Origin of the sequence: Yersinia sp. 1252 StPb PI, from assembly GCF_048593885.1 — a bacterium.
GTDB lineage: Bacteria > Pseudomonadota > Gammaproteobacteria > Enterobacterales > Enterobacteriaceae > Yersinia > Yersinia enterocolitica_E.
Genome location: NZ_JAZGQE010000004.1, coordinates 1 through 57,671 on the forward strand (window position 1 = coordinate 1; position 57,671 = coordinate 57,671).

The following is a 57,671-nucleotide window of genomic DNA, read 5'->3' on the forward strand; positions in this document are numbered from 1 at the left end:
GGGACTAAATGTAAAGGCATTAATAAATAGCCCCACTTAATCTAAGTGGGACTTTATGCTATTATTTTGTCTTAGTTTTTGGCTGTCTGATCAGTGGTGGTAGTATTCTGGCCCTGGCTGATAGAGTAGGTCCCTTTATAGCTATCACTGTCGCCGATATTTGCCATTGAAACAGTTGGTGCCAGGATTGCTGCGATAAGTGCGATTGCTGCGATGGTAGTTTTCATAATAAATTCTCTTCTATTTGTGTATGTGAAAGCGGGTTGCTTTCGATAGGAATAATGTTACTCCGATCACAGAATTTGAATACTAAAGAGAATCGTTCATCTTGTTCAAAAAAAATGAATGAATAAGGGCGATGGACCCTTTGTTGTAATGAGCATAATTTATCACTGCACAGAAACAAGAGGCGCGCGGTTGCACAACTCGCTAACTATTGATGAGTTTCATCTGCTTTACCGTTGCTCAACAGGGTACTTACACAGGCATATCAATGAATGAGGAAAGTGGTCTTCTAAAATCTTCAGGATGTGGCGATAACGCCACTGTTCGTAAATGGCGATTACAGATAAACCATATCTCATCGCGGTCATTAGACAATATATAGTAAGCATCTGAGGTTTCTGATGGATTGAATAGACCTAATGCCCGATAGGCAGATGTTTCATTAAAGCCGCTCTGAAGTGGTAGTGGCCTTGGCCCATTGTCCATTTCACTGACTCTTAGATACAGCCCTTGTTCCAGCCACACCATCAGATAACCTCAAATTAAGTAAATTTACATTAATTATAGTGCACAAATATTTATGATTTATAAGACTCGTCTGTTAATCAAAAAAGAGGGGCAAGTGAAGTGAGTTTCCCCATTGACTCCCTATCATCCTAGGGGCAGGACAACTCAGCGTAGGTCGTTAAATTTTACGACGACAAGATATTGATAGCCTCATTAGGCCATTCCACTTATACGTGGCAGAATATAAAAAAATAAATACAACTATTTCACCTGAGATGACAAATAGATAAATATGGATCGTTCACGCTTACTCAAGTTCCTGCTGCCTTATCTGTGGCCTAAAAATAACCCTAAGCTTCGCTATTATTTGGTTGCTGCGGTGATATTTATGGTGGTTTCCAAGGTTAGTACCACTCTGGTCCCACTGGCCTATAAGGCAATGGTTGATACATTAAGCAGTGAAAACGCCAAGATGCTGGCTATTCCAATCGGTTTCATTATTGCATACGGCATCGCCAGAATTAGCGCCTCCTTATTTGAGGAACTGCGAAACGTGATGTTTGTACATGTTAGCCAGAATGCGACCCGGTTACTCGGCTTACGGGTATTTAAACAATTGCATGAGCTAAGTTTGCGCTTTCATCTGGACCGACAAACCGGTGGTTTATCACTGTCAATTGAGCGCGGAACTCAAGCCGTTGCTACTGTACTTTCGCGCTTGCTGTTCTCTATCTTCCCAATTTTGTTTGAAATAACACTGGTTTCGTTGATCATGTGGCATCTATTAGATGGCTGGTTTGCGATCGCGATTTTGGTGACGGTTGGGTGCTATATCTTGTTTACGGTTATGGCCGTCAGTTGGCGAACCCGCTTCAGGCGTGAGCTAAATAAAGCCAATGCCGATGCTAACACTAAGTCTATCGACAGCTTGCTCAATTATGAAACAGTGAAATATTTTGGTAATGAAGCGTTTGAAGCGCAGCGTTTCAACACCTCACGGCAACTTTATGAACATGCGGCAATCAAAAATCAATTCAGTTTTACTGCATTGAGCCTTGGACAGACTGCAATAATCTCAATTGGATTGGTCGTCATGATGGCGATGGCGGCGCAAGGTATCACGCAGGGCAACATGACTATCGGTGATTTCGTATTAGTTAATGCCTATCTGCTTCAGTTATATCAACCACTTAATTTCTTTGGGTTTATCTATTCTGAGATCAGACAAGCCCTGATTGATATGGAAAATATGCTCGATCTACTGATGGTTAAGAAAGAAGTGACTGACAGACCAGATGCATTACCTTTGAAACTGACACAAGGTGAAGTCCGTTTTGAGTCGGTCAGCTTTGGTTATGATCCTCGCAGACCTATTCTGGATAACGTGAGTTTCAGCATCCCTGCGGGTAAAACAGTCGCTGTAGTGGGGGCCTCTGGTGCGGGGAAATCAACGCTTTCACGGTTATTGTTCCGTTTTTATGATGTGACGGGCGGCGCGATTTATATTGATAATCAGGATATTCGGGCGGTTACCCAGTCAAGTTTGCGCGAAGCGATTGGCATTGTACCGCAGGATACCGTGCTGTTTAATGACACATTGCGTTATAACATCGCTTATGGCAGAACGTCTGCAACTTTTGCAGAGATAGAACGCGCGGCAAAACTGGCACATATCCATAAATTTATTACCAGCCTGCCAGATGGGTATGATACGCGGGTAGGGGAACGGGGGTTGAAGCTTTCCGGTGGCGAAAAACAGCGGGTAGCCATTGCGCGCACTATTCTCAAAAACCCCGCAATAATGGTATTCGATGAAGCAACCAGTGCGTTAGATACGCAAACTGAGCGCGAAATTCAGGCTCATCTACGAGAAGTTAGTCGCGACCATACTACGTTGGTGATTGCCCATCGCCTATCAACAATCATTGATGCGGATGAAATTATTGTATTGGATGCCGGCGCAATTGTAGAGCGAGGCCGCCACGACGCGCTATTACTGACCAATGGGCGTTACGCCGCTATGTGGCAAAATCAATATCATGAGGAGGAGCAACTCGTAGTGTAACTCGCCGCCCGTAAGGGTTATTCAAAAGAGTGCATTAAGATGAAGGTGCCCTCGCTTCTTTGGTATCGGTTGATTTGTGGAACCAATTCTCTGAAATGCGCAGTGGCACAATGTATGTCTAAAGCGGCTTGATCTGGCCATTCCTCAACAAAAATAAAATGGCCTGGGTCTTTATGGTTGATACATAAGTCATAGGATATGCAAAGTGGTTCACGCTTTGTACTGGCCACTAATTGTTTATACAGCGGCATAACATCGATAATGTGTTCCGGTTTTATAAAATCTTGGGCAATAACTTTTAGCATTTTTTACTTATGTAACCTCGATTCAATAGAGATAAATAACGCGCGGTGCCAGAAAATGTTATGTAGAGACCGCTCTCTGGCAATTGTCTCATTGTTGGATGATGGCTACGCCCCGGTAAAGTAGGTATAAGCGAATACCGCCAGTGCAATGGCTATCATAATCATGGTTGTCTTTCTCATTCCTGCTCCGATTCTGTGGTCTGTTTTTGTTTTGAGGTTAATCCAACAAGATAACGGAAAATAGCTTAAAAGACACTGATGTGCAGTTCAATATGAGAAATGATCCCTGCGAAAAATTGATCTGTGGATGGCATCGCTGTCACCCCAGCGATGCTATTTAAGTATGGTATTACCTGTGCTGCCAAAAATAGTGATAGATAGTTTCAATTGAAGTAAACATACGCATGTCATTTTTAGTGATCTTGTTCACGGTGTTGATGTGATGATTTGTGTTAATTATATTTGTGTGGTAGCGAAGTAGGGGGTGTGAAATGTCAGCACTAGAGAAACTGGTTTCTGAATATTGCCATACCAGCCTGGACTTTGTGGCATCCACGGTTGCTTTTATGGGAAGCCAAAAGAAGAACATTGATGTTGATGAAGTTGAGGCCAACCTTTCGTTGGACGAACGAGACTATTTCCACGAAAGATTAGCGCATTACAGGGGCATATACCGGCCTTTGTAACAGTGCCTCAATGCTAAATAAGCCGCCTAAGGGCGGCTTATTCGATCATGATATGCCATTCTCACCAAGCAAATCGGTGATTACGCCTGCCTGGTGGCGAGGATCACACTCGATGCTTTAAAAAGAGCAGTTACCTCACTTCTTGCTGCCAACGCCATTTCCTCAAGACTTTCATTGGTAATCACTGAAATAAGTGCCAGCCCGTTGGCGGTAACGGCTTGAACCACAGAAAATAGAGATATTTACTGCTCAAAAAACATTCAAGTAAGCTAAGGTTAATACAGGCCATACACTGACTGTGGAGCCTGTGATGTACCATAAAATAGACGGCAGCGAATACCAACGTATCTTCGTGGTTGGAGATATTCATGGCTGCTATAAAAAACTGATGGATGCCTTGGAACGTGTTCAGTTTGAGCGTTCGACTGATTTACTGGTCTCTGTCGGAGACTTGGCTGATCGGGGTTTACAGAATATTGAATGTTACGAACTGCTTAATAGCCACTGGTTTTATGCGGTGCGTGGTAATCATGAACAGATGGCAATTGATGTGTTAGCGGGTGGAGAGGTTGACACTTGGATAGCAAATGGTGGGCGATGGTTTTTTTTACTAGATGTAAGTAATAAACATCTGGTAGAACAACTCATTAGGCGGGCAGAACAATTACCTTTAATTATTGAGGTTAACACTGACCAGGCGAAATATGTTGTTGCTCATGCTGATTATCCTTCAGATGAATATGTCTACGGCAAAGCTGTTAGTGAGCAATTAGTGCTCTGGAACCGTAAGCGTCTTAACGCATCGATGAAAGGGGAAAACCACGAAATTGTAGGGGCAGATAAATTTATCTTCGGCCATACACCGCTGGTGAAACCCTCACTATTTAAAAATCAGCTTTATATCGATACCGGTGCGGTATTTGGCAATACGCTAACCGTGATTCAAATCCAGTAGCCGATCAACCCCACTGCTACCTTCTTAACGACCTCAAGACGAGATGCAACCAGGCATAATCAAAAGCTCTGGCTGGCCTATTATCACGCTTGGTCGGCCAGCCGATAGCAATTAAAATGAGATAAAGCGGGATGTGTACTTATTGAGTAATAGAATACGCGACAATAATACAGAAGCAGCAAATACTGACAGTAGTAACGTAAATCTCAGCGTGACGTCGGATAAGTTATATGCACTGGCAATGAAATAGAAAATTCCATCATGCAGTATATACACTCCGATCATTGAGGGGCTGATATAGGCCAATGTTTTCTTTATCCATTGGTGTTTAGTGTCAAAGTTATCAAATATGACAAATAAACATAAACTTAGTATTAAAACGTGTAAGTTATCAAGGAAATAACCTGCATTCACTGTTTTATATACATGTATCGACATAAAACTTTCGTAAAAATACATTGAGATTGCTGTTGGCAGCAGCAGCACTTTAGCGATGAGACGCACTCTCGGTAACTTGGTTATTTTCTGGCACATCTTTGAGCAGAGGAACCTACCGGTTATATAATAGAAAACCCAAGTCCATAATCTAAAATATTGTGGGAAATCAATTAAATATGGCCTTTCAGTGAAGGCGCTGATCAGATCGATCGTAATCGAGAAAATAACCAGGCACGAAAGGGTTATGATGGCCGTTCTGTTACTTTTCAAAACCTTCGAGATTAGCGGGTTAAGCAGATAAATAATGGCAATGCTGAACAAAAGCCAACTTTGCAGGAAATACCCTCGTTTGAAGCCATCCTCATTGATAAAATAGAAAAGGACGTTCCAAAAGATAATAATCGTTATTATAGATTTTAATTTACTGAGGATATCCTTTTGATCTATCTCATCATTAGAGTCGATATAACCGATGATCATGAAAAATAATGGGGTAGCAATAATCGATAAAAAGTACAGAACACTCATTACTTCGCCGCCTAAAAAACACTGGTCAGTACAGGTTTTACTTGCAGAGTAGAAAGTAACGGCAGAAAAGCAGCTTAACGTTTTTAGGGCATGTAAACCGACGTTTCTCATAAAGTAGTTTGACTTAAAATAAGGTTAAATGAGAGATGCAGCTTCATAGGGTGTATGGTTTGCATCAGAACCTTCCTATTCAGACTACTAATATTTTTACATTTTTGCATACAATCTGAATGCTGTCACGTTTGGCAAACTGAAACAAAAATAAAAAATAAGGAAATATTCCACAGAGAAACAGACGTTTCCTACACCCTCCGGTGTTGACATCCTATATCGCTCTCCTTTCCCCTATGTTCTACTAACAAGTAGGAAAGTATATTGTGTTATCTATTTGATTTGTAATGATATTTAATTCATTGCAAACAGATATGAGTTAACCATTCATGGGGTGCTGAAGCGCTAACGGGTGTGGCCAATATGATAAGCTGTATGATAGTCGATAACGATAAATATCAAACACTGGGTATGGTAACTGTCGTAAAAAAAATATTTGCATCGTTAGGTTTTAAAAAAGAGATTAAATTCTATCGAAAAGCATTTTATTCAGCAGATGTGATTTTTATTGGTGTTGATGAATTCAGCTTTTTCGAAGCGCTGAAACGTTTGGATAAGGCTCCTTCTGAAGCAGATGTTTTTTTGATTTGTGATGCCAGACTGAATAGCTTTTTACAAGGTATTCCCAGATTCAGCAATGTAACCATGATTTTCAGAGAAGATTCGGTTGATACAGTAATCAACAAGATTACCTCGGTATTTAAACGAAAACTGCGCGGACTTAAAGAGAATCTGGTCGAACGTAAAGTTACTAAGGTGTTGGGGCTGGCATCATCAGAGCGGCAATATTTGACGCCAAATGAAAATATTGTGTTGAAACTATTTAATGAAGGTTTTTCAGGCGGTGATATCGCCAGAATTTTGAAGAAAAGTGAGAAGACAGTTAGCGGACAAAAACGTTCTGCTATGAAGAAGCTAGGTGCTCGTACTGACGTTGAGTTGATTAAAATGTTTATGTTCAAGTAGTTAATGAAAATAATCTGATTTTTTATTATTTCTAGCGTCAACACCAGAGGATATCAAAGGGATGTTCTTGCGTTAGCGGGCAGGGATGCCAGCATCTAACTCTCCGGGTAGACCGGACAGCCCCAAAGGCATTTGGGGCTGCTTGAGGGTGCTGATATCCCCTAGTTTCAAGAAAAATAGAATCAGTATTAAATACTCTTCAATTTAGCAACCGTACTCTCGATATCAACCTCATGTTCAGAAAACGTATAAGTTACATTCTGGAATGTCGTTATCGATAACATTTTCAATGGCACGGTTTTTTCTGAAATATCTTCTTCCTGCGGCCGGATTTTGTTCATCAGTAAATTTACTGAAAGTATAGTATTAGCTTTGTCTACCTCGGCCTGTGCAGGGACTTCTTTAGTAAAAGTATTGAATGACTTGATGCTGGTGAGTTTGATTCTCTCGTTAGCAATGAATATGTATTTACTCTCAATTGCTACTTTTACCGCAAATGCCGACAACCCTTTGGTATTGGTTGTTGGCTCAAAGGTAACCTCGGCCCCTTTTTTGATCATCTCGGGATTAGCAACTTTAATAACGTGAAAATAACGGTTATCTCCGTTCTCATCGGTGATAAAACCAAAGCCTTTATCTTCAAAAAAAGTTGTTATTCTACCGTTCATCATGCATCTCATATTAGCGTATCCAATGGCTAAGTATAATACAGGTGAATAGCGTTCAGATACAGCCTGTCAGTTCGCTGAGGCGCTTATCAGCGCCATAATGGTGAACTACAAAAGCAAAAAAATGTGGTTTTCTGTGCTAGAAACAGAGCCAAAAAACGGCGTTTTTCACTTTTTCTCTTCTTTTTGTGATCTCGGCTGTGGACAAAAAACGGTTCTATTGCTGTACTGTAGTTGACACACTATTTGTGTCCAACATTCACGTAAAGGTAAGTTTGATGTCTAAGATTAAAGGTAGCGTTAAGTGGTTCAATGAGTCCAAAGGTTTCGGCTTCATTACCCCAGAAGATGGCAGCAAGGACGTTTTCGTTCATTTCTCAGCCATCGCTAGCAATGGTTTCAAAACTCTTGCTGAAGGCCAGCGTGTAGAATTTGAAATCACGAACGGTGCCAAAGGCCCATCTGCTGCTAATGTTATCGCTATCTAAGTAGCCCATATTTGTTAAAACCCGCCTCTATAGGCGGGTTTTTTATGGGTATTACCAATAAGGTAAAAAGAGTGCTTTTGTTGAACGACACGACACAACTCGTTGTTTTACAATCAACAAAGCAGAATTGAGAGAAGTAACACACCAAGGTTAGAACAGATAGGCTTTGAGAAACATCACGGTGATGACCAGGCAAAAAATAACTGTTAGCCACTCAGCCCGTTTTTTCGGTAATCCAAACATAGTGTTATCCAGCACATCAGTCACCACCATCGGCTAACTGTTCTCTGGCAAATGATTATCCGGTTCGTAGATTAAGAAAACATTAAGACGATACCACCCGACCCGCGACTTTCTTTATCTTGCGCGTTTCCGGGCAATATAATGGACTACCCGGAAAGTTAAACTATTTATAGTTACTCGCTATTATTGCCCCGCGAAATGATTGACCAATATAAAGGCCAGCATCGTCATCGCAAGTGACCCGGCCAGATTAAGTAAAACAGTCCCCGCCGCCCATGCCAGCTTACCTTCCTGAATGAGATAAACCACTTCCACAGAGAAGGTGGAAAATGTCGTTAGACCACCACAAAAACCTGTCGTAATCAGAAGCTTCCATACGGGATCAATATGTGCAATGCGGGTAAACAGCGCTAATGTCAGACCAATGATAAAAGCACCTATCAGGTTTACCAGCAGTGTTCCCACGGGGACATGGGGTGATAAGCTGTTTAGCTTCATACTGACCAGCCAGCGAGCAACGCTGCCCACGCCACCACCAATAAATACTGCGAGTAATGTATTAAACATAAATACCTTTCATTATGGATACCCATCGTGCGGGGTAGTTGGTCATTATTAATGGGCTTTTCAGAAAGGCTTAGGCGCAATACTACGCACCTTAATGAAAAGGTTACGTAGACATCATCAGCCTTGAAGGGCGGTTATGGAGGAATGTCATCTCCAGAGCTTGCGAATCAATAATACACTGACTTTTTACATCATGAAATCTATTGGGAATAGTTTTTAACTGGCCAGCTCAATACGATTACGACCATTATCTTTTGCCTGGTACAGTGCGGAGTCAGCCGCTTTCAACCATTGCTGATAATTAATCATGTCGTGCCTGTAATCAGCAATGCCAGCACTTACTCTAAGTTGCAGCGTGGGGGCTTGCGTAAAGGCTAATTCAGCCAGTTTTTCTTGAATTCGCGTTAATACTTCGCGGGTTTGTTCGGCGGTGGTATTGGGCAAAATAGCACCGAACTCGTCGCCACCATAGCGACCGACAATATCAATGGCTCGCAGCCCTAATAATAACTCCTCAGCAAGAACCGTAATGGCTTCATCGCCGACAGCATGGCCAAAGGTGTCATTTATGGCTTTGAAGTTATCAATATCAAGTAAAATGAGTGTTGCGCCGTGCTGATAGCGCCGGCAACTGTCAAATTGATTATGTAACTGGTGTTCCCAATGTCTGCGGTTATACAAACCAGTTAACCCATCTCTTACACTAATACGTAATAGCTCTTCTTTGTTTTCGGCCAAACGCTTGGCAGTTCGATAGGTAACTAATCCGAGTAGGGAAGGGTAGATAATTATCATCGGCAAACAAGCATAAACCTGAATGGGGGAAGTTTCAGGCTCAAAGGGCAAGTTAAATATCCATGCGGTCAATAAACTACAGGAGATTTGCAAGGCTAAACCTTTGCAAAAAATGTTCTTACCCCCGGAAGCAATATTATTCATACTCATCATGGATAGAATAACAATGGATGGCAAAGCATTGAACGACATTATTGCCACCCAGACGCCACCCAACGCAGAGTCTATTTTCATGTTGATTATTTCTTGCTCAAACGGTTGTTCAGACCGCAACGCCAGCAAGAATGCAATATGTGGCCATATCAACCCATTAATAGCTAGCATCAGCCATAACCATAATGGGGAATGCTGTGTGTAGAGCACTGAGCCTACACAAAACATACCTACACCTAAGCCAAATGCTCGAGGTAAATAAGTTCTTTTAGCAAAACTTAACCCTGACCGACGGGTGTTTATTCTACTTGAATAAGGCAATTGGCGGCTCCCTCTTTCTTTTTTCTTTGGGGGGATGTTAACGGCAATGTCTCATCCGGAATGAGTCAAAATAAGTGATAATAGACTCTGAGTAATCATAGTTCACTAACGAAATCTGTTACATATTACTGTTGTTTTAATCGGTAATTTATTCGTAAATAGGCCATTATTTAACAATATCCAACGTCATTGGCGTTGTCGCTCGCGAGTGAATCCCACCATTCTGACTCATGTGAGTGATTCAGGGCGTGAGATGTGCTCACATTGGCGCAATATCCAGTAAGAAGGATATATTCATTGTTTAATGAACAGAGCTAATCAAGAAGGTGAGTATGGAAGGTATCAGTATTACCAAATTGTTGGTAGTTGGCATATTGATTGTGTTGTTGTTTGGAACCAGCAAATTGCGCACGTTGGGCGCGGATCTGGGGGCTGCCCTGAAAGGCTTTAAAAAGGCTATGGGTAATGATGATGCACCTGCGGCGACGCCTGTTGCTGAAGCTAAAACGGCCGTTGAAACCAAAACAGCACCGCCAATTGAGCATAAGGACTGATTGCCCTCGCTCGAGATAACCGGTATTCCGGTGAAAGCGGCAGCATGAAAATTCTTTAGCTTAGCTATTATCAGCAAACTTATTATGTCTGATAACAGAAAACGGATCTCCAATGGAAATCCGTTTTTGTTTGTCTGGCATTTAAGGTGTAACTAAACATTTCATAAAATTGGCCTAAAAGTCTCATCAGGCCAATTTATTTATTTTACTTCCAACCCTTTTGCTTGCAGATCGGCATGATAAGAAGAGCGAACAAACGGGCCACAAGCAGCGTGGGTAAAGCCCATTGCCATAGCTTCTGCTTTCATTTCGTCAAACTCAGCCGGGCTGACGTAGCGCTGTACGGGTAAATGGTGGCGGCTTGGTTGCAAATATTGCCCCAGCGTCAGCATGGTTACTCCATGGCGGCGCAGATCATGCATAACCTCAACGATTTCGGCATTGGTTTCTCCCAAGCCAACCATCAAACCTGATTTAGTCGGAATATCAGGATGAGCCTCTTTAAAGCGCTCAAGTAATTTAAGCGACCACTCATAGTTAGCCCCAGGCCGCACTTGGCGATACACCCGTGGTACGTTTTCCAGATTATGGTTAAACACATCCGGTGGGGTGACAGTCAAAATATCTAACGCGCGATCCATACGGCCACGGAAGTCAGGCACCAATGTTTCAATTTTTATGGTCGGATTTTTGGCTCGAATGGCTGCGATACAATCTGCAAAATGTTGAGCGCCACCATCGCGTAAGTCATCACGGTCAACCGAGGTGATAACCACATAGCGCAATCCCATATCTTTGATTGTTTGAGCCAGCTTTTCTGGCTCATTGGCATCAGGTGTAACCGGACGACCATGGGCAACGTCACAGAATGGGCAGCGGCGGGTACAAATTGCGCCGAGGATCATAAAGGTCGCCGTTCCGTGGTTGAAGCACTCTGACAAGTTAGGGCAGGATGCCTCTTCGCAAACCGAGTGCAGACCGTTTTTACGCATTGCTGCCTTGATACCCTGAATGCGGCTGGAGTCAGCGGGTAGCTTGATTTTCATCCATTCGGGTTTACGTAACAGTTCCTGACGTTCGGTAACCACGGTTTTTATCGGGATTAACGCCATTTTATCTGCGTCGCGGTATTTTACGCCACGTTCCATCTGAATCGGTTTACTCATAATCGTACAGGTTCCAGTTCTGAATCTCTCAATTTGAGATTTTTCATTAAATTCAACGTGATATGGCTTGCGTTAAAAATTTTTTGAAAATTGTTTAAAAATTATATCATCATTACCCTATCCTATTCAGCCCCCAATTACGTGGGTTATATTAAAAGAGTCAGGGCATCCACGATTTCAATTGGCTAACTTAGGATACGTCAGATGATAAATAGTCTGCCAGTGACCATGGCTGCTGCTCCGCTTGCGGATAGCCCAATTGGCGGGTAAATTCGCGCACCAAGATTGGCTGGATATCAGCAACAGTTGTCCCTGTTTTTAAGGCACTGACTTGGGTCATTTGCATGCCAGCATAACCGCATGGGTTTATGCGTTGGAACGGCTCCAGGTCCATATCGATATTCAAGGCCAGCCCGTGAAACGAGCAACCTCTACGGATGCGTAATCCCAACGAGCATATTTTCTGCTGGCCGACATAGACACCGGGGGCATCTGGGCGGGCTTGTGAATCAATAGCAAAATGAGCCAATGTCTGAATCACGGTATTCTCAATCGCGGTAACCAATTGCCGCACGCCAATTTTGGCACGCTTGAGGTCAATCATGACATACATGACTTGCTGGCCGGGGCCATGATAGGTGACCTGACCACCTCTATCGCTTTGGATAACCGGAATATCACCGGGCATCAGTACATGTTCGGCTTTCCCCGCCTGACCTTGAGTGAAAACGTGCTGATGCTCAACCAGCCAGATTTCATCTGGAGTGGCGTCAGTACGGAACTCAGTGAAATTATGCATAGCTTGAGATACGGGGGCATAGGGTTGTAGCCCTAGCTTTCGTAAAATGATCTTGTGTTGTTGCAAGCGAGGCATCATCTGGTTACAGAAATGGTGGCGTCAGTATACCAGCCCAGCGGTGTGGGGCTACTATTTTGACATTTAAAAAAGCAGGTTTGCGGTTCAACCATGGGGTTAAAAGGTAAAATAAGGCCCAGAGCGTGAATAACCGCTCCGGGCCATAATAAGGCGGGCTTGGTACAAATTAAGTATCTTGCTCGTAGGCAATATGGACTTAACTCGATGCTCCTAACTATATGGTCCTAACTACAGTACCATTCGCACCAGTTCAAGGTCGGCCAGCTCTTTATACAGGATTTCCACTTGATCAATATGGGTGGCTGTAATGGTGATGGAGACGGAGTGAAAGTTGCCTTTGCTGCTCGGTTTTACCTGCGGGGTATAATCACCCGGAGCATGGCGCTGTACCACTTCTACCACCTGGTTTACCAACTGTGGTTCTGCAATGCCCATTACCTTGTAGGTAAAAGAACAAGGGAACTCAAGCAGTTCGTTCAGTTTAGTTTTCATGTGCGCTCCTGGGGTGTTGACGGACAGATTACTGCCGGATAGGTGCCAGGATAAAGAAAAAATTATCCGACCTTAAAATTATAACTCCCGCCGGGGCGGGAGTTTCAGATTATTTATAATATGGGGATAGTCTGCTGATTTTCAAGCCCGCCAACTAACCGAACCAGCGGTGGAACATCAGTTTGATGTAGTCCACCATGCGGCTAAAGAATCCGCCTTCTTTAACTTCATTCATCACCACTAATGGGCGCTGATCAATAGTTTTGCCATCTAACTGGAAGTTAATCATGCCAACAACCTGATTCTTCGCCAGTGGCGCATGAATCTCTGGGGTATTCAGTACATAGCTGGCTTTCAGGTCTTTCATACGGCCACGTGGAATAGTCAGGTAGACGTCTTTATCAACACCCAACTGCACCCGGTCACTGTCGCCGAACCAGACTGGCTCTGACGCAAACTCTTTACCCACTTTCAATGGTGCGACAGTTTCAAAGAAACGGAAGCCCCAGGTCAGTAATTTTTTACTCTCGGTTTCACGACCTTTATAGGTGTGACCGCCCAGCACGGCTGAGATCAAACGCATTTGACCATCGGTAGCGGAGGCCACCAGATTGTAGCCAGCAGCATCGGTATGACCGGTTTTAATACCATCAACATTCAAACTGGTATCCCACAGTAAACCGTTACGGTTCATCTGACGGATATTGTTGAAGGTGAATTCTTTCTCTTTATAAATGGCATACTCATCCGGTACATCGCGAATCAGTGCTTGACCAATCAGCGCCATATCGCGCGCAGAGCTGTACTGGCCTTCAGCATCTAAACCGTGAACTGTTTTGAACTGGGTATTTTGCAGGCCCAGTGCTTTAACGTAGTTGTTCATCAGGTTGACGAATGAGTCCTGGCTGCCAGCAACATAATCAGCCATCGCGACACAGGCGTCATTACCGGATTGCAGATTGATACCCCGAGTCAGTTTAGAAACCGGTACACGGTCACCGGGTTTCAAAAACATCAACGAAGAGCCTTTGAATTCTGGATTGCCGGTTGCCCAGGCATCTTTCCCCACGGTAACCATATCTTCTGGCCCGATTTTGCCTGCTTTGATTGCTTGGCCGATAACATAACTGGTCATCATTTTGGTCAAGCTGGCCGGATTACGACGCGCATCAGCATTCATTTCTGCCAATACTTTGCCGGAGTTGTAATCAATCAGCACATACGCTTCGGAGTCGATCTGTGGCACGCCGGGGATCATGGTTTTCAGATTGACGTCATCAGCGTTTGCAGCAGACGCTGTGCTCATAACAATAACAGTGCTGAGCGCCAGGCTCTTGATAATGCGAGAAGTAGTTACATATTTCATGATCAGGACAACAACATCCGTGGGAGTAAGTTAAGAAAGTGCCACACTATACCATACCCTTACTTACTTAACGTTGTAGCGGCGTTAGCGGCACTCACTCATCCGAATCACATGCTCATCGGGATGCATTCATTTGCGGCCTTGCTGCAACGCCAATAAATTTGGCTATACACCTGTGTGGCGTTTATTGGTTTCACCGTAACATCCTGTTTGCACAGGGGGTTACGGTTATTTTTATCTGACAGACCTTAAATTGCTACAAGGTATGTATGTTTTAAGGCGCCGCGACCACAAATGATTGCTGCTGAGCTTCGCTCGATAGGCGCTGTTGCAGTTCTACGGCTTGTTGGCGGCTACTGAATGGCCCAAGTTGGACACGATGCACGCTACCATTGGTGTCTACTTTACCCGGTACCCCAAAACGTTGGCTCAGGCTTTGCTGCCAGGTTTGCGCCCGTTGAGCATCACTCAACGCACCGACCTGAACCACATAACCACCAGAGGTCGCAGCACCTGTTGTAGCTACTGATGAGGTCACGGGACCGGGGTTGGCAACAACCGGTGGTGTCACCGGCCCTGCACCCTGAGTGGATACAGAATCCACGGCAGGTTCTGAGCTTTCCAACACGCCAGCCGGTACCGGGGTCGATGCCCGCAGGAAGCCGCTACTTTGTGGCGCGACCGGTTGAGTGGCATCCGCACCAGACAAATTACTGTTAGCGATAGGGCGCACTGGCGCACTTACTGCGGGCGCATCCTGTTGCACTGGCGTCCCCATCCCGCTGGAGGTCAAGTCCGGGCGACTTGGTAAGGCATAACTTTGCTTGGCAATGGTGGTACCGACCATACCTGGGCCTGACAGCGAGCCATCAGGTGCGACATTGATAAAATCAATTTTCACTTTGGTGTTATTCGAAATATTCAGGCGATCAGCGGCCGCTTTGGATAAATCAATTACTCGCCCAGGGGTATACGGGCCACGGTCATTCACGCGCACCACAATCTGGCGGCCATTACTGACATTGGTGACGCGCACATAACTTGGAATGGGCAAAGTAGGGTGGGCGGCGGTCAATGCATTAGGATCGAACGTTTCGCCAGTGGCGGTTGTATTGCCGTTAGCTTCTTCGCCATACCAAGCGGCAAGACCCACCTGAGTGAAGTTTTGTGGATCTTTAATAATGCTGTAAGACTGGCCATTGGCTTTATAATCCTGATTAAAATTAGGATTAAAGGGTTCATAGCGCGGTTCAGCCCCGCCAATCTCTTCAACCGGGCCGTTGTACGTCTGTTGCACCTGTTGCTGGGGTGCCGGAGGCTGACTGGTACATGCTGATAACAGCACGCCTGCGATGCCTATCCAAAGCCATTCCTTACGCATTGCTCACCTCTATAAATTCTTCGATAACATTTTGCGATGAGTATGTATCGACATCACGATACCAAACCCGGCCATCAGAACTATCAGTGCCGAGCCTCCATAACTGACCAAAGGCAAAGGTACGCCAACCACAGGTAAAATTCCACTGACCATACCTATGTTAACAAACACATATACAAATAGTATCAGCATTAATCCTCCGACCATCACTCGGCCGAAGGTGGTTTGTGCGTGGGCGGCAATCACCAAACCACGCATAATAAGACAGAGATAAAGCGCTAATAGTACCAGCACGCCAATTAAACCTAGCTCCTCTGCCAGTACGGCAAAGATAAAATCAGTATGGCGTTCCGGTAAAAACTCCAGTTGTGACTGAGTCCCGTGTAGCCAGCCTTTCCCTGATAAGCCACCTGAGCCGATGGCGATTTTTGATTGGATAATATGATAACCGGCGCCGAGCGGATCACTTTCCGGGTCCAGCAGCATCATCACGCGGTCGCGCTGATAGCCGTGCATCAGGAAGAACCACAATATCGGGATAAATGCAGCGACCAATACGGCGGCAATAGCGATTAAACGCCAACTCATACCGGAGAGAAACAGTACGAACAGGCCAGAGGCCGCAATCAGGATAGAGGTACCCAAATCGGGCTGAGCGGCAACTAATAAGGTGGGCATAAAGATTAAAATTAGCGCAATACCGGTGTTTTTCAATGAGGGCGGACAGACGTCACGGTTCATAAAGCGAGCCACCATCAGCGGAACCGCAATTTTAGCAATTTCAGAAGGTTGGAAGCGGATAAAACCCAAGTCCAGCCAGCGCTGTGCACCTTTACTTATTTGGCCAAAGGCATCAACCAATACCAACAAAATTACGCACACGAAATAGAGGTAGGGTGCCCAGTTTTCATAGACGCGCGGCGGTATCTGCGCCATAACCAGCATGACAATCAGGCCCATTGCGATTTGGCCAACTTTGCGTTCCATCATGCCGATATCTTGCCCGCTGGCGCTCCACATCACAAAGGCGCTATAAGCCAACAGCGCCAGGATGCAAATCAAAAACGGCAGATCGATGTGCATTTTGTACCACAAAGAGCCTTTTTGTTGATTATCAGTCATGAGTTACCTTAGTCCACTTCAATTAATCTGCTTCAACACCTGGAGGCAGAGGGGCCGCATCCGGTAATTCAGTATTGTTATCACCCAACAAAATGTGGTCGAGAATTTGGCGAGTAATGGTCCCCACCGCAGGCCCGGCACCCCCATTTTCTAAAATCATGGCGACAGATACCGTTGGATTTTCGTAGGGCGCAAACGCAACCATCAATTTATGGTCGCGTAAGTGTTCTGCCACTTTATGGGCATTATAGGTTTCATAGCTATACACCTGGGCGGTACCGGATTTTGCCGCTGCTTTATAAGGTGTACCTTCAAAAAACTTACGCCCCGTTCCGTTCGGACGGTTGGCTACACCATACATGCCATCTTTAGCAATTTCCCAATAACCGGAGTGTATATCACCAATTTGCGTGCGATCTTCTTGTTGATAGGGGACTAACTCTCCATTAATCCGGGTGCTTTGTAGCAGATGTGGCGTTTTAACCGCCCCATCATTAATCAGCGTCATTAACGCTTTTGCCATCTGGATTGGGGTGGCGGTCCAATACCCTTGGCCGATACCCACCGGAATGGTATCCCCTTGGTACCACGGTTTTTTGTGGCGTTTTTGTTTCCACTCACGGGTCGGCATCAGGCCCGCGCGCTCTTCGGATAGATCGATACCGGTATATTCACCGTAGCCGAATTTACTCATCCATGAGGACAAACGGTCAATCCCCATGTCATAGGAAACCTGATAGAAGAAGGTATCCGCCGACTCTTCCAGCGCCTTGGTGACATTCAACCGACCATGACCCCATTTTTTCCAGTCGCGAAAGCGTTTTTCTGAGCCAGGCAGTTGCCACCAGCCAGGGTCAAACAAGCTGGTATTTTTGGTGATAACACCGGCACTCAGGGCAGAAACGGCAATATAAGGTTTTACGGTAGACGCAGGGGGGTAGACACCCTGAGTGGCACGGTTAATCAGCGGGCGGTCAGGATCGTTCAACAACCCCTGATAATCTTTGCTGGAGATCCCATCGACAAATAGGTTCGGGTCATAACTTGGGTTCGATACCAAGGCTAAGATAGCGCCGGTACGTGGGTCCGTGACCACCACTGCGGCGCGGCTGCCACTCAGCAGTTTTTCAATATAGGTTTGCAGGTGTAAATCAAGCGTCAGGTAAATATCTTTACCGGCCTGCGGCGGCTGCTCATGTAGCTGGCGGATTACCCGGCCACGGTTATTGACTTCAACTTCTTCATAACCGGTTTTGCCGTGTAATACGGATTCATAATAGCGCTCAATACCCAGCTTGCCGATATCGTGGGTTGCGGCATAGTTAGCCAGAATGCCTTCTTTATCCAACCGTTCGACATCTTTATCGTTAATTTTCGATACATAACCGATAACGTGAGTCAGGGCTGAACCATAGGGATAGAAGCGGCGTTGATAGCCTTTGACTTCAATACCGGGGAAGCGGAATTGGTTAACGGCGAAACGGGCGACCTGCACCTCGGTAAGGGGGGTCTTAACGGCAATGGAGGTAAAGCGGCGTGAGCGCTTACGCTCTTTTTCAAAATTAGCGATATCCTCATCCGTCAGATCCACTATCGGGCGTAGTGCATTGAGTGTCGCGGGGAGGTCTTCGATTTTTTCCGGCATCAATTCTAATTGATAAATGGTCCGGTTCATCGCCAACGGGGTGCCGTTGCGATCAAATATCATACCGCGGCTAGGGGCGATAGGGACCAGCTTAATGCGGTTTTCATTGGAACGGGTGCGATAGTCTTCGAAACGCACTATCTGCAAATTGTACAAGTTTACGATCAATATTCCGCTTAGCAGCAGGATACCGAGGAAAGCCACAAGGGCGCGGCGGACAAACAAGGCTGATTCAGCTGAATAGTCGCGAAAAGGGTTAGGTTCTTTTTTCATCCCGCAGCTACTTCATCTTGTCCAAAACCAACACGTTACTCAAAGCCATCACTTTACTCAGGTTCATCGCCGCTTATTCCCGGTGATAAGGGTGATTGGTCGTAATACTCCAGGCGCGATAGAGGCTTTCAGCCACTAAAACACGCACTAAAGGATGGGGTAGCGTAAGCACAGAGAGCGACCAGCTCTGCTCTGCGGCAGCTTTACAGGCTGGGGCTAATCCCTCCGGCCCGCCAATCAGCAGACTGACATCACGGCCGTCCTGCTTCCAGCGTTCTAATTGCTGAGCCAATTGTGGGGTTTCCCAGGGAGTGCCTGGGATATCCAGCGTGACAATGCGGTTATTCTTGCCAACCGCCGCCAGCATCAGTTCGCCTTCTTTTTCCAAAATGCGTTTAATATCCGCATTTTTGCCCCGCTTACCGGCCGGTATTTCTACCAGCTCGAAGGGCATATCTTTGGGAAAGCGGCGCAGGTAATCCATGAAACCTGTCTGCACCCAGTCTGGCATTTTGGTGCCGACAGCCACCAGTTGCAGTTTCACCGCTTAGCTCCAGAGTTTTTCCAGTTCATACAGACGGCGGCTTTCTTCTTGCATGACATGCACAATGATTTCGCCTAAATCCACAACAACCCAGTCAGACACACCCTGGCCTTCTACGCCCAGCGGTATCATGCCTGCAACACGGGATTCCTGCACCAGATTGTCTGCCAGCGCCATAACATGGCGGGTAGAAGTCCCGGTACAGATGATCATGTAATCAGTGATGCTGGACTTACCCTGAACATCCAGAGTGATAATGTCCTGACCTTTCAAGTCATCGAGCTTGTCGATAACAAATTCTTGGAGCGCTTTACCTTGCAAAGGTTCCCCCTCGGGTGATTTCTGTCCATACCCTTCGTACTTGAAGTCGCCGGGGTGTTAGCTGCGCATACTCACTCGAATCACTCACCTGTAGTTGACCCTACATAAATAAGCTCATCGGAATTCGTTCGCTTGCTGCCTACCTGCAACGCCAAGTTCTTTGGGTATATAACGTTCTTCGGTCGTGTTTTGCGAGTGATCCGGCAAACAGTTATTGACATGAACGGTTATAATGTATCGGGTTTCCAGCGAATACCTGAAATTTAGCGGCGGAGTATAACATGGGTGAATGCGTCGCGATATAAACCCTCAGCCGCGAATCGCTTTCATACTTGAAGTCGCAGGGGTGTTCGCTACGTTCACTCACCCGAATCACTTACCTGAGTAAGCTCATCGGGATTTATTCTCTTGCTGCCTACCTGCAACTTCAATTCTTTTGGCGATATAAACCTTGTAACTCAATATATCGCTGGACAGCACGTGGCAGCAGGTCATCGCAGCTTTCACCATTATGACGCCGATGGCGAATATCGGTAGCTGAAATATTCAATAAAGGTGTATCAGCCAGATAGATTAACCCTTGTGGTTGCAGGTTTAATGCTTGCGGATCCAAGACCCGTCGCTCATCAAGCCATTGCTGTAACTCAGGTGTTTCCAGCGTTTGTGAGTAACCAGGGCGGGCGCAAACCAGCAAATGGCACACATCCAATATCGATTGCCAGCGATGCCATTTATGCAGCGACAATAATGAATCCTGCCCAATGATAAACGCTAAAGGCAGTTCAACACCACGTTCTTTACGCAGTGATTCCAGGGTATCAATGGTAAATGAGGGGGTATCGCGCAATAACTCCCGCGAGTCGACGCTGAACAGCGGGTTACCGGCTACCGCCAGTTCCACCATTTTCAGCCGTTGCTGTGCATTGGCCTCGGGTTGTGGGCGGTGAGGTGGGACATTATTGGGTAATAAAATAATATGTTGCAGACCCACTTGTTGAGCCAATGCTTCAACCGGCGTCAAGTGGCCGTAATGAATGGGGTCAAAGGTACCGCCGAACAGGGCATGTAGGGCGCGAGTCGGGGATTTATTGGGCATCAAAAAAGCTCTCAGGTAATATTTTGCCACACATCAGCATAGATAGCGTTTCTAATTCAGGCCAAATTGACTGACCATAATCCTGTTTCAAGCGAACTTCTATCTGTGCCAGCAAATGAACGGCTTGTTGCAATTGTGGCAGCGAAAGGCGTTGCAGAGCCTGTGTCATCATGGGCCGGCGATTTTGCCACACTTTTAATTGATCAAATAGCGTGCGCAGTGGCACCTGATCCATGCGGCGCTTTAACGTTAGCAGCAAGAGCAGTTCTCGCTGTAAGGTGCGCAGCAAAATAACCGGTTCACTCTCTTCCTGCTGCAATTGTTGCAGGATATGCCAGGCGCGTTTGCTTTTGCCTGCTATTAGAGCATCGAGCCAGTGGTAAGGGGTGAAATGCGCGGCATCGTTGACCGCTTGCTCAACTTTAGGCAGCGTCAGTTTACCGTCAGGGTAGAGCAACGATAACCGTTCCAAAGCTTGTGATAGCGCCAGCAGATTGCCTTCGTAGCAGTAACAAAGCAGTTGAATGGCGGGGTCATCGACCTCCAGATTCAGGCTTTTGGCCCGTGTACTGACCCAACGTGGCAGTTGTGCCTGCTCCGGCGTTTGGCAACTGACCAATACGCCATTGCTACCGAGTGCTTTAAACCAGGCACTGTTTTCTTGTGCTTTGGTTAGTTTATTTGCGCGCAAAATCAATAAAATATCTGGATGTAACAGGCCCGATAACTTGACCAATTGTTCGTTCATTGGTGCGGTTAAACCACTGTCAGGGAAGCTCAGCGTCAATGTCTGGCGGCTGGCAAATAGACTGAGTGCCTGACAAAGACTAAAGATATTGTCCCACTCGGTATGAGTATCCAGCGCAAAACTGAAATGTTCGGTGAAATCATGCTCTATTGCTACCCGACGAATGTGGTCCTGACTTTCTTGTAACAGCAATGGCTCATTGCCGCATAACAGATAGCAAGCGCGCAGCCCCTCATGGAGCTGCGCGACAAGTTGTTCAGGATAGACTCGGATCATTGGGCCGGGGTACTGACTGCGGGTTTGCCAATATTGATTTCTTTAGTTTCTGCCATCTTGGCGGCGCCTGTTGCTGTATTATTGCCAACCGGCTTGTCACCATTTTCTTGCGCATTTTTGACTTCTGCAGCATGTACGGTCAGAAGCTGACGCACTAACTGCTGAGCGGCTTGTTCACGCATTTCCTGACGGAGAACCTGAGCTTCAGCATCTTTGGCGAGCGCTGTTAACGGGTTATCGAAGAATGTGCGGAAGATATTAACCCGTAATGGGTAAATATCATGGCCCGGTATCAATACCTGCGCCTGCACATGCAACACTAACTGATACTCCGCCGTTACCCCGTTGCGGAAGATTGACACGGTATCCTGATTTTCTGATGAACCAAGGATCCGCAAGGCGGGTAAGTCTTTACGCATCGGGTCATCAACAATGGTGACATTGCTTAAACGCAACTGTTGACGTACAGCTCGGGTTAACGGGCCATAAGGGTCACTACTTTCCAGCAACAGTTTTTGCAGTTCAGGTGGCACCTGAGTGGTGCCTCGCAGATTAAAGCCACAGCCAGCGGTGACCAGCACCGCTAACCCCAGCAACAATGTCAGAATACGATGTCGCACAACTCCTCCTTGTCTTAACCTACAACCAGATTAAGCAGTTTGCCAGGGACGTAGATTACTTTACGCACAGTAACCCCATCCAGGTATTTAGCCACCAGGTGCTCTTGACCAGCGCGTTCGCGAACTTGCTGTTCAGTGGCATCGGCAGGCACAGTAATTCTGCCACGCACTTTACCATTAACCTGTACGACTACTAATTTAGAGTCTTCGACCATCGCCTGTTCATCAGCAATTGGCCATGGTGCGGTGTCGATATCACCTTCACCACCGAGAGCTTGCCACAAACTGAAGCAAACGTGCGGGGTGAATGGATAAAGCATACGTACCACTGCCAGTAATGCTTCTTGCAGCAGAGCACGATCTTGCTCAGTTTCCTGAGGTGCACGGCCCAGCTTGTTCATCAACTCCATCACCGCAGCGATGGCGGTGTTGAAGGTTTGACGGCGGCCCACGTCATCAGTGACTTTGGCAATCGTTTTGTGCAGATCACGACGCAGTGATTTTTGCTCTTCTGTCAGGCTGGCAATATCCAGCGGCGCAGTTGCACCTTTGGCAGTGCTTTCAAACACCAGACGCCAGACACGTTTTAAGAAGCGGTTAGCCCCTTCAACGCCAGACTCCTGCCATTCCAACGTCATTTCTGCCGGCGATGCAAACATCATAAACAGGCGCACAGTATCGGCACCGTATTTTTCTACCATAACTTGCGGGTCGATACCGTTGTTTTTCGATTTCGACATTTTGCTCATACCGGCATACACCAGTTCATGGCCTTGCGCGTCGGTCGCTTTAACAATCCGCCCTTTCTCATCACGCTCGACAATAGCATCAGCCGGTGAAACCCAGATACGTTCACCGCTGGTACCGGTGTAGTAGAAGGCGTCAGCCAATACCATGCCTTGGCACAACAGGCGTTTGGCTGGTTCGTCGGAGTTCACCAGACCGGCATCACGCAGTAGTTTGTGGAAGAAACGGAAGTACATCAGGTGCATGATGGCGTGTTCAATACCGCCTACATACTGATCAACGGGCAGCCAGTAGTTGGCGGCGGCAGGGTCCAGCATGCCTTCGTCAAATTGTGGGCAGGTGTAGCGTGCGTAATACCAAGATGATTCCATAAAGGTATCGAAAGTATCAGTTTCACGCAGGCCCGGCATCCCGTTAACGGTGGTTTTCGCCCACTCAGGATTAGCCTTGATCGGGCTGGTAATACCGTCCATTACAACATCTTCTGGCAGGATAACCGGCAGTTGGTCTTCTGGTGTTGGCACGACGGTGCCATCTTCCAATGTCACCATTGGGATAGGCGCACCCCAATAACGCTGACGTGATACACCCCAATCGCGCAGGCGATAATTCACTTTACGCTGGCCAACACCGAGAGCCACCAGTTTGTCAGCAATGGCATTAAAGCCCGCTTCATAATCCAGACCGTCGAACTCGCCGGAGTTGAACAGGGTGCCTTTTTCGGTCATGGCTTCCTGACTCAAATCAGGCTCGCTACCGTCAGCGGCTAAAATAACGGGCTTGATTGGCAGGTGGTATTTGGTGGCAAATTCCCAGTCACGGGCATCGTGGCCTGGAACCGCCATTACCGCGCCAGTACCGTAATCCATCAAGACAAAGTTAGCGGCCCAGATAGCCAGCTTCTCACCTGTCAGTGGATGGATGGCGTATAGGCCGGTCGCCATGCCTTTTTTCTCCATCGTTGCCATTTCAGCTTCGGCAACTTTGGTATTGCGACATTCAGCCACAAAATCAGCCAGCGCCGGGTTGGTGGCAGCCGCTTGCAGTGACAGTGGGTGACCGGCAGCAACCGCTACATAGGTCACACCCATAAAGGTGTCTGGGCGGGTGGTATAAACTGACAGTTTTTCTTCGCTATCTTGCACGTCGAAAACGATATCAACCCCTTCGGAGCGGCCAATCCAGTTGCGTTGCATGGTTTTCACCTGCTCCGGCCAGCTTTCCAGAGTGTCCAGATCATTAAGCAACTGATCAGCGTAATCGGTGATTTTAATAAACCACTGCGGGATCTCTTTGCGTTCAACCTTGGTATCACAACGCCAACAGCAGCCGTCGATCACCTGTTCGTTGGCTAACACGGTCATATCTTGTGGACACCAGTTAACCGCAGAGGTCTTTTTGTAGACCATGCCTTTTTCATACAACTTGGTGAAGAACCACTGTTCCCAACGGTAATAGTCAGGTTTACAGGTGGCAATCTCGCGATCCCAGTCGTAACCGAAGCCCAGTAGTTTCAACTGGTTCTTCATATATTCGATGTTGTCGTAAGTCCATGGGGCCGGTGCGGTGTTATTTTTAACTGCTGCACCTTCTGCCGGCAGGCCAAACGCATCCCAGCCAATCGGCTGTAGGACGTTCTTGCCCAGCATACGTTGGTAGCGTGAGATAACATCACCAATGGTGTAGTTACGAACGTGCCCCATATGTAGGCGTCCTGAAGGGTATGGCAGCATAGATAGGCAGTAATATTTTTCTTTGCTGGTATCTTCAGTGACTTTAAATGTTTGCTTCTCTTGCCAGTGAAGCTGTACTTGCGTTTCGATATCTTCTGGGCGGTATTGCTCTTGCATGGCGGCCAGTGGTCCTATAGTGAAAAACAGCTACGCCTGTAGCATCATCTGTTTCATATCATAAAGAGAGATCCGCATAGCATAGCTGATAAGCGGCAGGCGCAACAACACTCAGCATCCCGCAGAACGGTTTTTCTGCGCGGTGAATGGCAGAAATCATCAAAGTGAGGGAGTAACAACCTTATGATGACGTGACTTCAGTCATTTACGGCTAAAATAATAAACGTTAGCTTTAATATCAGAGTAAGTACCAGCAGACAACAGCAGCGGGGCAACCATAAGCAGGCGAGAGATTGGCTCTATCACTATTTTCTTTGTAACAACCTTTGCTGTACCACAATCGCGGATCGAGGAGACAGTATGAACAAGGTAGCTCAATATTATCGTGAGTTGGTGGCATCACTGACTGAACGCTTGAAAAATGGTGAACGTGATATCGATAAGCTGGTGGAAAGCGCCGAGCAGCGGTTAGACGCAGTAGAAGAGTTGAGCCGGAGTGAGGTTGAGCAAATCATTCAGGCGGTGCGCCGCGATCTGGAGGAGTTTGCCCGTAGTTATGAAGAGAGTAAGGACGAATTCACTGATAGTGTATTTATGCGGGTGATTAAAGAGAGCCTGTGGCAGGAGCTGGCGGATATCACTGACAAAACACAGCTAGAGTGGCGTGAAGTATTTAAAGATGTCAGCCACCATGGGGTGTATCACAGTGGTGAGGTGGTTGGATTAGGGAATCTGGTGTGTGAAAAGTGCCACCATCACCTGGCTTTCTATACCCCTGAAGTGTTGCCGCTCTGCCCTAAGTGTGGGCATGATCAATTTAACCGCCGGCCATTCCAGCCCTAACATTAATTTGGGCTAAAAGAGACACTCCGCAGTGGCGGAGTGTCATTCGATTATTCGCTGTAGCGGGCAACCCGTTCAACCAGCAAATCAATAAATCCTTTCCTGTCGATACCCATCAACACTTCTGCATTAGGCACATTATCTGTGAGCTGGTAATAATCGACCACCGTCATGCCTTGGGTGTATTCACCACGCGTTTCGATGCCGACCCAGCGTTCAATGCTAGTGAATAACTCGGGGGCTAATAACCAGGCAATGGTGCAAGGGTCATGTAGCGGGGCACCTTGAAAACCCCAGCGTTCCTGGCGGTGATACAGCATGAAGAAGTCCAGTAAGTCTGCTACCACGTCGGCGACCGGATTATTCAACTGACGAATGCGATCGATATCTTCATCCATCACTTGTGCCTGATGGGTCACATCCAACCCGGCCATAGTAATCGGAATACCTGATTTAAATACCCGATCAGCGGCCTCAGGGTCGACAAAAATATTAAATTCAGCAGCGGCGGTCCAGTTTCCTAGCATCACGGCCCCCCCCATGATGACGATACGCTCTATTTTGGCCGTCAGAGCGCCATGACCGGCCAGCAGCAAGGCAATGTTAGTCAATGGACCTGTCGCCACAAGGGTCACCGGATGAGGGCTGGCACGCAATATTCTCGCCATTAGCTCCACCGCATTGTCAGTTTGCGGGGCAAAATCTGGATCCGGTAATGAGGGGCCATCTAACCCGCTTTCACCGTGAACATTGTCGGCAATAATCAATTCGCGCAGTAATGGTTTGAGTGCGCCGCCTGCCACCGGAATATCCTGACGCTTGAGCAGTGTCAGAATGCGCAGGGCATTACGCAAAGTTTTGTCGGGAGTTTGGTTACCGGCACAAGTGGTAACCGCTGCTACGTTGAGTTCGGGGGAGGCCAACGCCAGAATCAATGCAATAGCATCGTCATGGCCGGGATCGCAATCAATGATAATAGAGCGGGGCATCACTTTTCCTCTTGTTAGTCACAGTGTTAACCAGAGGATGCGCACAAAAAAACGGATAAGCAATCACGCAGGGCGTAAAAAGAGAACAGGCGCAAATTCCTCCCCTACGGATGCAGGGGAGGCAATATGATTAATGCAGGATTTTTGCCAGGAAGTCTTTGGCGCGATCTGATTTAGGATTATTAAAGAAATCATCTTTGTTGCTGTCTTCGACGATTTTCCCTTCATCCATAAAAATAACGCGGTTAGCCACTTTGCGGGCGAAGCCCATTTCGTGGGTAACTACCATCATGGTCATCCCTTCCAATGCCAGTTTGACCATCACGTCCAACACTTCGTTGATCATTTCCGGGTCAAGTGCGGAGGTGGGTTCATCAAACAGCATGGCAATGGGGTCCATGCAGAGTGCACGGGCAATTGCCACGCGCTGCTGCTGGCCACCCGATAACTGAGAAGGAAATTTATCTGCATGGGTAGAAAGGCCCACGCGATCTAACAGTTTCAACCCCTTTTCACGCGCTTCTGCTTTATCACGTTTGAGTACTTTGATTTGCGCCAGCGTCAGATTTTCAATGATAGACAGGTGTGGGAACAGCTCGAAATGTTGGAACACCATGCCCACTTTGGAACGCAGTTGGGCCAGATTGGTACCTTTATCATTCACACCAATACCATTAACTGTAATGCTGCCTTTTTGAATAGGTTCCAGCCCATTAACAGTTTTGATTAAGGTTGATTTGCCTGAGCCTGAAGGACCACAGACCACCACAACCTCACCTTTTTTAACTTCGGTGGTGCAGTCAGCCAGCACCTGAAAGTGGCCGTACCACTTAGAAACATTTTTCAGGGAAATCATCAAACAGTCCTTTTCTTCAAATAGTTAACCAGCATCGACGCGGCAATACTGATAACGAAATAAACCAAACCGGCAAACAGCACCATTTCGACCTGAGTACCGTCCCGCTCGCCAATGGTGGTGGCGGTGCGGAAGAAATCGGCCAGGCTAAGGACATACACCAGTGAAGTATCCTGAAATAACACTATCCCCTGAGTTAACAGGAGCGGCACCATTGCGCGGAAAGCCTGGGGCAGGATAACCAGCCGCATTGACTGCCCATGGGTCATGCCCAATGCCAGCGCAGCAGAGGATTGCCCACGGGAAATACTCATGATCCCGGCGCGGATAATTTCCGAGTAATAGGCCGCTTCAAACAGCGAAAAGGCTACCATGGCTGAGATTAACCGAATATCAGTTTTTGGTGATAAGCCCAGCACATTTTGTAATAAGCTCGGGACAACCAAATAAAACCACAGCAGCACCATCACCAACGGAATAGAGCGGAACACGTTGACATAGGCAGTTGCAAACCAACTGATGGCTTTAATCGGCGACAAGCGCATGACCGCCAGAACTGTCCCCCAGATAATGCCAAATACGATAGCGGTAATGGTTATCTTGGCGGTGACCACTAACCCTTGCAGCAGATAGGGCATGCTGGGGGCGATAGAACTCCAATCAAATTCGTACATTATTTACTCCCCAGATTGCCGGGTAACTGCACTTTCTTCTCAACTAATCGCATCAACAGCATGATCACGGCGTTGATCAGTACATAACCAAGAGTGATGGCGGTGAAGGACTCATAGGCGTGAGCTGAATAATCCAGCAATTTACCTGCTTGAGCGGCCATATCGACCAATCCGATTGTTGAAGCAATGGCGGAGTTTTTTACCAGGTTGAGCATTTCTGAGGTCATCGGGGGAATGATCACCCGATAAGCATTGGGCAGTAACACATAGCGATAGGTTTGTGGCAGGGTCAACCCCATAGCCAAACCCGCTGCTTTCTGGCCTCGAGGCAGTGACTGAATCCCGGCACGGACTTGTTCACAAACACGTGCTGCGGTAAATAAGCCAAGGCAAAGCATCGATGAAAGAAAGAACTGTATATTCGGGTCAAGTTCACTTTTAAACCACATGCCAATATCAACTGGCAACAGTTCAGGTACCACCAGATACCAGGTAAAGAATTGCACAATCAAGGGTACGTTACGAAACAGCTCAACGTAGCAGGTCCCAATCCCTGACAGGACTCGATTGGGCACGGTTCTTAAAATACCAAACAGTGAACCGACAAAAAACGCGATCACCCAGGCGCACAGTGATAAAGCGACGGTGACTTGAAAGCCGGACCAGATCCAGCCGAGGTAGGTGGTATTGCCGAAGGGGGCAGGTTGCAAGAAGATGCCCCAGTTCCAGTCTATTGACATAACAAACTCCCTTAAAAGGATGGATAAGCCATCCTGATGACTGATGATTTAATGCGTGGCGACCTTGAGGACTCACAAAAAAATGCGGAGTGGGGAACGGCCACCCCGCATTCATTTCCTGTATCCCAATCGGCCCATCATCAATCGAATCGAGCAGGCAACCGCCCGCCCTGATTATTATTGTTAGTTCAATGCTTTATCGTTAGGTGCTTTGAACAGCGCCTTCATTTCATCAGACAGTGAGAAATTCAGGTTAAGATTTTTAGGTGGAATTGGGTTTTTGAACCAGCGATCGAATGATTTTTCAGCCACACCAGAAGTTTGTGCACTGGCAATGGTTTCATCCAATAAGGCTTTAAAGGCCGGATCATTTTTGCGCAACATACAGCCGTAAGCTTCCTGAGACTGCGGAGTACCGACGATATCCCATTGGTCTGGTTTCTTGGCTTTGGCTCGCTCACCGGCTAGCAGAGCATCATCCATCATAAAGGCCACTGCGCGGCCACTTTCCAAGGTGCGGAAAGAGTCACCGTGGTCTTTGGCGCTGATGATGCGCATATCCATTTTGTCTTTTTCATTTAGCTTATTCAGCAGGACTTCAGATGTAGTACCTGAAGTTACAACCACTGCTTTACCGGCCAAATCTTTGAAATCTTTAACTTCAGACCCTTTTTTGGTCAGTAAACGGGTACCGACGACAAAAATGGTATTACTGAACGCCGCTTGTTGCTGACGCTCCAGATTATTGGTGGTGGAACCACACTCAAAGTCAAAGGTGCCGTTTTGCAGTAGTGGAATACGGTTCTGCGAGGTGATTGGGATCAGTTTGACCTGTAAGTCTGGAGCATTAAGTTTTTTCTTAACTGCATCAATGATCAGATTAGAATAATCTTGTGCGTAACCAACAACTTTCTGCTGATTATCGTAATAAGAGAAGGGAACGGAAGATTCACGGTGACCCACTACGATAACGCCACTGTCTTTAATCTTTTTCAGAGTATCAGCCTGGGCTTCAGCTTTCGCTGCGGGTTGTGCTGCCGCTTCTTCTGCTTGGGCTACGCCACTTGCCATCCCAGCTAACAGTAGCGCTAACGCCAATTTACGCATATGCATGGTCCAACTCCTTTGCTGTTGTTTTATTACTTGATGTTGTGATGCTCAAAATACGTTGTTGCTAAATCTCGTCAGGCGAGAAATCGTTTTGTTTCGTTTCAGCGGTACAACCACCGATGTTTTGTTGGCCGGTACGTGGTTTTCGCTGTTACTTGTATCAGATTATCTTTAAAAAATAGCCAAATGTTATGCGAATGATGAATAAATGTTTGTTTTTTGGGACGCAAATCGCACCAAATAGAGGCAATAAAACAGCAATGCACTTCTATGGTGCGGGCTATGCCCTATAAACGAGCGTGTAAATAATCGTGATCCCGCATTTGAAACGCTGTGTTCCCTACTTGTTGCGGTAATCCCCGACCACGGCTAAAAGATTGGCGGGCATTGGCCGAGAGTTAACACATAATGGTTAGAAACAATGCAAGGTCTGTGCCAGTCGCGGCGAAGAGATGAGGATAATAGCTCTACAAATTGAGAGCTATAGAATACCCACGGGGAGTTGTGGGTATTAATCAGCCGCCAAACAGCGGCTTTACTGCCAGTTAGCCTAATTGCTGGTTGTTGATAGCCAAATGGGCCTTAAACACATCCAATGCTGTCGGAATGGTCTCTTTTGCGGCGTGTTTTTCTGGATTCCACAGCTTGGCAAAGGTAATCGCGCGGCCACAATGAATAAACACTTCATCAACCTCGATCACTAACACACTGCGGGCGGGGTGGCCATTTTGGCTAAAGCGCTCACACAGTTCAGGATCGACCGAAATCTTAGCTCGGCCATTCACCCGAAAACCTTCGTCCCAGTTGGGGATCAGGAACAAGATACCGATAGCGGGGTTATGCAGCAGGTTGCGGATACCATCCAGGCGGTTGTTCCCCGGGCGGTCTGGTAGCATCAGGGTTTTACTGTCCTGTACATGGATAAAACCCGGTTCCCCACCTTTGGGTGAGCAGTCGATCCCATTGGCGCCGAGGGTACCCAGTACGGCGAAGGGGGCTGCCGCGATGAGTTTTTTAGCGTAATCATCAATGTGATCTATTTGTTTCTTCAACACGGTTTCAAAGGGGGCGGCGTAGTGCTCGCTGAGTTGTGCTTCGCTGGTGAGGATAAATTCAGGCTTCAGTGACATAAGGCTCTCAAGATTAACGGGCATGCAGATAACATGCCCACATATTATGTTATTTGTTATCAGAACGATTACGGATCGCGCGGTACAGCGTGAGGGCGCCAAGCACCAGCGTGATAATCCACATCGGCCATGAACCCAAACGGGCATAGGGGGTGACGCCCGTTGTTGGTGTAACTTTGGCCTCTAACACCTGTTGGGTAAATTGCGGGATCTGGGCGAGCACTTCACCGCTCGGGCCAACCACCGCAGTGATACCGTTATTGGTACTACGCAGCAGAGGGCGACCCAATTCAAGCGCGCGCATCCGTGCCATCTGGAAATGTTGCCATGGCCCAATTGAGTGGCCGAACCAGGCATCATTCGAGACGGTCAGCAGGAAATTAGTATCAGGATTGAAATTATCCCGTACCTGCTGGCCTAACACGATTTCATAACAAATAGCCGCAGTCAGGTTATATCCTGCCACCTTGAGCGATGGTTGCACATAACTGCCACGGCTGAACGTTGACATCGGTAGGTCAAACAGCGGTGCCAGCGGACGCAGTAAGGATTCTAGCGGCACAAATTCACCAAATGGGACCAGATGGTGTTTGCTGTAACGGTTTCGGCTCGGATATTGATACGGTTCTTTATCGCCTAAGACGATGACGCTATTAAAGAAATGATACCCTTGACCTTCAGGCCGGCGCTGGGCATCGACAATCCCCGTGATCAAGCTGCTATGATTGGCTCGCATCAGATCATCAACCATTGTCAGGAAGCCGGTTTGATCGGTTTCAATATCAGGAATGGCAGATTCCGGCCAGATGATGATCGGCGCTTTGCCCATAAATGGGCGAGTTTCATCCAGATAGACTTGCAGGGTCGAAAGCAGGACTTTAGGGTCCCACTTCATGGACTGAGCAATGTTACCTTGCACCATGGCGATATTGACAGCGCGTTCCGGCTCTGGCGTGAACCAATGCACTTGGCGCAGTGGCCATGGTAACAATAACAGTGCCATCGCCACTATTGCCGCAGTCACCCGGCGCTGATAGCAGGCGTAGACCAGTAATCCACTGATTGCCATCAGTACAAAGGTGATGCCATCAACCCCGAGTATTGGGGCAATCCCACGCAGCGGGCCATTAATCTGGCTGTAGCCAAATTGCAGCCACGGGAAGCCGGTCAACACCCAGCCGCGTAAGAATTCTGTCAGTTGCCATACAACCGGTGCGGCAATCGCTAGCCGCCACCATGTCGCTTTTGGGCAGAGACGCGCTAACACACCGGCAAATAGCAGGGTGTAGAGCGATAGGTAGGCCGCCAGTAGTACCACCAGGAAAATATTGATTGCCGTTGGCATTCCGCCGAACTCGGAAATACTGACATAGACCCAGTTAATACCGCTACCAAATAGCCCCATTCCCCAACAAAAGCCAATAAAGGCGGACTGTCGGGTATTACGGTTCAGGGTTAGACTGAGTAAGCCAAACAGTGAAACAATGGCTGCCGGCCAGTAATCAAACGGTGAATAGGCCAGCGTACCGCAGGCACCAAAAAATAGCGCCAGTAGGGCGCGAACCCACTGGCGTTGAAGATATGAAGCAATAGGCATCAAGGATTTATTCTTCCAGTTTGGGTTGCGGAGCATCATCCGGGATTTTTACATGAACCTGAATGATACGTCGGCTATCCGCCATGGCAACTTTAAATAAGTAACCTTCAATTTCAATGGTTTCACCCCGGGCAGGTAAATGGCCAAATGCCTGCATTACCAAGCCACCAATGGTGTCAACCTCATCGTCGCTGAAATGGGTATTGAACACTTCATTGAAATCTTCAATTTGCGTCAGCGCACGAATGGTATAGGTATGCTTGCTGAGTTGACGCACATCTCTGTCTTCTTCATCGTCATACTCATCTTCTATTTCGCCAACGATCAGCTCAAGAATATCTTCAATGGTCACCAGCCCTGAAACGCCACCAAACTCATCAATGACAATGGCCATGTGGTAGCGCTGGGAACGGAACTCCTTCAGCATCCGATCGACACGCTTACTTTCTGGCACTACAACCGCCGTCCGTAACACTTTATCAATACTAAATGGCTCGGAGTCGGTGCGCATAAACGGCAACAAATCCTTGGCCATCAGGATACCTTCGATGTGATCTTTATCTTCGCTAATCACCGGAAAGCGGGAGTGAGCAGATTCAATAATCACATCCAAACACTCATCCAGCGTTTGGTTACGCTTTAATGTGACCATTTGAGAACGGGGGATCATGATGTCCCGCACGCGCTGCTCGGCAATATCCATCACGCCTTCCAGCATGTCACGGGTATCGGGATCGATCAGATCGTTTTGTTCAGAATCACGGATAAGCTCTACCAAATCACCACGGTTTTTAGGTTCACCGTGAAATAACTGGTTAAGGATAAGAGTAAAGAACCCTTTCTTGGGACTGGGGCTATCGTTGTTTTGTGAGTGGTCGTCGCTCATGGCGTTTTAGTTAAGTTTACTCATGTTATACCCTTGTATCTGATGCCGTAGGGGCTAGCGAGGTTTGCTTGCCGCCTACCTGCAATTCCAATAACGTTGGGTAAAGATTATATTTTATCGGCAGCAGTAGACTCACACCGCCGACAGTTTTCCCCGACTAACAGGGCATTATAACACCCGATATGATGGGTTTATTCGGGGTCTTTCTCCGAAATATACGGATCTGGATAACCCAGACTTTGCATAATTTCAGTTTCGATTGACTCCATTTCTTCTGCTTCATCGTCCACGATGTGGTCATACCCTAGCAGATGGAGACTGCCGTGAACAACCATATGCGCCCAATGAGCTAATAGTGCTTTTTCTTGCTCGATAGCTTCTTGTTCAACCACCTGACGGCAAATGATTAAATCACCCAATAGTGGCAGTTCAATTTCAGGTGGGGCCTCAAAAGGAAAAGACAAGACATTGGTCGGTTTATCTTTACCGCGATAGGTTAGATTCAGCTCATGGCTTTCAGCTTCATCAACCAACCGAATGGTCACTTCTGCCACGTCTTGAAACTGCGGTAATACCGCCTCCAGCCAACGCTGAAAGTCAGCTTCGGCAGGTAAACCCTGGCTATCGGCGCAGGCAATTTGTAAATCGAGTATAACTTGGCTCACGGAGCCTCCTGCTCAGACGGGGTATGGTTTTCCCGCTTACGTTGTTCGGCAATAGTCTCTTTGCGTTTTTGTTCCGCCGCTTCCCAGGCCTCATAGGCAATAACCACACGGGCCACCACGGGGTGACGCACTACATCTTCGCTATGGAAGAAGTTAAAGCTCAGCTCTTCTACCTCAGACAGCACTTCAATGGCATGACTTAAGCCAGATTTTTGGTGGCGCGGTAAGTCGGTTTGCGTCACATCACCGGTAATAACTGCCTTGGAGTTAAAGCCCATACGGGTGAGAAACATCTTCATCTGTTCGATGGTGGTGTTCTGGCTCTCATCCAGAATGATAAAGGCATCATTGAGTGTCCGGCCCCGCATATATGCCAGCGGTGCCACTTCAATCACGTTACGTTCGATCAATTTTTCAACGCGCTCAAAGCCAAGCATTTCAAACAGTGCATCATAAAGTGGGCGCAGGTATGGATCGACTTTCTGACTCAGGTCCCCGGGCAGGAAACCCAATTTTTCGCCCGCTTCAACGGCCGGGCGGGTCAGTAAGATACGGCGCACATTCTGGCGTTCCAGAGCATCAACTGCCGCGGCTACCGCCAGATAGGTTTTACCGGTCCCGGCAGGACCAATCCCAAAGGTAATATCGTGATCAAGAATATTGGCGATGTATTGCGCCTGATTGGGGGTACGCGGTTTAACCATGCCGCGCTTGGTACGGATATTCACGGCTTTTCCGTAATCGGGCACGCTCTGTGCCGTTTGCTCCAATACATGACTCTCTTTCACCGCAAGGTGGATATCTTCCGGGGATATCTCTGGGGTAACACCCCGAATGGGGGCGGTGTCAACATACAGATGGCGCAGGATATCTGCCGCTGCAACAACGCAGATATTCTTACCGACTAACTTGAAACGGTTGTCTCGGCGATTAATTTCAATACCTAACCGGCGCTCCAACTGCTTGATGTTGTCATCAAAAGGGCCGCACAGACTCAACAAACGCTGATTGTCGGTGGGCTCTAGCAAGATTTCTTGTGTCACTACGTGCAAACTATTTCTCTGAGTCACTGTGTTCCTCTGGATATATCATTCACGGATATTATTTGTCTGATACCCGATTATACCTTTCGTACTGGAAATGGCCTTGGGCATATAACGTCAATCATACATGTCATTTAAGAATTATTCATGGTGCATGGTGCTGACGCAAGTTTACTTATCAATCCGTGCTTTCACGCTCTATTCAAGTAGCGACCCTCTGGAGGTGCAACTTAAAAAGTACGAATCTGCGCAGCAGCCCACTAAAATAAAACAGGCACTGACAATGCAGCGCCTGCTAATGCGAGTCAACTCGAACAACTATGGTCAGGGTTGATACAGCCCCACGCCAATCTCATTTTCTTTTCGGGTCCGCGCAATGACCGATTGTGGCGATTCATGAACCCGTAGCGCCATCTGGTCTTCGGTTCGCTGCAAAATACCGCGCAGTGAACTGGCATAAACGTCTACAATTTCGACATCAACGAATTTGCCAATCATCTCTGGTGTACCTTCAAAATTCACCACCCGGTTATTTTCGGTACGCCCAGCCAGCTCCATCGCACTTTTACGGGAGGGGCCTTCTACCAGAATACGTTGCACACTGCCAACCATCTCGCGGCTGATTTCCATGGCCTGCTGAGTGATACGCTGTTGCAAAATATGCAGTCGCTGTTTTTTCTCCTCTTCACTGACATCGTCTGGTAGCTCTGCCGCGGGTGTGCCAGGGCGTGGAGAGTAAATAAAGCTGTAACTGGTATCGAAATGAATCTCCGCGACCAGCTTGATGGTTTGTGCAAAATCCTGCTGAGTTTCACCAGGGAAACCGATAATAAAATCGGAACTTATCTGGATATCTGGCCGCGCCTGCCGCAGTTTGCGGATGATAGCTTTGTACTCCAGTGCGGTGTGGGCGCGTTTCATCATGGTTAAAATTCGGTCGGAACCACTTTGCACTGGCAGATGCAGAAAACTCACCAGTTCTGGCGTATCGCGATAAACATCGATGATATCGTCGGTAAACTCGATCGGATGGCTGGTGGTAAAGCGAATGCGATCGATACCGTCAATGGCGGCAACCAGTCGCAATAACTCGGCAAAACTACAGATATCGCCGTCATAGGTGGCACCGCGATAGGCATTGACATTCTGGCCGAGCAGATTCACTTCCCGCACCCCTTGGGACGCTAACTGTGCAATTTCAAACAGAATATCGTCACTTGGGCGGCTGATCTCTTCGCCACGAGTGTAAGGCACCACGCAGAAGGTACAATATTTATTGCATCCTTCCATGATAGACACGAACGCGGTCGGGCCTTCAGCACGCGGCTCTGGCAGCCGATCAAACTTTTCAATCTCAGGGAAGCTGATATCTACCACCGAACTGTGCGTGCCTTGGACGTGGTTAATCATTTCTGGCAGGCGATGCAGGGTTTGCGGCCCGAAAATGACATCAACACAGGGCGCGCGTTGGCGCAGATGTTCGCCTTCCTGTGATGCTACACATCCACCGACACCAATAATCAGATTGGGATTCTTTTCTTTCAGGAGCTTCCAATGGCCCAGCAGGCTGAACACTTTTTCTTGTGCTTTTTCGCGAATTGAACAGGTATTCAGTAGCAGTAAATCGGCTTCTTCCGGGATCTCTGTCAACTGGTAGCCATGGGTGCTGGCCAGCAAATCTGCCATTTTAGATGAATCATATTCATTCATCTGGCAGCCCCAGGTTTTAATATGCAGTTTTTTCGTCATGGCTTATCTACCATCAAAAATTCATCATAAATGTCACATCGCGCGGTGCGGTGATCCATGTGTTCGCCAGGCGCAAAGGCTCACTAGTTGCGGGGTATTGTAGTCATTTGCAGTTGCGATGACCACCGCAGTTCGGCTTAGTTATTCTGTGGGGTGATGAAAAATCCGGTACACTGAGGGCAGATAAAGTATGGATGTTATTTTAACTTTTAAAGAATGGCCAAAATGAATAAATCGCAACCAAATTATGATGTTGTGGTGGTGGGGGGCGGTATGGTCGGTGCTGCTGCCGCGCTTGGGCTGGCACAAACAGGCTTGTCAGTCGCGTTACTCGAGCATGAAGCACCCACCCCGTTTGATGCCAGCAGTGCCCCCGATTTACGGGTTTCCGCTATCGGCTGCACTTCGGTATCGTTGCTGAAACAGCTCGGTGTCTGGCCGCAGGTACAGCAGATGCGTTATGCACCTTATCGTCGGTTGGAGACCTGGGAGCAGCCCGGTTCACAGGTGGTGTTTGATGCCGCCTCGCTCTCTTTGCCTGAGCTGGGGTTTATGGTTGAGAACCGGATTTTGCAGTTGGCATTATGGCAACAGATAGCGGAGTGCCCCAATTTAACGTTGCTGTGCCCGTCACGGCTGCAAACTATGGTTAGAGTAGATGAGTGCTGGCAAATCACGTTAGACGCTCAGCAACAGATACAGGGCCGTTTAGTGATAGGTGCTGATGGTGCCAACTCTCTGGTACGACGGTTAGCCGGTATCGGCACCAATGGCTGGCAGTATCGCCAGTCTTGCATGTTAATTACGGTAGAGACGGATACAGCTCAGCAAGACACCACCTGGCAGCAGTTTTTCCCAACGGGGCCGCGTGCTTTCTTACCGCTATTTGGCCAGTGGGCATCATTGGTCTGGTACGACAGCCCGCAGCGTATTCGTCAGCTTCAGGCGCTGCCGATGGCACAGTTGAATCAGGAAATTGCCAAGGCTTTCCCATCACGTTTGGGGGCTGTCAAAGCGATTGCTGCTGGCTCTTTCCCGCTAGTGCGTCGCCATGCACAACGTTATGTACAGCCGGGATTGGTCTTACTCGGGGATGCAGCCCATACCATTAATCCACTGGCCGGGCAGGGGGTGAATCTGGGATATCGCGATGTCGATGCGCTGTTGGAGGTGCTAAATCAAGCGCGTGAACGGGCAGAACCGTGGCACAGCGAGCGGGTATTACTGCGTTATCAACGCCGCCGCCGCACTGATAATCTGATTATGCAAAGTGGTATGGATGTGTTTTACACCACATTCAGCAATGATCTGCCACCGGTGAAATTCGTACGGAATCTGGCGTTGATAGCCGCTCAGCGCGCGGGCAAATTGAAAGAACATGCGTTGAGATATGCATTGGGGCTGTAGGGGGGATCTGTTTTTTTTTGAGTTCAATAGTTAATATTTGGGACAGTTCGGAGCTGGTTTCGGTTGAAATTCGATCTGTTCTCTTTGCGGGCTTTGTCGCCTCAACCATCAATCGAAACCTAATCCAACCTGGACTTGAGACATCGGACTCAATAAGAGGGAATATAGTGAAATCCCAGAATGCAAAAAGCCCGCCGAAGCGAGCTTTTCTAAATTTGGCTGGGGTACGAGGATTCGAACCTCGGAATGCTGGAATCAGAATCCAGTGCCTTACCGCTTGGCGATACCCCAAAAGATGGTGGCTACGACGGGAATCGAACCTGTGACCCCAGCATTATGAGTGCTGTGCTCTAACCAGCTGAGCTACGTAGCCATCTTTAAATCTTTAATCTTGAGAAGTTGTATGGCTGGGATACCAGGATTCGAACCTGGGAATGCCAGGATCAAAACCTGGTGCCTTACCGCTTGGCGATATCCCAACTGAAATACAATTCTTTTTTATATGACAACTCTCTTGCCTTACAGCTATCCATCCAAAAAAAAGATGGCTGGGATACCAGGATTCGAACCTGGGAATGCCAGGATCAAAACCTGGTGCCTTACCGCTTGGCGATATCCCATCCGCTGTGACAAACCGATGAACGAATAATGGTGCGGGAGGCGAGACTTGAACTCGCACACCTTGCGGCGCTAGAACCTAAATCTAGTGCGTCTACCAATTTCGCCACTCCCGCAAAAAAGATGGTGGCTACGACGGGAATCGAACCTGTGACCCCAGCATTATGAGTGCTGTGCTCTAACCAGCTGAGCTACGTAGCCATCTTTTTCCGCATTACCTTCATCGGCGTTGCGGGGCGCATTATGCGTATATGGCCGAATTGCGTCAACTAATTTTTTCCCAAAAAAGCGCTGAAAGGGTTCGTTTGTGTGGCTTGTGAACAGTCTGGTGATTAAAGCAGCACTTATGGTGATTAATTGTTGAATTTGCCAGCAAAAAACAAGGCTACCCTAGGGCAGCCTTGAGATTGGACAGTCAATATAGGCAGACCATCACATTCAATTATTTATAAGCGTCCTGATGCACGCCAACCGCACGGCCGGAAGGGTCATCCATACTTTTGAATGATTCATCCCACTCGATGGCTTTTGCTGATGAACAGGCGACTGATGGGCCACCAGGGACACATTCAGCGGCACTTGGCAGCGGGAACAGCTCTTCAAAAATTTCGCGATACAAGTAACCTTCTTTTGACGATGGCGTGTTGTATGGGAAACGGAAGTGGGCAGTTTCCATCTGTTGATCAGTGACTTGCTCTGCGGCTTTCTCTTTTAGTGTGTCAATCCAGCTATAGCCGACACCATCAGAGAATTGTTCTTTCTGACGCCATGCAACGCTGTGTGGTAGGTAAGATTCAAAACATTCACGCAGGACATGTTTTTCCATTTTGCCATTACCACACATTTTGTCCTGCGGATTGATACGCATCGCAACATCGAGGAAGTTCTTATCCAGGAAGGGGACGCGGGCCTCAACACCCCAGGCAGACATCGCTTTGTTGGCACGCGCACAGTCATACATGTGCAGGGCCAGCAATTTACGCACAGTCTCTTCATGCAATTCTTTCGCATTTGGTGCTTTGTGGAAGTAGAGGTAGCCGCCGAACACTTCGTCAGACCCTTCGCCAGATAGCACCATCTTGATCCCCATCGCTTTGATTTTACGCGACATCAGATACATTGGTGTTGAGGCGCGGATGGTGGTGACATCATAGGTTTCAATGTGATAAATCACATCACGGATAGCATCCAAACCTTCTTGCACGGTGAAATGAATTTCATGGTGCACGGTACCTAAATGGTTGGCGACTTCTTTCGCAGCACGTAAATCCGGTGAGCCAATCAGACCTACTGCAAAGGAGTGCAGTTGTGGCCACCAGGCTTCACTGCGCTCATCGTCTTCGACACGACGGGCGGCAAATTTTTTGGTGATAGCAGAGATAACGGAAGAGTCCAGACCGCCGGACAGCAATACACCGTAAGGCACGTCAGACATCAAGTGGCTTTTTACCGCTTCTTCTAACGCGTTAGCCAACTGAACTTTGTCAGTTACATTGTCTTTGACGTTGTCGAAATCAAACCAATCGCGATGATAGTATTCGCGAATCTCACCCTCTTTACTCCACAGATAGCTGCCCGCTGGGAACTCTTTAATGGTGCGGCACACCGGTACTAATGCTTTCATCTCTGAAGCAACAAACATGTTGCCGTTTTCATCATGGCCCATATACAGCGGGATAATCCCCAAATGGTCACGGCCAATCAGATAGGCATCTTTTTCTGTATCGTACAGGACGAAAGCGAACATACCTTGCAGGTCATCAAGGAATTCTGGGCCTTTTTCCTGATACAACGCCAGAATCACTTCACAATCTGAGCCGGTTTGAAACGCGTAACGGTCACCATATTGCTGACGTAATGCCTGATGATTATAGATTTCACCGTTAACGGCCAGAATATGCGTGTGGGCCGCATTAAACAGGGGCTGGGCTCCGGTATTGACGTCAACGATAGACAAACGTTCATGGGCGAGAATGGCTTTATCATTTGCCCACACACCAGACCAATCCGGGCCACGATGGCGCATTAAACGTGACATTTCCAGCGCTTTTTTACGTAACTCAATGGGGTCGGTTTTAAGGTCGAGGACCCCGAAAATAGAACACATAATAATCTCCCTAACTTCTCTGCTTTGGCGGTGATGATGTTGAATTTGAGTCGTTCATCGCTGGATCTGTTTTTTCACACTTGCTTATGAGTGATGCAAGTTATGCCCCATGACGATGCAGTCATCCAAATTATTTCTAAACTAGATGTGAGAAATACATGCAATTTATACGCCAATTCACAGCGCTATTATTTTGGTGCAATGGTTGGTACGGCAATGGGTACCTATACCCAAAGCACTTGACGTTGCAGGCAGGCAGCCAGCGAGTCAGTCCCGATGAGCTTAACTCAGCCAAGTGATTCGGGTGAGTGAACCCAGCTAACACCCCAGCAGCTTCAAGGACGAAGGCTATAAAAGAAAATGCGCCAAAATAGGGCGTAATGGCAAGAAACTTTGGTGCACTGCACTAAAAAAAGGCATAGCGCTAAAGGAGGAGGGGGCAAAAAAGAGAGTGGCGGCCATGACATGACCGCCAATAGAGATTAGATAATATTGATATCAACCACGGAAGAGAAAACGTAGTTCGGGCGAAATGGCATGGCTTCAATATCTGTTAGCGTTGAAACACCGGACAGGACCAAAATCGTTTTCAACCCAGCCTGGAAACCGGCCAGAATATCGGTACGTAGGTTATCACCGACAATCACCGTGCTTTCTGAATGGGCATGCATTTTATTCAGCGCCGCGCGAATGATCCACGGGCTGGGCTTGCCCACATAAAACGGCTTGCGACCGGAGATTTTCTCAATAGGTGCGCACAATGCGCCACACGCCGGAGCAAACCCGTGCCCGTGGCTATCGGGGTTGGTGGCAATAAAACGCGCACCATTGGCGACAAAATAGGCGGCTTTATGCATCATGTCCCAGTTGTAGGACCGGGTTTCACCGACAATCACAAAGTCAGGATTGATATCGGTGATAGTAAAGCCAGCTTTATAGAGTTCGTGTACTAATGCACCTTCACCCACAACATAGGCTTTTTTACCTTCCTGATTGCGCAGGAAGTCGGCAGTGGCCATCGCCGAGGTATAAAAGGCGCTTTCTGGTACGTCCAACCCAGCAGAACTGAAGCGGTTAGCCAGATCCTGCGCGGTTTGTGACGGATAGTTGGTCAGAATAACCAGCGGCATTCCGGCATTTTGGATCCGGGCCAGAAAGTCGTTAGCGCCCGGTATCGCTTTATTATCATGTAACAACACACCATCGATATCGCAAATAACGCTTTTAATTGTCATGGTTAAACCCAAATTAATTGGAGTTACAGTTAGGCAGCAAATGAGTGCATCCCGATGCGCTGACGCTGGTCAGTATTCGGGTCAGTGAGAGCAGCAGCCTCAAGTCAGAAGGGTATTATATTACTCATTTTTGCACGGCAATGGTCCACTATAACATGACCGATAAGGCGTTTACCCCTGCCGTTGCCTTATTTGCATCTACGCGTTAGCTTTCCAGCAGGCGTTGCAATAATACACCGTTCAACATGGCGCGCTTAGCCAGAGCAAAAGCACCAATTGCAGACTGATGATCAAGCTGCGACGTCACGATAGGCAGATTCAGGCGGAAGTTTTTCAATACTTGTGTATTGATGCAACTCTGAATGGCTGGCAGTAGGATTTTATCGGCTTCAATGATTTCACCCGCAATAACGACTTTTTGCGGATTAAATAAGTTGATGGCGATAGAAATGGCTTTGCCCAGATAGCGGCCCACGTGTTCAATCACTTCGCTTGCCAGCAAGTCACCCCGGTTAGCCGCTTTGCAGATAGCGCCGATATGACAATCATCCAACGTTAATTTGCTTGGGTAGCCCTGAGCGAGCAGGTGGCGCACTCGATTTTCAATGGCGGCATTGGAGGCAACCGTTTCCAGGCAGCCAAAATTGCCGCAATAACAGCGTTCACCCAATGGGTCAATCTGGATATGGCCGATTTCACCCACGTTACCGTTACTGCCCAAGAATATCTGGCTGTTAACGATAATACCCGCACCGGTACCACGGTGCAGACGAACCAATATGGAGTCTTCACAGTCACGAGTTGCACCAAAGTAGTGCTCCGCCAGCGCCAAACTGCGAATATCGTGGCCAACAAAACTGGTGACATTAAAACGATTTTGCAGATTTTCGACTAATGGCCAGTTGCTGACACTGATATGGGGCATATAGCGCACGATACCTTTGTGCGGTTCAACCAGACCTGGGAGGATAACCGCAATGGCAATCAGCTCACGCAATTTGCGCTGATAGGCTTCAATAAACTGGCTGATAATAGTAAACAGCGCGTGTTCCAGCGTTTCTTGCGTGCGTTCAGGTAGCGAATAATGTTCTTCACCCAGTGATTTACCGCTCATATCAAACAGGGTAATAGTTGCATCATGGCGGCCCAGACGCACCGCAATGGTATGGAACTGGCGGTTTTCTGTCACTATAGATATAGCACGGCGACCGCCGGTAGAGGCTTGCTGATCAACTTCCTTGATAAGCCCCCGTTCCAGCAGCTGACGCGTAATTTTGGTGACACTGGCGGGGGCGAGTTGGCTGAGATCGGCAATCTGAATGCGCGAGATAGGGCCTTGCTGATCAATAAGCCGGTAAACAACGGCACCATTGAGTTGTTTCACAAGATCCACATTACCAATTTGTGACTGTCCGCCGGTGCTCATCAATAAAATTACTCGCTTATTTTAAAACCTCGTTACCGTTAACGATGGTTTTAGTGATTTTATAATCGCGGGTAAAGGCAGTCAGGTTGGCCACTTTGCCGACTTCAATACTCCCTAACTGCTTATCCACGCCGATAGCGCGGGCCGCATACAGTGTCGCCATACGCAATGTTTCGTCCAGTGCGATGCCAACGTGTTCCACACTATTTTGTACCGCTTCGATCATCGTCAGTGCTGAACCGCTTAATGTGCCATTCTCATCCACACATAAACCATCGCGATAGTATATTGTTTTGCCAGCAAAAATAAATTGATCAATTTCAGCACCGGCCGGAGCGGTAGCATCAGTTACCAGTACCAGCTTGTCACCTTTCAGGCGTTTTGCGTTGCGGATATTGGCCCAGTCGACATGCAGGCCATCTGCTATCACCCCGGTGTAGATTTCCGGCGTATCAAAAATCGCTCCGATCAGGCCGGGTTCACGCCCGGTGATGTATGGCATGGCATTATACAGATGTGTCGCAAAGCGGATACCGGCCGCAAAGCCTTGGCGGGCTTGCTGATAAGTGGCATTCGAGTGACCGGCTGAAACCAGAATACCGGCTTCAGTCAACTGGCGAATGTATTTGTCATCAACCATCTCTGGTGCCAGAGTGAATTGGGTAATCACATCCGCATTTGCACACAGATAATCAATCATCTCTGCGGTTGGTTTGCGAATAAACGCTGGGTTATGTGTGCCTTTCTTGAGCGGGCTAAGATATGGCCCCTCCAGATGCAGACCCAACGCTTTATGTTGGTTTTTTTGCAGGTATGAACGCATGACATTAATGCCGTGCTTCATAAACTCATCACTACATGTGATGAGTGTTGGCAGGAAGCTGGTGCAACCAGACTTTTCATTCGCGCGCTGCATGATATCCAACGTCTCTTCGGAGATAGCTTCGAGAGAATCATTGAATTGCACGCCGCCGCAGCCATTTAACTGCACATCAATAAAACCGGGGGCCAGAATGGCGCCACCCAAATCGCGCACCTCAATATCAGCCGGAAGTTCATCGGCAGGACAGATACGTTCGATCAATCCATCAGCCACGACAACAGCATGATTATCCAGTACTTCGTGGCTGGTATAAATACGGCCGTGAGTTAAAGCGTACATCTTAGCCCCCTGATGACTGTTACAGACCTTTGATATTTTCAGCTTCCAATTCGTGGAAGTATTTTACAGTTTTAACCTTCAATTCCATAGTGGAAGGTTCATCACACACCATGATGGCTTTGGCATGCAGTTGCAGGCAACTGATGGTCCACATGTGGTTGATGCTACCTTCGACCGCAGCTTGCAAGGCTTGTGCTTTACCGTGGCCGGTGACCAGAATCATCACTTCTTCCGCATCCAGCAAGGTACCTACACCTACGGTAAGCGCATATTTCGGCACGAGGTTTGCATCACCACCAAAGAAGCGGGAGTTAGCGATGCGGGTTTCTTGCGTCAGCGTTTTGATACGGGTACGGGATGCTAAAGACGATGCCGGTTCATTAAATGCGATGTGACCGTCAACGCCCACGCCACCCATAAACAGGTTAATTTTACCGTAAGACTTAATTTTTTCTTCGTAACGACGACATTCTTCATCGATATCTGGCGCGTTGCCATTTAACAGGTTGATGTTCTCGGCTGGGATATCAACATGATCGAAGAAATTGGAGTGCATGAAGGTGTAGTAACTTTCGGGATGTTCTTGTGGCAGCCCAACATATTCATCCATGTTGAAAGTGACCACATTTTTGAAACTCACTTCACCGGCTTTGTGCATCGCAACCAAGTGCTTATACGCTTCCATCGGTGTGCCGCCAGTTGGCAGCCCCAGAACAAATGGGCGATCAGCGGTTGGTTTAAATGCGTTGATACGGCTAACGATATGACGTGCTGCCCATTTACCAACTTCTGTGGTGTTTTTCAGTGGGATAAGTCTCATCTTGCACCTCTTTGATTGCTAATAGTGGCTATACTCTACGCGGATTGAATCATTCAGCTAAGCGTAACTCAGATTTTGACTCATGCGCTGGTACAATACTTTGTTCATTTTTCGAATGATAAAATAAGTTTTGTGTTATGGCTAGTGCATTGGTGCTTTTTGACTGTTTTTTGGTGACGTTTATCACAAAATAGGGGGTTTTAATTTGCGTTACGAAATAATTTTTTTACACTCCGCAATGAGTAATACATGCCGTGAATAAATTAAAGATGTGCCATGCGTTTTTCTAAAAGGTAGTGAATCAAATAAATAAACTACTTAAAGGGTCCGATAGCGGACGAATAGGGGGAAAGGTGAATATTCTTAGTTACTTACAAAAAGTGGGCCGGGCCTTGATGGTCCCAGTGGCCACACTGCCAGCAGCCGCGATACTGATGGGCGTAGGCTATTGGATCGATCCGGTAAGCTGGGGGGGTGATAATGCACTGGCGGCATTATTTATCAAATCCGGTGCGGCGATTATCGACAACATGTCCGTGCTGTTCGCAATTGGTGTTGCTTACGGTATGTCAAAAGACAAAGACGGTGCGGCTGCACTGACCGGCTTTGTAGGTTTCCTGGTATTAACCACGCTGTGCTCGCCTGCTGCGGTGTCGATGATTCAAAAGATCCCGGTTGATCAGGTTCCGGCAGCTTTTGGTAAAATCAACAACCAGTTCGTGGGTATTCTGGTGGGTATTATCTCTGCTGAGTTGTACAACCGCTTTAGCAGCGTTGAATTGCCAAAAGCACTCTCCTTCTTCAGCGGCCGCCGTCTGGTTCCAATTCTGACGTCTTTCCTGATGATCGTGGTTGCCTTCATTCTGATGTACGTTTGGCCACTGATTTATAACGCACTGGTGACCTTCGGCGAATATATCAAAGATATGGGTTCAGTGGGGGCGGGTATCTATGCCTTCTTCAACCGCTTGCTTATCCCAGTCGGCCTGCACCATGCCCTGAACTCAGTGTTCTGGTTTGACGTTGCTGGTATTAACGATATTCCTAACTTCCTCGGTGGCCAACAATCTATCGATTCTGGTAAAGCTGTTGTGGGTATCACTGGCCGTTATCAGGCTGGCTTCTTCCCAATCATGATGTTTGGTTTACCTGGTGCGGCGTTGGCGATTTATCACTGCGCGCGTCCTGAAAATAGAGCGAAAGTGGCCGGTATCATGTTGGCGGGTGCATTTGCAGCCTTCTTCACCGGTATTACCGAACCACTTGAATTCTCCTTCATGTTTGTCGCACCCGTGCTGTACTTCTTGCACGCCGTGCTGACCGGTATTTCGGTGTTCATTGCTGCCAGCATGCATTGGATTGCCGGCTTTGGTTTCAGCGCCGGTTTAGTGGATATGGTGCTCTCTTCTCGCAACCCGTTAGCCACACAGTGGTACATGCTTATCCCACAAGGTTTGGTGTTCTTCGCCATTTACTACGTGGTGTTCCGTTTCACCATCCAGAAATTCAACTTGCTGACACCTGGGCGTGAATTGGCAGTTGAAGGCAGTGAAGAAGATGGTTATGACGTCAATGTTGATAACACCCCAGCAGTGAACGAAAGTGAAATCAACGGGCTGGCGCGTCGCTATATTGGCGCTATCGGTGGTTCAGATAACCTGACTGGCATTGATGCCTGCATCACTCGTCTGCGTCTGAACGTAAAAGATTCTGCCCAGGTTAATGACAGTGTTGCCAAACGCTTAGGTGCGTCAGGTGTCATTCGTCTGAATAAACAAAGTGTGCAAATCATTGTAGGTACCCGCGCAGAATTGATTGCTTCGGCAATGCGTACGGTGTTGGCAAGTGGTTCGGTTCCTGCCGCCAGCAGTTCTGTGGCACCAGCAGCAGCCAAGCCTCAGGCAGTTATTAACACCACTAAGACCGCTTCTCTGGTACTGGTTTCACCTATTACCGGTGATGTTGTCGCACTGGATCAAGTTCCTGATGAAGCTTTTGCCAGCAAAGCAGTCGGTGAGGGTGTTGCCATCCGTCCTACTGATAAAATGGTGGTTTCTCCGGCGAACGGGACTATCGTTAAAATCTTCAATACTGACCATGCATTCTGTCTGGAAACTGAAACCGGCGCTGAAATTGTGGTTCATATCGGGATTGATACGGTAAAACTGAACGGTCAGGGCTTTGCTCGTCTGGTCGATGAGGGAGCCACTGTCGTTGCTGGTCAACCGGTGTTGGAACTGGACTTGGCTTATCTGAACGCCAATGCGCGCTCAATGATTAGCCCGGTTGTGGTGAGCAATATTGATGATTATGCCGGTATCTCGGTATTGGCAGGCAGCTCTGTTGTTGCCGGTCAAAGCCCATTGTTTGAGATCCGTGGCAAATAATCAGCTTAAGGTTAATGGTGAAAAGGGACTGCTGTCCTGAATAACCAATTTAACTTTTAGCTGAACCAACGGGAAGAGAGCAATCTCTTCCCGTTTTTTTGTTTTATTTCCTGTAACAAACGGTTGTTTCCAAGTCGGGCTTGTTGGATTATACCTGTCATCTTTCAAGTTGCAGGTGTGTTGGCCGCTCTCATTCACCCGAATCACTTACTTGTGTAAGCTCATCGGGATGAATGAGCCTCATCCTTGAGGCTCACCCTGCGGGCTAGCATAGATGCTATTCAAATCGGTTCCCGACCGATTTGTCTCTCGTTTGCCGCCTTCCTGCATCCTTGAAATCTATTAGGTAAATATGCGGTTATATTTGTTGCGTTTGCATTGAGGAATAGAACAATGAGTGAGGCAGAAGCCCGCCCGAGTAATTTTATCCGTCAGATAATTGACGAAGATTTAGCCAGCGGTAAACATACGTCGGTTCATACCCGCTTTCCGCCAGAGCCAAATGGCTACCTGCATATTGGTCATGCCAAATCTATCTGCCTGAACTTTGGCATCGCACAAGATTATCAGGGTCAGTGTAATTTGCGTTTCGACGACACCAACCCGGTGAAAGAAGATGTTGAGTTCGTTGAGTCGATTAAACACGACGTAGAGTGGCTAGGCTTCACCTGGAGCGGTGATGTGCGTTACTCCTCAGACTATTTCGATCAACTGTATCAGTACGCTGTCGAGCTGATTAATAAGGGCCTGGCGTATGTCGATGAGTTAACCGCTGAGCAGATGCGCGAATATCGTGGCACACTGACTGCGCCGGGGAAAAATAGCCCGTACCGTGATCGCAGTGTGGAAGAGAATCTGGCGCTGTTTGAAAAGATGCGTGCTGGTGGTTTTGCTGAGGGTACTGCGTGTCTGCGTGCCAAAATCGATATGGCGTCACCGTTTATCGTGATGCGTGACCCGGTGCTGTATCGTATTAAGTTCGCCGAACACCATCAGTCTGGTAACAAGTGGTGCATCTACCCGATGTATGACTTTACCCATTGTATTTCTGATGCGATTGAAGGGATCACCCATTCACTCTGTACGCTGGAATTCCAGGATAACCGCCGCTTATATGATTGGGTGCTGGATAATATCTCTATCGAATGTCATCCGCGTCAGTATGAATTCTCTCGCCTGAATCTAGAATACGCCATTATGTCTAAGCGTAAGCTGAATCAATTGGTGACCGAGAAAGTCGTGGAAGGCTGGGATGATCCACGTATGCCAACGATTTCTGGTTTGCGTCGCCGTGGCTACACCGCGGCTTCCATCCGTGAGTTCTGCCGCCGTATTGGGGTGACCAAGCAGGATAACAACGTTGAAATGATGTCACTGGAGTCTTGTATCCGTGATGATCTCAACGAAAATGCCCCACGGGCTATGGCGGTTCTTGACCCAATCAAGGTCATTATTGAAAATCGTGTGGCCGGGGAAGAGTGGCTGACTATGCCAAATCACCCGAATAACCCGGAGATGGGCACGCGTCAGGTTCCTTTCGATAGCGAGCTTTATATCGATCGCGCCGATTTCCGTGAAGAAGCGAATAAACAGTACAAGCGTTTGGTACTAGGCAAAGAAGTGCGCTTACGTAATGCCTATGTTATCAAAGCTGAACGTGTCGAAAAGGACGCAGAAGGCAATGTGACTACGCTTTATTGCAGTTATGACGCCGAAACCTTAAACAAAGATCCAGCCGATGGGCGCAAAGTTAAAGGCGTTATTCATTGGGTTTCTGTTAAGCATGCATTGCCGGCAGAAATTCGCCTGTATGACCGTCTGTTTAGCGTACCAAACCCTGCGGCGGCGGAAGACTTCTTGTCTACCATCAATCCTGAGTCGTTGATTATCCGTCAGGGTTTTGTTGAACCAGGTTTGGTTGATGCAGTTCCAGAGCGAACCTATCAATTTGAACGTGAAGGTTATTTCTGTACTGATAGCCGCTATTCACGCCCTGATGCCTTGGTATTTAACCGTACTGTCGGTTTGCGTGATACCTGGGCGGCAAAAGCGACCAGTTAAGTTTTAGTTCTCACTCAGAACAGTAGAATTGGCGTGGCTTAGTCCACGCTTTTTTTATGCCCTGAGTTCCTGCAAATTTGATGTTAACAACGGGTATTCACCCAAATTACATGACTGCGTAAGTTCATCCAGATAGCTGTGCGTTGTCTGGTGGCACACCCGGTTTATTAGAAATAAAACTGAAATTGTTTATTGTACTAAACACTAATAACTCCCTTTCTCTTTTCCACTGCTGCGTTTTATCCCCTGGTCAATGTCGACATATTGCTCCTTTTTTTAGCAACAAAGCGGCTGTCTGTAAGTCTTTCTTAAATATTCGCTTTACGAATTAACTGAGAGAAAAGCCCTATTTCATTAAGAGAAAACGCAGGCTTTATTGCATCGGCTGAAACCATTCAATATGTCAATGAGAGAAGATTTCTAATTAAAAATATGACGTTATGCATTGTTTTTAAAGCTTTTGTGAACTCTGTAATATTTTTTCACAGTTATGTGCTCGTTGTCATACTTTGAATAATTAGCGTTATTTTTAATTGATAATTCGCGTCGCGAAAAATAGTCTGTGTGGCAGCAGCAATCTACAGAGCGGTTGTTTTTCGCAACAGAAGTTTTTAGCAGTAATGGCTGGTGGTTATTGCTCCCCAGCAAAAATTTTACCCACTAGGGTTTTTTTGAGGCTAAACCTGTGAGCTGTGGTGGACACAGGCAACGCACTTTAAATGTGATGTCAAAGAGGAATTTTTTCATATGGTTACGCACGGTGCTAAACGTAAAACGCTGGCGCTCGCAGTCGCGGGTGCATTGTTAGGAACGGGGTTCATGGTAGCCCCAGAGGCCAAGGCTAAAGGCTTTATTGATGATTCGTCACTGACCGGTGGGATTTATTATTGGCAGCGTCAGCGTGACCGTAAAGATTTAACGCCAGGGAGTGCGGAGTACGGCAAATATGTCGCCAACTTGCACCACTCTACCTTTAACGCCAATCTGGATTTCTCTTCCGGTTATGCGGCTGACATGTTTGGCATTGACTTGGCTGCTTTCGGCGCAGTTGAAATGACCAACAGTGGCCCGGCAGCGCCAAACGAAATTGGTTTCAGTGATGCTAAAACCCGTTGGGATGAGAAATGGACCGGTGATAAGAGTGGCGTCAGTGTTTATAAAGCCGCGGCCAAATTTAAGCTAGGTGATTTCTGGGCGCGGGGGGGTTATATCCAACCAACGGGTCAGACACTGCTCGCACCACACTGGAGCTTTATGCCAGGAACCTACCGTGGGGCTGAAGGTGGTGCTAAATTCGATTTTGATACTGCCGGTGCCTTGTCCATGTCTTACATGTGGACTGATGAATATAAAGCGCCTTGGTATCAGAATATGTACAACTTCCGCCAGGCTGATGGCAAGACCGGCGTAAGTTACCTGCACTCAATCGGTGCTAAATACGATTTCAAAAACAAACTGGTGATGGAAGCGGCATTTGGCCAGGCAAAAGATTACATGGACCAGTATTTCGCCAAGGCTTCTTACGCCTTCCCGGTGGCTGGCAATGATCTTCGTACCTCTTATCAGTTCTACGGCGCAAAAGATAAAGTTGATGGCGGTGCCAGCAATGTAAACGACGTCTATGACGGATTAGCCTGGCTACAAGCGCTGACATTGGGCTACACCACCGGTCCATTTGACTTGCGTCTTGAAGGTACCTGGGCCAAAGCTGACGGTAACCAAGGTTACTTCCTGCAACGTATGACGCCAGGCTATGCGACCTCTAATGGCCGTTTAGATGTTTGGTGGGATTCCCGCTCTGACTTCAACGCCAACGGCGAAAAAGCGCTGTTTGGTGGCGTGATGTATGACCTGAAAAACTGGAATCTTGCGGGCTGGTCAGTGGGAACCTCCTATGCGTATGGCTGGGATGCAAAACCAAGTACTAACCCAATTTATGACCAGAATACGCGTCTGAAAGAATCTGCTTGGAACTTTGATGTTCTCTACACCCTGCAAGAAGGCCGGGCGAAAGGCACGCTCTTCAAACTGCATTACACCATGTATGACAACCACACCAATATTCCAAGCTTTGGCGGCGGTTTTGGCAACGTATTCCAGGATGAAAAAGACGTTAAATTCATCGTGATTGCACCCTTTACCATCTTCTGATGTTGACCACTTTTTGATTGCCATCCCCGGTAACCAACCCGGGGACATAATGGAGCACCCGCCATGAAGAAAATGCTTTTTATTATTACCACGGTATTGGGATTAAGTGCCTGCGCACCACAAACCCCAGTTCAACCGGAAGATAGCAAACTCAAACAAGCCTACAGCGCGTGCATCAATGCCAGCGAAGGTTCACCAGAAAGATTGATCCCCTGCAAGGCGGTGCTAGATGTGCTGAAACAAGAGAAAGCGCATCAGGCTTTTACTGAGAAAGAGACCGTTCGAGTGTTGGATTACCAGCGTTGCATTGATGCTGCACATACCGGTAATGGTCAGGCCTATGACGCGCAATGCGGAAAGCTGTGGCAAGAAATACGCAGTAATAATAATCCAGATAAATAATATCCAAGATAAAAATTATTAGGATAACGGTAATTGAGCTAACAATAACGCTGCTAGCAGCAATACTGTCAATAACCGTTCTGGCAGCTGTTATTAATTACGGATGAGGTTAGTGATGAATAAATTCAAATTAAATGCTTTAGCGGCGATAACCGCAACCTTTGGCTTGATGGGATATGCCAATGCTGATACCCGTAATCAACAACTTGTTGATCAACTCAGCACATTGAAAGTTAATTATAAATTGTTGGATAACCGTGCTGCTGAAAATGGCGTTGATTGTGCCAAACTGGGTGCCGACTGGGCATCTTGTAATAAAGTCATGATTACTCTGACCAACACCGGGGATGAGATAGTCGGCCAAGACTGGGCTATTTATTTCCATAGTATCCGCCAGATTCTGACCGTCGATAACAGTCAGTTTAAAATTACTCATCTGACGGGTGATTTGCATAAAATTGAACCTACCGCCAAATTCACGGGTTTCCCCGCCAATCAAGCGGTTGAAATCCCTATTACTGGCGAATACTGGCAGTTGTTTGCCACTGATTTTATGCCGCGCTGGTATGCCACTGCTGGCGATGCTAAACACAAAGTACTAAAAAATACCGATACCGAAGATATCAATGAGTATCTGACACAGTTTACCGGCGATCAGTGGAAACGCACCAAAGATGACAATAATGTGCTGATGACGCCGGAATCACGCTTTGTTAAAAACGAAGCAGTAAAAACGTTATCTGTGGCTAACTTGCGTGGGCAAATAATCCCTACGCCTATGGAGATTAAGCTCTATAAACAGGATGTGGATCTGAGTCACGGGGTTGCGCTGGATCTGAGTGTATTGCCAAAAGCTGCCGCAGAGGCAGCTCAGCAGCGCTTCGAATTACTGGGTCTGAAGGCCAATTCAGCCGGTTTCCCGATAAAAACTGTGATTCAACCTGCCGCGTTTAAAGGTGACTTAGCGGTTTCCGGTGCTTACGAGCTGAAAATCGGCGAGAAAGGGGCACAGGTTATTGGTTTTGATCCGAGCGGCGTGTTCTATGGCCTGCAATCCATTCTATCGTTGGTTCCGACTGACGGCACTAAGACTATTGCCACTCTTGAGGCGAAAGATGCGCCACGTTTTGAATACCGTGGTGTGTTCCTCGATGTTGGCCGTAATTTTAAAACCAAAGATGCAGTGCTGCGCTTACTTGATCAGATGTCAGCTTATAAGCTGAACAAATTCCACTTCCATCTAAGTGATGATGAAGGCTGGCGTATTGAAATCCCAGGCTTACCCGAATTGACCGATGTTGGTAGCAAACGTTGTCACGATTTGACGGAGAATACCTGCTTGCTGCCGCAATTGGGTTCTGGCCCAGACAGCAATAATATGGGTAGCGGCCATTTCACTCGTGATGATTATATTGAGATTCTGAAATATGCCAAAGCACGCCAGATTGATGTGATCCCTGAAATCGATGTGCCAGCACACGCCCGTGCAGCCGTAGTGTCGATGGAAGCCCGCTACAATAATCTGATGAAACAGGGCAAAGAAAAAGAAGCTAACGAATTCCGTCTGCTTGACCCGACTGATGATTCCAATACCACGTCAGTTCAGTTCTATGAGCGTAAAAGCTATCTCAACCCATGCCTCGATTCCTCTAAGCGGTTTGTCGATAAAGTGATTGGCGAAATGGCGCAGATGCATAAAGAAGCCGGTATGCCACTGACTACCTGGCACTTTGGTGGCGATGAAGCGAAAAATATCCGTTTGGGTGCGGGTTATCAGGACAAAAACGGGCCGATTGAAGCGGGTAAAGGCATTATTGATAAGAGTGTTGAAGATAAACCTTGGGCCAAATCACAAGTTTGTCAGGATATGGTCAAACAAGGCAAGGTGCAGGATGTTGAACATCTTTCCAGCTATTTTGCCATTGAAGTCAGTAAGTTGGTTAATGCTCACGGCATCGAGAAGATGCAGGCTTGGCAGGATGGGTTGAAAGACGCCAAAGATGCTAAAGCGTTTGCCACTAAACGCGTTGGCGTCAACTTCTGGGATACCCTCTATTGGGGTGGTGCTGACTCAATCAATGATTGGGCCAATAAAGGTTATGAAGTGGTCGCGTCAAATCCAGATTATGTCTACTTCGATATGCCATATGAAGTTAATCCGAATGAACGCGGTTACTACTGGGCAACCCGCTTTAATGACGAAGCGAAAGTATTCAGCTTCGCACCAGACAACATGCCGCAGAATGCCGAGACCTCAGTGGACCGCGATGGTAATCACTTCAGCGCGAAAAGCGATAAACCTTGGCCGGGTGTACATGGCATCTCGGGTCAGTCATGGAATGAAACCGTCCGTACTGATGAGCAGATGGAATACATGATCTTCCCGCGGATGTTGCCATTGGCTGAGCGTGCCTGGCATCGCGCTTCGTGGGAGCAAGATTACAAAGCGGGCCGCGAATATCAAGGTGGCCAGACGCACAGGGTCGATACCAAGGCGTTGGACATCGATTGGCAACGTTTTGCCAACATCATGGGCCAACGTGAACTGGCAAAACTGGATAAAGCCGGTGTGTCATATCGCTTGCCTGTCCCCGGTGCTCGGGTTGTGGCAGGAAAGTTGGAAGCCAATATCTCACTGCCGGGCCTGATTATCGAGTATTCAACTGATGGCGGTAAGCAGTGGCAGAAGTATGATGCCAAGGCACAACCTACCGTGAGTGGCGAGGTGATGATCCGCTCCACCAGCCCAGACGGTAAGCGTAGTAGCCGTGCTGAGCCGGTTAAAGTCTGAAAATTAGTAGTATCGAGCTGTGTCTAATGTTATCTCCTGTTTGCTTTATTTTTTGGCTAAACAAATTTAAGTGAAGTTGAGTTGATGGTTTTTCCCCCGGCAGGTCCGGGGTTTTTTTTTGCTACAAAATTGGTGCAGCTCGCTAAAGGGGGGAGAGTCAATAAATGGGGGCGATAAACAGTAAATTTGTCACTCAGGAAAGATCAATAACGGGGTAGATACGGTGTTGCGGATAGCTAGCAGGCGAACGAACCCAGAGCATCGCTAACACTCTAGTGGCTTTAAGTAGCAAGGGGATAAATAAATATCAAGGGCATAAATAAGAACGACCACCTGACTCCCAACCGAGAGATACTCAGGTATAGAACGGGAAAGGTGGCCATCTTGCTGATAGCTTATGTTAACCAAACAGTAGAACCTATCAATCTGGATTAAACATAAGCCGTAGTGTATTCAGTGCTTAAAATCTTTATAAGATAATGCTTTCAAACCACATTATCTTTTATCGTGTGCCGACTCGTTTTCACGGCAATCACCGGTCTCACAATGGCCGTACAGATACAGACTGTGATTGGTCAGCTTGATACCATGCTGTTTAGAAATTTCACGTTGAAGCGATTCAATGGATTCATTGCTAAACTCAATCACTTTGCCGCAATCCAGGCAAATCAAGTGATCATGATGATGCTGCTGCGTCAGCTCAAAGACTGATTTACCGCCTTCGAAATTGTGGCGGGTAACAATACCGGCATCATCAAACTGGTTCAGTACGCGGTAAACCGTGGCTAAACCAATCTCTTCACCAATATCGATCAGCTTTTTATAAAGATCTTCCGCGCTGACGTGGTGGCACGCCGGATCTTGCAACACTTCCAGAATTTTAAGCCGGGGCAGTGTTACTTTAAGGCCTGCGTTTTTTAAGGCTTTGTTGTTGTCAGTCATGCGGATTCAGTCCTGTTACTATCGATTCAAATTAAGGCTGTTCAGCCTATGACATCCGTGGCGCAATAATTACAATTGCGTCTCATTATAGAACTGCTAGCCCCAAATGAAAACCGTGGTTGTTAACAAAGATATAATTGCACACTTTGTAAGATTAATCATGCAGTGTATTGATGAATGGGGATAACACATCATTTAAGTGTACAGTGACGAGGGATAAAGTTACAAATTTGTAGCAGTTTATTTTCATTTTGCGCGCAGGAAGATGTGGATCTGTGGGCCGCTTAACAAAGCACAATCGGATAGCCGGACGCGCTGCTCACCGGGGATGGGAGCTAAAGAGAGAGAGAACAACGTTATGACAAAAAGCACAGATCAAAAGGATAAAAGGCAACGGAAACGCCCGGCAGTGTTGAACACGACCATAGCGTTTCCGACAGGCTTGATTAACCCACGATTTCAGACAGGCTCAGTTCTTCAGTAATCTGTTTTACCCATGCCTCAACCCGCTCATTGGTAAGTTCTGGCTGACGGTCTTCATCAATTGCCAGACCAATAAAGTGGTCGTCATCCGCCAGACCTTTGGACGCTTCAAAATGGTAGCCCGCTGTTGGCCAATGGCCCACGATTGCGGCACCACGTGGCTCAATGATGTCGCGCACGGTACCCATCGCATCACAGAAATATTCTGCGTAGTCTTCCTGGTCACCACAACCAAACAGCGCCACCAACTTGCCATTGAAATCGATCTCTTCCAGTGTTGGGAAGAAATCATCCCAAT

Annotated in this window: 52 protein-coding genes, 6 tRNA genes, 1 pseudogene and 1 riboswitch (1 of these 60 running past the window's edge); of the genes and pseudogenes, 13 read left to right on the forward strand and 46 right to left on the reverse strand. The window is 47.4% G+C overall.

From position 1 onward, the window contains the following. Window positions 1-71: 71 nt before the first annotated feature. Window positions 72-227 carry a hypothetical protein gene (locus V2A85_RS01085; protein ID WP_193784700.1) on the reverse strand — a complete coding sequence of 52 codons (156 nt, stop codon included), beginning with the start codon at window positions 225-227 and terminating at the stop codon, window positions 72-74. Between the two features lie 250 nt (window positions 228-477). Beyond that, a complete protein-coding gene (locus V2A85_RS01090) occupies window positions 478-753 on the reverse strand; it encodes a hypothetical protein (RefSeq protein WP_420070753.1) in 276 nt (91 codons plus the stop codon). A gap of 271 nt (window positions 754-1,024) precedes the next feature. Between V2A85_RS01090 and V2A85_RS01095 the strand changes: the two genes are divergently transcribed. Further along, window positions 1,025-2,797, forward strand: coding sequence for an ABCB family ABC transporter ATP-binding protein/permease (locus V2A85_RS01095; RefSeq protein WP_420070754.1), 1,773 nt, complete (start codon window positions 1,025-1,027; stop codon window positions 2,795-2,797). A 17-nt stretch (window positions 2,798-2,814) separates the two neighbouring features. Here V2A85_RS01095 and V2A85_RS01100 read toward each other — a convergent pair whose 3' ends face one another. Next, window positions 2,815-3,102 carry a putative quinol monooxygenase gene (locus V2A85_RS01100; protein ID WP_083159704.1) on the reverse strand — a complete coding sequence of 96 codons (288 nt, stop codon included), beginning with the start codon at window positions 3,100-3,102 and terminating at the stop codon, window positions 2,815-2,817. A gap of 491 nt (window positions 3,103-3,593) precedes the next feature. On the opposite strand from V2A85_RS01100, the gene V2A85_RS01105 reads away from it, so the two are divergent. Continuing rightward, window positions 3,594-3,788 (forward strand): glycogen synthase, encoded by a 195-nt coding sequence (locus V2A85_RS01105; RefSeq protein ID WP_420070755.1) that lies wholly within the window; start codon window positions 3,594-3,596, stop codon window positions 3,786-3,788. Window positions 3,789-3,868: 80 nt separating this feature from the next. Here V2A85_RS01105 and V2A85_RS01110 read toward each other — a convergent pair. Then, window positions 3,869-4,018 (reverse strand): annotated as a pseudogene (locus V2A85_RS01110) (TOBE domain-containing protein); the annotation flags it as partial. A gap of 80 nt (window positions 4,019-4,098) precedes the next feature. Here V2A85_RS01110 and V2A85_RS01115 point away from each other — a divergent pair. Continuing rightward, a complete protein-coding gene (locus tag V2A85_RS01115) occupies window positions 4,099-4,743 on the forward strand; it encodes a metallophosphoesterase (protein ID WP_372558321.1) in 645 nt (214 codons plus the stop codon). Window positions 4,744-4,854: 111 nt separating this feature from the next. On the opposite strand, the gene V2A85_RS01120 is transcribed toward V2A85_RS01115, so the two are convergent. After that, the gene (locus V2A85_RS01120) at window positions 4,855-5,820 is read right to left on the reverse strand and encodes an acyltransferase (RefSeq protein ID WP_372558322.1); all 966 of its coding nucleotides are present in this window, start codon (window positions 5,818-5,820) and stop codon (window positions 4,855-4,857) included. Window positions 5,821-6,195: 375 nt separating this feature from the next. On the opposite strand from V2A85_RS01120, the gene V2A85_RS01125 reads away from it, so the two are divergent. Beyond that, complete coding sequence (locus tag V2A85_RS01125; RefSeq protein WP_102970450.1) at window positions 6,196-6,786, forward strand: helix-turn-helix transcriptional regulator; 591 nt, start codon at window positions 6,196-6,198, stop codon at window positions 6,784-6,786. Window positions 6,787-6,974: 188 nt separating this feature from the next. On the opposite strand, the gene V2A85_RS01130 is transcribed toward V2A85_RS01125, so the two are convergent. Continuing rightward, window positions 6,975-7,454 carry a cold-shock protein gene (locus tag V2A85_RS01130; protein WP_083159694.1) on the reverse strand — a complete coding sequence of 160 codons (480 nt, stop codon included), beginning with the start codon at window positions 7,452-7,454 and terminating at the stop codon, window positions 6,975-6,977. Between the two features lie 278 nt (window positions 7,455-7,732). Here V2A85_RS01130 and cspE point away from each other — a divergent pair, with 278 nt between their 5' ends. Next, window positions 7,733-7,942, forward strand: a complete 210-nt coding sequence (gene cspE / locus V2A85_RS01135) for a transcription antiterminator/RNA stability regulator CspE (protein WP_002210315.1) — start codon at window positions 7,733-7,735, stop codon at window positions 7,940-7,942. Between the two features lie 150 nt (window positions 7,943-8,092). On the opposite strand, the gene V2A85_RS01140 is transcribed toward cspE, so the two are convergent. From V2A85_RS01140 to V2A85_RS01150, 3 genes are all read right to left on the reverse strand, one after another. Next, entirely contained in the window at window positions 8,093-8,215 is a 123-nt protein-coding gene (locus V2A85_RS01140; protein WP_420070756.1) for a hypothetical protein, read from the reverse strand. Window positions 8,216-8,368: 153 nt separating this feature from the next. Further along, on the reverse strand, window positions 8,369-8,752 hold the full coding sequence (gene crcB / locus V2A85_RS01145) for a fluoride efflux transporter CrcB (protein ID WP_083159692.1): 384 nt from the start codon (window positions 8,750-8,752) through the stop codon (window positions 8,369-8,371). A 101-nt stretch (window positions 8,753-8,853) separates the two neighbouring features. Beyond that, window positions 8,854-8,916: riboswitch (Fluoride riboswitch) on the reverse strand. Between the two features lie 52 nt (window positions 8,917-8,968). After that, on the reverse strand, window positions 8,969-10,021 hold the full coding sequence (locus V2A85_RS01150; protein WP_083159690.1) for a diguanylate cyclase: 1,053 nt from the start codon (window positions 10,019-10,021) through the stop codon (window positions 8,969-8,971). A 332-nt stretch (window positions 10,022-10,353) separates the two neighbouring features. Here V2A85_RS01150 and tatA point away from each other — a divergent pair, with 332 nt between their 5' ends. Continuing rightward, entirely contained in the window at window positions 10,354-10,575 is a 222-nt protein-coding gene (gene tatA / locus V2A85_RS01155; protein WP_372558323.1) for a Sec-independent protein translocase subunit TatA, read from the forward strand. Window positions 10,576-10,775: 200 nt separating this feature from the next. Here the strand turns inward: tatA and lipA are convergent, their stop codons facing one another. The 13 genes from lipA to leuS form a co-directional block, all read right to left on the reverse strand. Beyond that, entirely contained in the window at window positions 10,776-11,741 is a 966-nt protein-coding gene (lipA, locus tag V2A85_RS01160; protein WP_083159686.1) for a lipoyl synthase, read from the reverse strand. A 190-nt stretch (window positions 11,742-11,931) separates the two neighbouring features. After that, entirely contained in the window at window positions 11,932-12,618 is a 687-nt protein-coding gene (gene lipB, locus V2A85_RS01165) for a lipoyl(octanoyl) transferase LipB (protein WP_420070757.1), read from the reverse strand. A 228-nt stretch (window positions 12,619-12,846) separates the two neighbouring features. Then, window positions 12,847-13,110, reverse strand: a complete 264-nt coding sequence (ybeD, locus tag V2A85_RS01170; protein WP_032905731.1) for a DUF493 family protein YbeD — start codon at window positions 13,108-13,110, stop codon at window positions 12,847-12,849. Between the two features lie 154 nt (window positions 13,111-13,264). Beyond that, window positions 13,265-14,476, reverse strand: a complete 1,212-nt coding sequence (gene dacA / locus V2A85_RS01175) for a D-alanyl-D-alanine carboxypeptidase DacA (protein WP_083159682.1) — start codon at window positions 14,474-14,476, stop codon at window positions 13,265-13,267. Between the two features lie 274 nt (window positions 14,477-14,750). Then, window positions 14,751-15,857: an endolytic peptidoglycan transglycosylase RlpA gene (rlpA, locus tag V2A85_RS01180; RefSeq protein ID WP_420070758.1), complete on the reverse strand. Its 1,107-nt coding sequence runs from the start codon at window positions 15,855-15,857 to the stop codon at window positions 14,751-14,753. 9 nt (window positions 15,858-15,866) lie between these two features. After that, complete coding sequence (gene mrdB / locus V2A85_RS01185; protein WP_005182719.1) at window positions 15,867-16,979, reverse strand: peptidoglycan glycosyltransferase MrdB; 1,113 nt, start codon at window positions 16,977-16,979, stop codon at window positions 15,867-15,869. 22 nt (window positions 16,980-17,001) lie between these two features. Beyond that, window positions 17,002-18,897 (reverse strand): peptidoglycan DD-transpeptidase MrdA, encoded by a 1,896-nt coding sequence (gene mrdA / locus V2A85_RS01190; protein WP_372558326.1) that lies wholly within the window; start codon window positions 18,895-18,897, stop codon window positions 17,002-17,004. Window positions 18,898-18,970: 73 nt separating this feature from the next. Next, complete coding sequence (gene rlmH, locus V2A85_RS01195) at window positions 18,971-19,441, reverse strand: 23S rRNA (pseudouridine(1915)-N(3))-methyltransferase RlmH (RefSeq protein ID WP_083159676.1); 471 nt, start codon at window positions 19,439-19,441, stop codon at window positions 18,971-18,973. 3 nt (window positions 19,442-19,444) lie between these two features. Then, window positions 19,445-19,762, reverse strand: a complete 318-nt coding sequence (gene rsfS / locus V2A85_RS01200; RefSeq protein WP_083159674.1) for a ribosome silencing factor — start codon at window positions 19,760-19,762, stop codon at window positions 19,445-19,447. Window positions 19,763-20,189: 427 nt separating this feature from the next. After that, complete coding sequence (gene nadD / locus V2A85_RS01205) at window positions 20,190-20,858, reverse strand: nicotinate-nucleotide adenylyltransferase (protein ID WP_372558327.1); 669 nt, start codon at window positions 20,856-20,858, stop codon at window positions 20,190-20,192. Next, entirely contained in the window at window positions 20,848-21,882 is a 1,035-nt protein-coding gene (holA, locus tag V2A85_RS01210) for a DNA polymerase III subunit delta (RefSeq protein ID WP_372558328.1), read from the reverse strand. Before holA ends, nadD begins: the two co-directional genes overlap by 11 nt. After that, a complete protein-coding gene (gene lptE, locus V2A85_RS01215; RefSeq protein ID WP_083159667.1) occupies window positions 21,879-22,502 on the reverse strand; it encodes an LPS assembly lipoprotein LptE in 624 nt (207 codons plus the stop codon). The genes holA and lptE overlap by 4 nt, the downstream gene beginning before the upstream one ends. A 14-nt stretch (window positions 22,503-22,516) precedes the next feature. Further along, window positions 22,517-25,099 carry a leucine--tRNA ligase gene (gene leuS, locus V2A85_RS01220; RefSeq protein ID WP_083159665.1) on the reverse strand — a complete coding sequence of 861 codons (2,583 nt, stop codon included), beginning with the start codon at window positions 25,097-25,099 and terminating at the stop codon, window positions 22,517-22,519. A gap of 360 nt (window positions 25,100-25,459) precedes the next feature. Between leuS and V2A85_RS01225 the strand changes: the two genes are divergently transcribed. Then, a complete protein-coding gene (locus V2A85_RS01225; protein ID WP_372558329.1) occupies window positions 25,460-25,942 on the forward strand; it encodes a zinc ribbon-containing protein in 483 nt (160 codons plus the stop codon). 50 nt (window positions 25,943-25,992) lie between these two features. Here V2A85_RS01225 and rihA read toward each other — a convergent pair whose 3' ends face one another. From rihA to miaB, 11 genes are all read right to left on the reverse strand, one after another. Continuing rightward, window positions 25,993-26,931, reverse strand: coding sequence for a pyrimidine-specific ribonucleoside hydrolase RihA (rihA, locus tag V2A85_RS01230; protein WP_372558330.1), 939 nt, complete (start codon window positions 26,929-26,931; stop codon window positions 25,993-25,995). A 130-nt stretch (window positions 26,932-27,061) separates the two neighbouring features. Then, window positions 27,062-27,787, reverse strand: coding sequence for an amino acid ABC transporter ATP-binding protein (locus tag V2A85_RS01235; RefSeq protein ID WP_025377565.1), 726 nt, complete (start codon window positions 27,785-27,787; stop codon window positions 27,062-27,064). Next, window positions 27,787-28,461 (reverse strand): glutamate/aspartate ABC transporter permease GltK, encoded by a 675-nt coding sequence (gene gltK, locus V2A85_RS01240; RefSeq protein WP_032905734.1) that lies wholly within the window; start codon window positions 28,459-28,461, stop codon window positions 27,787-27,789. The genes V2A85_RS01235 and gltK overlap by 1 nt, the downstream gene beginning before the upstream one ends. Next, the gene (locus V2A85_RS01245) at window positions 28,461-29,201 is read right to left on the reverse strand and encodes an amino acid ABC transporter permease (RefSeq protein WP_372558332.1); all 741 of its coding nucleotides are present in this window, start codon (window positions 29,199-29,201) and stop codon (window positions 28,461-28,463) included. Before V2A85_RS01245 ends, gltK begins: the two co-directional genes overlap by 1 nt. 183 nt (window positions 29,202-29,384) lie before the next feature. After that, window positions 29,385-30,314, reverse strand: coding sequence for an amino acid ABC transporter substrate-binding protein (locus V2A85_RS01250; protein WP_083159659.1), 930 nt, complete (start codon window positions 30,312-30,314; stop codon window positions 29,385-29,387). 542 nt (window positions 30,315-30,856) lie between these two features. Next, complete coding sequence (locus V2A85_RS01255; protein ID WP_372558333.1) at window positions 30,857-31,441, reverse strand: MSMEG_1061 family FMN-dependent PPOX-type flavoprotein; 585 nt, start codon at window positions 31,439-31,441, stop codon at window positions 30,857-30,859. A gap of 49 nt (window positions 31,442-31,490) precedes the next feature. Next, complete coding sequence (lnt, locus tag V2A85_RS01260; protein WP_420070759.1) at window positions 31,491-33,038, reverse strand: apolipoprotein N-acyltransferase; 1,548 nt, start codon at window positions 33,036-33,038, stop codon at window positions 31,491-31,493. Window positions 33,039-33,045: 7 nt separating this feature from the next. Next, window positions 33,046-33,924 (reverse strand): CNNM family magnesium/cobalt transport protein CorC, encoded by an 879-nt coding sequence (gene corC, locus V2A85_RS01265; protein ID WP_083159653.1) that lies wholly within the window; start codon window positions 33,922-33,924, stop codon window positions 33,046-33,048. Window positions 33,925-34,115: 191 nt separating this feature from the next. Then, a complete protein-coding gene (ybeY, locus tag V2A85_RS01270; protein WP_083159651.1) occupies window positions 34,116-34,589 on the reverse strand; it encodes an rRNA maturation RNase YbeY in 474 nt (157 codons plus the stop codon). Further along, a complete protein-coding gene (locus tag V2A85_RS01275) occupies window positions 34,586-35,659 on the reverse strand; it encodes a PhoH family protein (RefSeq protein ID WP_193784699.1) in 1,074 nt (357 codons plus the stop codon). The genes ybeY and V2A85_RS01275 overlap by 4 nt, the downstream gene beginning before the upstream one ends. Before the next feature lie 297 nt (window positions 35,660-35,956). Beyond that, window positions 35,957-37,381: a tRNA (N6-isopentenyl adenosine(37)-C2)-methylthiotransferase MiaB gene (gene miaB, locus V2A85_RS01280; RefSeq protein WP_420070760.1), complete on the reverse strand. Its 1,425-nt coding sequence runs from the start codon at window positions 37,379-37,381 to the stop codon at window positions 35,957-35,959. Window positions 37,382-37,606: 225 nt separating this feature from the next. Here miaB and ubiF point away from each other — a divergent pair, with 225 nt between their 5' ends. Then, the gene (ubiF, locus tag V2A85_RS01285; protein ID WP_420070761.1) at window positions 37,607-38,788 is read left to right on the forward strand and encodes a 3-demethoxyubiquinol 3-hydroxylase; all 1,182 of its coding nucleotides are present in this window, start codon (window positions 37,607-37,609) and stop codon (window positions 38,786-38,788) included. 216 nt (window positions 38,789-39,004) lie between these two features. Here ubiF and V2A85_RS01290 read toward each other — a convergent pair. The 11 genes from V2A85_RS01290 to nagB all read right to left on the reverse strand — a co-directional run bounded on the left by V2A85_RS01290 (window position 39,005) and on the right by nagB (window position 46,156). Then, a tRNA-Gln gene (locus V2A85_RS01290) sits at window positions 39,005-39,079 on the reverse strand. Window positions 39,080-39,084: 5 nt separating this feature from the next. After that, window positions 39,085-39,161, reverse strand: a tRNA-Met gene (locus V2A85_RS01295). A gap of 31 nt (window positions 39,162-39,192) precedes the next feature. Continuing rightward, window positions 39,193-39,267: transfer RNA gene (locus tag V2A85_RS01300), tRNA-Gln, on the reverse strand. Window positions 39,268-39,333: 66 nt separating this feature from the next. Then, a tRNA-Gln gene (locus V2A85_RS01305) sits at window positions 39,334-39,408 on the reverse strand. A gap of 29 nt (window positions 39,409-39,437) precedes the next feature. Beyond that, window positions 39,438-39,522, reverse strand: a tRNA-Leu gene (locus tag V2A85_RS01310). A gap of 8 nt (window positions 39,523-39,530) precedes the next feature. Beyond that, window positions 39,531-39,607 (reverse strand) — tRNA-Met (locus V2A85_RS01315). Window positions 39,608-39,848: 241 nt separating this feature from the next. Next, a complete protein-coding gene (asnB, locus tag V2A85_RS01320) occupies window positions 39,849-41,513 on the reverse strand; it encodes an asparagine synthase B (RefSeq protein WP_005193277.1) in 1,665 nt (554 codons plus the stop codon). 482 nt (window positions 41,514-41,995) lie between these two features. After that, entirely contained in the window at window positions 41,996-42,748 is a 753-nt protein-coding gene (locus V2A85_RS01325; RefSeq protein WP_032908027.1) for an HAD-IIA family hydrolase, read from the reverse strand. Window positions 42,749-42,953: 205 nt separating this feature from the next. After that, a complete protein-coding gene (gene nagC / locus V2A85_RS01330; RefSeq protein ID WP_193784698.1) occupies window positions 42,954-44,174 on the reverse strand; it encodes a DNA-binding transcriptional regulator NagC in 1,221 nt (406 codons plus the stop codon). Between the two features lie 16 nt (window positions 44,175-44,190). Beyond that, complete coding sequence (gene nagA, locus V2A85_RS01335; RefSeq protein WP_372558338.1) at window positions 44,191-45,336, reverse strand: N-acetylglucosamine-6-phosphate deacetylase; 1,146 nt, start codon at window positions 45,334-45,336, stop codon at window positions 44,191-44,193. Window positions 45,337-45,355: 19 nt separating this feature from the next. Then, complete coding sequence (gene nagB / locus V2A85_RS01340; protein ID WP_372558339.1) at window positions 45,356-46,156, reverse strand: glucosamine-6-phosphate deaminase; 801 nt, start codon at window positions 46,154-46,156, stop codon at window positions 45,356-45,358. Window positions 46,157-46,509: 353 nt separating this feature from the next. On the opposite strand from nagB, the gene nagE reads away from it, so the two are divergent. From nagE to V2A85_RS01365, 5 genes are all read left to right on the forward strand, one after another. Continuing rightward, window positions 46,510-48,543 carry an N-acetylglucosamine-specific PTS transporter subunit IIBC gene (nagE, locus tag V2A85_RS01345; protein WP_372558340.1) on the forward strand — a complete coding sequence of 678 codons (2,034 nt, stop codon included), beginning with the start codon at window positions 46,510-46,512 and terminating at the stop codon, window positions 48,541-48,543. Window positions 48,544-48,936: 393 nt separating this feature from the next. Then, the gene (gene glnS, locus V2A85_RS01350; protein ID WP_420070762.1) at window positions 48,937-50,604 is read left to right on the forward strand and encodes a glutamine--tRNA ligase; all 1,668 of its coding nucleotides are present in this window, start codon (window positions 48,937-48,939) and stop codon (window positions 50,602-50,604) included. Window positions 50,605-51,351: 747 nt separating this feature from the next. Further along, window positions 51,352-52,755 carry a chitoporin ChiP gene (chiP, locus tag V2A85_RS01355; protein WP_083159637.1) on the forward strand — a complete coding sequence of 468 codons (1,404 nt, stop codon included), beginning with the start codon at window positions 51,352-51,354 and terminating at the stop codon, window positions 52,753-52,755. Between the two features lie 63 nt (window positions 52,756-52,818). After that, window positions 52,819-53,157: a ChiQ/YbfN family lipoprotein gene (gene chiQ / locus V2A85_RS01360; RefSeq protein WP_083159636.1), complete on the forward strand. Its 339-nt coding sequence runs from the start codon at window positions 52,819-52,821 to the stop codon at window positions 53,155-53,157. A gap of 115 nt (window positions 53,158-53,272) precedes the next feature. Then, window positions 53,273-55,948, forward strand: coding sequence for a beta-N-acetylhexosaminidase (locus tag V2A85_RS01365; RefSeq protein ID WP_420070763.1), 2,676 nt, complete (start codon window positions 53,273-53,275; stop codon window positions 55,946-55,948). Between the two features lie 495 nt (window positions 55,949-56,443). On the opposite strand, the gene fur is transcribed toward V2A85_RS01365, so the two are convergent. Further along, complete coding sequence (gene fur, locus V2A85_RS01370; protein ID WP_083159634.1) at window positions 56,444-56,890, reverse strand: ferric iron uptake transcriptional regulator; 447 nt, start codon at window positions 56,888-56,890, stop codon at window positions 56,444-56,446. Between the two features lie 446 nt (window positions 56,891-57,336). Then, window positions 57,337-57,671, reverse strand: partial view of a flavodoxin FldA gene (fldA, locus tag V2A85_RS01375; RefSeq protein WP_083159633.1) — the 3' portion only. The gene runs 193 nt beyond the window's last position; 335 of the gene's 528 nt are visible here — the last part of the coding sequence; its start codon lies off the right edge, out of view — the gene reads right to left on this strand; its stop codon occupies window positions 57,337-57,339.

Bases quoted from the DNA above. Each gene is read 5' to 3' on its own strand.
- V2A85_RS01085 (WP_193784700.1), bottom strand. From the start codon at position 227: ATGAAAACTACCATCGCAGCAATCGCACTTATCGCAGCAATCCTGGCA.
- V2A85_RS01090 (WP_420070753.1), bottom strand. From the start codon at position 753: ATGGTGTGGCTGGAACAAGGGCTGTATCTAAGAGTCAGTGAAATGGAC.
- V2A85_RS01095 (WP_420070754.1), top strand. From the start codon at position 1,025: ATGGATCGTTCACGCTTACTCAAGTTCCTGCTGCCTTATCTGTGGCCT.
- V2A85_RS01100 (WP_083159704.1), bottom strand. From the start codon at position 3,102: ATGCTAAAAGTTATTGCCCAAGATTTTATAAAACCGGAACACATTATC.
- V2A85_RS01105 (WP_420070755.1), top strand. From the start codon at position 3,594: ATGTCAGCACTAGAGAAACTGGTTTCTGAATATTGCCATACCAGCCTG.
- V2A85_RS01115 (WP_372558321.1), top strand. From the start codon at position 4,099: ATGTACCATAAAATAGACGGCAGCGAATACCAACGTATCTTCGTGGTT.
- V2A85_RS01120 (WP_372558322.1), bottom strand. From the start codon at position 5,820: ATGAGAAACGTCGGTTTACATGCCCTAAAAACGTTAAGCTGCTTTTCT.
- V2A85_RS01125 (WP_102970450.1), top strand. From the start codon at position 6,196: ATGATAGTCGATAACGATAAATATCAAACACTGGGTATGGTAACTGTC.
- V2A85_RS01130 (WP_083159694.1), bottom strand. From the start codon at position 7,454: ATGAACGGTAGAATAACAACTTTTTTTGAAGATAAAGGCTTTGGTTTT.
- cspE (WP_002210315.1), top strand. From the start codon at position 7,733: ATGTCTAAGATTAAAGGTAGCGTTAAGTGGTTCAATGAGTCCAAAGGT.
- V2A85_RS01140 (WP_420070756.1), bottom strand. From the start codon at position 8,215: ATGGTGGTGACTGATGTGCTGGATAACACTATGTTTGGATTACCGAAA.
- crcB (WP_083159692.1), bottom strand. From the start codon at position 8,752: ATGTTTAATACATTACTCGCAGTATTTATTGGTGGTGGCGTGGGCAGC.
- tatA (WP_372558323.1), top strand. From the start codon at position 10,354: ATGGAAGGTATCAGTATTACCAAATTGTTGGTAGTTGGCATATTGATT.
- lipA (WP_083159686.1), bottom strand. From the start codon at position 11,741: ATGAGTAAACCGATTCAGATGGAACGTGGCGTAAAATACCGCGACGCA.
- lipB (WP_420070757.1), bottom strand. From the start codon at position 12,618: ATGATGCCTCGCTTGCAACAACACAAGATCATTTTACGAAAGCTAGGG.
- ybeD (WP_032905731.1), bottom strand. From the start codon at position 13,110: ATGAAAACTAAACTGAACGAACTGCTTGAGTTCCCTTGTTCTTTTACC.
- dacA (WP_083159682.1), bottom strand. From the start codon at position 14,476: ATGAAATATGTAACTACTTCTCGCATTATCAAGAGCCTGGCGCTCAGC.
- rlpA (WP_420070758.1), bottom strand. From the start codon at position 15,857: ATGCGTAAGGAATGGCTTTGGATAGGCATCGCAGGCGTGCTGTTATCA.
- mrdB (WP_005182719.1), bottom strand. From the start codon at position 16,979: ATGACTGATAATCAACAAAAAGGCTCTTTGTGGTACAAAATGCACATC.
- mrdA (WP_372558326.1), bottom strand. From the start codon at position 18,897: ATGAAAAAAGAACCTAACCCTTTTCGCGACTATTCAGCTGAATCAGCC.
- nadD (WP_372558327.1), bottom strand. From the start codon at position 20,858: ATGCCCAATAAATCCCCGACTCGCGCCCTACATGCCCTGTTCGGCGGT.
- holA (WP_372558328.1), bottom strand. From the start codon at position 21,882: ATGATCCGAGTCTATCCTGAACAACTTGTCGCGCAGCTCCATGAGGGG.
- leuS (WP_083159665.1), bottom strand. From the start codon at position 25,099: ATGCAAGAGCAATACCGCCCAGAAGATATCGAAACGCAAGTACAGCTT.
- V2A85_RS01225 (WP_372558329.1), top strand. From the start codon at position 25,460: ATGAACAAGGTAGCTCAATATTATCGTGAGTTGGTGGCATCACTGACT.
- rihA (WP_372558330.1), bottom strand. From the start codon at position 26,931: ATGCCCCGCTCTATTATCATTGATTGCGATCCCGGCCATGACGATGCT.
- V2A85_RS01235 (WP_025377565.1), bottom strand. From the start codon at position 27,787: ATGATTTCCCTGAAAAATGTTTCTAAGTGGTACGGCCACTTTCAGGTG.
- gltK (WP_032905734.1), bottom strand. From the start codon at position 28,461: ATGTACGAATTTGATTGGAGTTCTATCGCCCCCAGCATGCCCTATCTG.
- V2A85_RS01245 (WP_372558332.1), bottom strand. From the start codon at position 29,201: ATGTCAATAGACTGGAACTGGGGCATCTTCTTGCAACCTGCCCCCTTC.
- V2A85_RS01250 (WP_083159659.1), bottom strand. From the start codon at position 30,314: ATGCATATGCGTAAATTGGCGTTAGCGCTACTGTTAGCTGGGATGGCA.
- V2A85_RS01255 (WP_372558333.1), bottom strand. From the start codon at position 31,441: ATGTCACTGAAGCCTGAATTTATCCTCACCAGCGAAGCACAACTCAGC.
- lnt (WP_420070759.1), bottom strand. From the start codon at position 33,038: ATGCCTATTGCTTCATATCTTCAACGCCAGTGGGTTCGCGCCCTACTG.
- corC (WP_083159653.1), bottom strand. From the start codon at position 33,924: ATGAGCGACGACCACTCACAAAACAACGATAGCCCCAGTCCCAAGAAA.
- miaB (WP_420070760.1), bottom strand. From the start codon at position 37,381: ATGACGAAAAAACTGCATATTAAAACCTGGGGCTGCCAGATGAATGAA.
- ubiF (WP_420070761.1), top strand. From the start codon at position 37,607: ATGAATAAATCGCAACCAAATTATGATGTTGTGGTGGTGGGGGGCGGT.
- asnB (WP_005193277.1), bottom strand. From the start codon at position 41,513: ATGTGTTCTATTTTCGGGGTCCTCGACCTTAAAACCGACCCCATTGAG.
- V2A85_RS01325 (WP_032908027.1), bottom strand. From the start codon at position 42,748: ATGACAATTAAAAGCGTTATTTGCGATATCGATGGTGTGTTGTTACAT.
- nagC (WP_193784698.1), bottom strand. From the start codon at position 44,174: ATGAGCACCGGCGGACAGTCACAAATTGGTAATGTGGATCTTGTGAAA.
- nagA (WP_372558338.1), bottom strand. From the start codon at position 45,336: ATGTACGCTTTAACTCACGGCCGTATTTATACCAGCCACGAAGTACTG.
- nagB (WP_372558339.1), bottom strand. From the start codon at position 46,156: ATGAGACTTATCCCACTGAAAAACACCACAGAAGTTGGTAAATGGGCA.
- glnS (WP_420070762.1), top strand. From the start codon at position 48,937: ATGAGTGAGGCAGAAGCCCGCCCGAGTAATTTTATCCGTCAGATAATT.
- chiP (WP_083159637.1), top strand. From the start codon at position 51,352: ATGGTTACGCACGGTGCTAAACGTAAAACGCTGGCGCTCGCAGTCGCG.
- chiQ (WP_083159636.1), top strand. From the start codon at position 52,819: ATGAAGAAAATGCTTTTTATTATTACCACGGTATTGGGATTAAGTGCC.
- V2A85_RS01365 (WP_420070763.1), top strand. From the start codon at position 53,273: ATGAATAAATTCAAATTAAATGCTTTAGCGGCGATAACCGCAACCTTT.
- fur (WP_083159634.1), bottom strand. From the start codon at position 56,890: ATGACTGACAACAACAAAGCCTTAAAAAACGCAGGCCTTAAAGTAACA.